Raw genomic sequence first — 57,671 nt, 5'->3', positions numbered from 1 at the left:
GCGCCTTGACCGCTATGAAGAGGCTTCCAAGTTCTTTGCTCTGGCCTTAAAGCAGTAAGATGCCAGGTGCTGCGCCTGCGGCGCAGCATCACGAGCAGCAAAAAAGGTCTGCCCCCTTAACAGGGGCAGACCTTTTTTCATGTGCGCTGCACAACAGGAGCGCAAAGCCGGCCCCGACCGTCCACCATGGCCGCCACGCCCTTGCAGCCGTGCTCGGCCACCTGCGAGGCGGCCATGCCTGCCTGCAGCTGCAATTGCGGCAGCTGCTGCAGGCGCATGCTGACATCAGTAATAGGCTGACGGGGTGGAGCTGCGATACAGAGTCTCGTCTACATTGAGCTCCTTCTTGCCTACCAGGAAAGCTTTGGTCATTTCCTCACGGGAGATGAAGCCACAGGCACCGAACATCAGATAGGAAGTACCGTCGAAGTAGCTGATAAGGCCGGTGCATGGAGCATTGTCCACATATTTGAAGCTGAAACCTCTGCGGGCAATCTGGGCCTTGAGGCCCCAGCCGGCATAGGAGTCCATGACATTCTGGGCATAGGCCTTGGTGGTGCTCAGATGAGGAGAGGCTGGCATGATCTGAATAAAGGCCTTGCCGGTACCGTCATTTTTGACAAAGGACACGGTGCGGTCCTTACGGTTATGAGTCATGGAAAAGTCCGGCAGCAGCTTGCCTGCGGTAAATTCCTTGTCATTGCTCATGGTGACATAGGAGGCGGCGGCATGAGCCTGAGAAAACATGCCGGCTCCCAGAGCAGCAGCCAGCACAGTGCAGCCTACGGCCCTTAAGGAACGCACAGCGGCAGCTGAAATGATGTTGTGCTTCATAAGATTAAAAATTCTGAATAAATAGGATTTGAGCATTATACAAAGATGAAATGCATCTGTGTGGGAAAAGTCCTCAGTAGCGGGCATTGCTCATAAGACGGGCATCCGGTCCCTCACAGTCAGCCGCTGTATGATAAAATCGCCCCTTATTCAGACATGTACGCCCCATAAGGCCCATGTCATCGCGCCACATTCACGCACGCATGCCCACCTGCTGACGCACGCAGCCCCATGAATGCCTGAGGGCAGTCATACACATCCTGCATGTACTAATGCAAGGCCCACTGCAGTCAGACACGGCATGTATGTACTAATGCAAGGCCCACTGCAGTCAGACACGCCTGCATGTACTAATGCAAGGCCCACTGCAGTCAGACACGCCTGCATGTGCCCAGGCAAGGCCCATGGCAGTCATACACGCCTGCATGTACCCAGGCAAGGCCCTTGGCATTCATGCATGACCGGCAAGTTCCCGGGCCGGGCATGGCTGAGTGGCTGACAAGCTGCGCTGGCGTACCTGATGATACCTGCACAACAGGTCTGTTCCTGCCGACAGGACTGTTCCTTACAGCAAAGTCCTTTCCCTGCCGGCATTAGCGAGATTTCCTTTATGCTGTCCTTTTTACCTGCTCCGCTGCTCTTTATCATCAATATGGTAATGATCAGCATTGCCTCAATTTTACTGTCAGTGCCGCTCATCATTCTGGCGCTGGTCAAGCTTATCCTGCCATTTAAGCCTGTACTGTCCTTTGTCGACGCCTACGGTCAGATGGCTTTCCACTGCTTCTGTGCTCACAATGCCGGACTGATGCGCATTACCACCAATGTGGACTGGGATATTAAGGGTCTTGAGAACCTTAAGGTAAAAGGATCCTGCATTATTATTTCCAATCATCTGTCCTGGACTGATATTGTGATGCTCTGCCACGTTTACCGCTATCGCATCCCTATCACCAAGTTCTTCCTCAAGCAGTCTCTGATCTTTATCCCTGTCATTGGTCAGGCCTGCTATGCCGTAGGCATGCCTTTTCTGCGCCGCTACACCCGTGCTCAGATTCTCAAGAATCCAAAGCTCAAGACCCGCGATCTGGACGCTACCCGCAAAGCCTGCAAGAGCCTGCTGGTCTATCCATCAAGCCTGGTCAACTTCGTTGAGGGTACCCGCTTTACTCCGGAAAAGGCCCGCGCCCAGAAATCTCCATATCAGAACCTGATGCCTCCAAAGGCCGCCTCTCTTGCTGTTGCTCTTGGCATTATTGGTAACAATATCGACTGCATGCTCAACACTACCCTGCTCTATCCAGGCGCCAAAGAGGGCTCCAGCGTCTTCTATCAGCTGCTGTGCGGCCGTCTCAAAAAGGTCATTGCCCGCGTTGAGATCATCGACAGGGAAACCATTCAGAGCCGTCTGGTAGGCGACTATATGACCGACAAGCAGTTCAAGCGCAGCTTTACCAATGAACTGCGCCAGATCTGGCAGCGCAAGGACGAGCAGATTGCCCAGCTTCTGGGCAAGGAATATGTCCGCCCTGACTGGTCCGAGCCATCAAGTTCGGCCCAGAAACCAGCCCAGGCTCAGGCAGCCCGTGCTGCTGACGCCGCAACTGCACCTGCTCCTGAGGCTGCCCCGGCCAGCGATGCCATCCAGGCTGCAGAGGCAGCCCCGGCCAGCGATGCCGTCCAGGCTGCAGAGGCAGCCCCGGCCTGCGATGCCGCTCAGGCTGACAGCGCAGCTCATGCCACGCCTGAGCCTGAGCCAGCCGTGGTGGAGATCGCCGCTGACAGCAAACAAAAGGAGACTGCAGCTCCTTAAAGCTCACGTCTGCAGCGGCGACAGCCACCTGCCGTCACTGCTGACTACAAAAGAAAAAGGCCATCATTGCGATGGCCTTTTTCTTTGGTTCCTGCGCTACGGCCGCCTTGATGGCGGCTCGTAGCTGAGCTGTGCAGCGCTGACATTACCAGGCATGGCTGCGCTGACGTATCACTTACTTTGCGTCAGGAACGTTATCCTTGTCCAGCAGGTAGGCGATGATCTGCTTGAGGCCCTCGACATCGTCGACAGACTCCATGGTCACGAGATACTTGCCGTTGACCAGAATCTCAGGAACAGCCTCAATACCTGCCTGCTCAGCCCACTTGTCCATGCGGGAAACCTTGCCGGCTACGATAAAAGACTTGTATTCCTGCTCAAACTTGTTGGATGGAATACCAATCTTGTTGGCAAAGGCGACCATATCAGCGTGGGTTCTTGGGATATTACCGTCCTCGTGCATGGCCTTGAACAGCTCCTTTACATAGATCTCCTCAAGACCAAGATTCTGGGCAATGACCAGACCAAACTGGGACTCAGGGCCCATGTTGCCACCCATCATGGAAACAGGGTTGAGCTCAAAGGCAGCATTTGGGAAAGCAGCCTTGATGCTGGCAAAATCCTTCTGCAGTTGGAAGCAGTGGCCGCACCAGAAAGAGAAAAACTCACGGATTTCCTTTTTTGGAGTCAGCTTGTCAGTTTTAACCTGATAGTGCACACCTTCCTTGAACTCGGCGGCAGCAGCAGCCTGCTGAGTAAAAACGAAAGCAGCCATTACCACGAATAATGGAGCAAGAATTTTCTTCCACATAGCAGTACATCTCTTAGCAAAAAAATGTGTTAAACAATGTCCAGTCAGTGATGATTATAAGTTTCGTGCCTTAGTAAAAAGACAGGTCAACAGGCCACTTTCAAAGGCACTGTCGCCCCCAGGATCCACTCATTTACGGCCTGTGCGGCCATGAACGTACGAGCACCACCCAGTCACCAAGGCGCCTGGCAACATGCCCGTCAAGCCATGAGCAAGGCATAATGCGCGGGGCAGCGGGACGACGGGCGCGTTGCGCCGGTACTGGTGCCGGTACTGGCGTCGTTCCAGCGACGGGCGCGGCGCCATACCCAAGTCGGGCTAATTGGTATTTGGAGAGTGGTCCCAGATAGAGACCTTGTCACGCAGCTGACGTACGCTGCGCTTTTGCGATCTCATACCCAGAGTAAGAGCCATGCTCAGCAGACGTACTCCCAGGTTGGAGCGCACAGCAAGGCGGCTTAACAGCAGCAGGCGGCGCAGCATGGAATGGGAAATACGGTAATCGCACTCTGGGTCCATTGGGCGGCTTGCAATCTGGCGGAGCAGATACAGAGCCATGACCACGTTGGTAAAGCAGAACAGGCGAACACCGGCGCTTTCCTTTTTGCTAAGCGAGCAGATAAAGGCAATAGCATCGCTCAAATGCCCCTCGGTAATGGCCACGTACTCCAGAACCTCCTCTTCACTGGAGGCAGGAATAAATGATACGCCACGGGTGGCATCACGGGCACGGTCTCTGAGGATATTGGTCAGCTGCAGCCCCTCGCCAAAGCTTACGGCCAGCTCAAGCAGATCCTTCTTGTCCACTTCCCTGTCGTACAGAACAAAAAGCTCAGCGAGCATTTCACCCACCACACCGGCTACAAAATAGCAGTAGCTGTCGACCTCATCAAGATCGCTGACAGTATGGTTGGCCTCATGCAGACGGCGGCGCAGATTACTGGACATGCCATGAGACATGATGGACAGGGCGCGGCACAGTACGGCCTGAATTTCCTCGTCGTAGCTCAGCAGCAGATTGACTGCCTTATCCATAACCTTGAGCAGCTCAATGTCATCGGCAGCAGAACCACCGGTTGAGGTCAGCTCCAGAGCACGCTTCTTTAAGGCCAGCAGCACATCAAGGTCAGCAAAGTCACTTCCGGACAGGAAAGAGAAATCTGAAAGCCAGGTAATTCTGTCCACCAGAGGGGCACGGGCATCATCCTCTACTGTATCGACTACACGGCACAGCAGATAGGCAAGACTGATACAGTCACGCAGCGGATTAGGGATCAGAGGAATGGTCAGAGCAAAGGAGCGGGACACCTTGTTAAGGTGCTCATACATAAGCTCAACGCTCAGCACCTCAGATGAAATCACTGTCTCGCCCTCAGCCGATGCTCTGCCTGCTGCACTGCCGGCTGCTCCAGCACTGGCGCTGCCAGCTGATGCACTCTGAGCTGCGGCTGCATCTGCCGATACGGCTGCAGATGCAGATGCGGCCGCAGGTTCTGCACCCCCTGCTTCAGTCTGAGGGGGCAGCTGATCCTTGACCTTGTCCTGTGGTTTTGCCAAGACTTCAGACGGACGTCCACCAGGGGCAAAGGAAGTGCTCCTGTCCTTTTTGAGGAAGGCATCGCGGGTACGGGAAGGACGGAAAAACATGCGGCCAGGACGTGAGCGTGATGAGGACTTGCTCTCATCGTGCTGCTCTGAGGCAGCGCCACCCTTAGGATGGTATTCACTGTGCTGGAGGTGGAACCAGGCGTTTTTCTGGGCACATGCCCTGCGGGTACGCTGCTGCGCAGCCCCTCTTAAGCCTGAGTGATTTGGGATAGGGGTGTTGTGACAACTAGGAGGGGGTTTACTGTCCATAACCTTAAATTGAAGCAATTATCACCAAGCGCCATGTCAGCCTCATCCTTGAAAGGCTCAGGTCTTACGGACACACGGGCGCGCTGTATCGGTCTCACCTGCGGAGCGTTAAACAGTATTGTCCGTCAGAGAGGGAAATCTGCAGGATGCCCGAGACTCCGTAGACACAGCACCTGCCATTATAAGGCAAATCATAGCAAGTAACAGCTGCACCATGCGGCCTAAACACGGTCCCGCCCCTCAGCCCACTCCTGCACCTCGCTCCGTGCTGACTTTGCTCCTCCTTTATATATACATATAAATGCAGCCAAATAAGCACCAGCACCGAACTGGCAGACCTTCCTGAATTGGTCATGCTGCTGCCCGCCCAGTTGTCAGTCTCTGCGTATGTCAGGCTGAGGCCTGGCAATATACGCAAAGCATGGATGTCGGTAAGAAATGCAGATGCTTTCCAAAGTTTCAGGTTGATTGAGCTGAGCACAGGCGATATGCGCTTAGCAGTGGTGTGCGGGGTTATTGGTGCGGGAGCAGCCTTTGCCGGGGATTTGCTGGATATTAGGGCTGGTGCCCGGGGATTAGAGCTGGTGTCGGGAGGTTGGGCTGGTGTCGGGGGATTTGGGCGTTAGAGCCCTGATGATTGTGAGACCTTGGCGGGAGTTAGACCTGAAATGGGCTTTGTTATGCAAACAGGGCTTTTTGGGCCTTTGATCAACTGGCGTGCACTGCACGAACGGCTTGTTTATAAGATTTGCTCCGATTTTTGCCTGGATACCAGACAAAAATAAACACCAGTTTTGCCCATGCCGTGAAATGCTGTAGCGGCGGCAGTCAGCATACGTACTGCCATGGGCATGCAGGCCAGATAATTCAGATACTTGCAGGATTTTGCTGCCGTGCCTTGTGCGGGCACTTTTTGCGCATATCGATTATAGCATATACAGGTTAGCATATGCTTACTACACTGGCCTGGCTGTGCTGGACTTTCAGGACAGGGTGGGCCAGATCACACTGAGGCTGTGATGTAAAAATTTTTATACACGTATTTGATGTTTGACTGTAAAAAGGACTGGCGCTCTGCAGCGAAATTATTGCTGTATTTAAGGACTTTTACTGCCTAGCACCCATATATTTGGCGGCTGTAAAAGTATACATAATTGACTTTACGCACGGTACCTGCCAATGTTTTCTTTATCCTGACCTTACTGACCAAAAGTACCATTTTTGACGATAAAGGCGATATTTATCTAGTTTGTTAGTGCGTGCACCTTGGATACAAGCTTCCTGGCGCATAAATATGACTTTTAACAGGGGTTCCATGGGATGCAGATCACAATTTCCCTGCCCCCGAAAAGTACCCGTCCGGAGCAATTGGCAAAAACATGAGCTGGATCTCACTGAGAGCCAAAATCAGATAAAAGCCTTTAAAAACGGGATTTTCCATTTGAGGTGCATCACGTTTTGCCTAAATATCCCTGAAAAAAGCCTGATGTGAGCAATCAATTCCCTATCAGATGCAAAAACGTATCAAAAATTCGCATTTTCCTTTCTATATATTTGTGACGTCAGTTTTTACCCAATTCCCTGGAGATTGTCTTTTATGTGGATTCAAAACTACGATCCAGCGGGCAACATCTGGCTGTCCGCCCTGGTCGCAGCACTTCCAATTCTCTGCTTCCTGCTCTGTCTTGTAGTATTCAAGCTCAAGGGCTATCAGGCAGGTTTCATCACCGTAGTTCTGGCCGGTCTCGTTGCCGTCTTCTTCTACGACATGCCTGCCCAGCTCGTGGGCGCTTCCTTTGTACAGGGTTACACCAACGGTATGTGGCCTATCGCCTGGATTATCGTTGCCGCGATCTTCCTGTACAAGCTTTCCGTCAAGTCCGGCTCCTTTGAGATAATCAAGCAGTCCGTTATCAGCATTACCCCTGATCACCGTATTCAGGTGCTGTTAATCGGCTTCTGCTTTGGTTCCTTCCTCGAGGGTGCAATCGGCTTCGGTGGCCCGGTAGCCATTACCGCAGCTCTGCTGGTAGGTCTTGGTTTACAGCCTATTTACGCTGCCGGTCTGTGTCTGATTGCCAACACCGCTCCAGTAGCTTTCGGCGCTGTAGGTATTCCTATTACCGCCATGACTGACCTTGTTGGTGTAGATCAGCACGCAGTTTCTGCAATGGTCGGTCGTCTGCTGTTCCCATTATCCTTAACCGTTCCATTCTTCATCGTATTCTTAATGGATGGCATGAAGGGTGTACGTGAGACCTTCCCTGCTGTTCTGGTAACCTCCTTATCATTTGCTGTTACCCAGTACTATACTTCCAACCACATTGGTGCTCAGTTACCTGATATCACCTCTGCCGTTGTTGCTCTGGTATGTACCACTGTCTTCTTAAAGTACTGGCAGCCAAAGAACATCTTCCGTCTGGATGGCGAGACCAACTTCAAGACCGATGGCAACCTTGATTTCAAGACTGTCTTCCGTGCCTGGGTCCCATTCTTACTGCTGATCATCTTAATCATCATCTGGACCAACCCATTATTCTTAAGCCTGTTTGCCAAGGGCTCTATCCTTGAGTTCACTCAGGTAACTGTCCAGTTCAACTCCACCATCGGTTCCATCAAGAGCCCAGACGTTCTTGACCCAAGCGTACTGTCTGATGTCAAGGTAGCTCAGGTTGTTAACCTCATCGCCTTCCAGGCCGGTACCGCCATCTTCATTGCAGCCTTATTAACTATCGCTATCCTGCGCATTAAGACTGAAGACGCAATGGAGTGCTTCTGGGATACCTTAAAGGAGATGGCCATCCCTATCATCACCATCGGTCTGGTAGTAGCCTTCGCCTTTATCGCCAAGAACTCCGGCATGTCCACCACCCTTGGTCTGGCATTTGCCAGCACCGGCAGCGGCTTTGCATTCTTCTCCCCTGTCATTGGCTGGATTGGCGTGTTCTTAACCGGTTCTGACACCTCCTCCAACTTACTGTTCGGTATCCTCCAGCAGGCTTCTGCCAAGACCCTTGGTATCGGTGAGGCCCTGTTCCTGGCTGCCAACTCCGTAGGTGGTGTAGTAGGCAAGATGATTTCTCCACAGTCCATCGCCATCGCCTGTGCCGCTGTAGGTCTGGTAGGCCGCGAGTCCGAACTGTTCAAGTTCACCTTAAAGTACTCCATAGCCTTCATCCTCATCATCGGCGCCTGGATTTTCACTGTGGCATTCTTCCTGCCTTGGATGATTCCAGAAATCCAGTACCTTGCCCACTAATGGCATAAAGCTCTGATTCAGAGCAGTTAGACAGAGCATCAAGGCTCTCTAAGGGACAGCCCCACATTCATCTGAATGTGGGGTTCCCGTATCCAGATAACAGAATTCCTTTCCGTCCGTGAGCGCGTTTAGGCTCACACCATGGCTTATGCTGCCATATGGCAGTAAAGTTCAGAATTTTTCTTCAATTTGCTGCATGCATAACCGCACATGAGCTGTTAAGATGTATAGTTACAGCTGATCAAACATTCCCTTTCCTTATCTGTCACCACAAACTGAAGTCACCTGAACATTCAGATACGACTGTCAGCAGCGGTAAAAGGCCCTTAAACCTGATTTTGCCCCCGGAACACTACCGTAAGGCACTTTCCCCCAGGTTGCAGGCCCTGTAAGCTTTGCCCCGGCAGGAACACAGATTTGCCCGTTCCCGGCTCAGGCAGGCCCGGTCAAACAAAACAATAAGGTACGGGCTATGTTGCCCTGCTTACCGGTTTTTCAACACCTCACACGTTAGGATGGTTTTTCCGCATGGATCACAACGTTAATTTCTTTGCGACCTGCATGGGCTCAACTGCTCTTCAGGACAGCGTAATCAGCTCCATCAAGCTGATGCAGATGTACGGCGCAAAGATCACCTTCAAGAAAAAGCAGACCTGCTGCGGTCAGCCTGCATTCAACTCCGGATATTTCAAGGAAGCCAAGGAAGTTGCTTTCTATAACATGTCCCTGTTTGCAGACAATGATTACCCAATCGTAATTCCAGCCGGCTCCTGTGCCGGTATGATGAGCCACGACTACAAGATCCTGTTCAGGGACGACAGTCAGCAGGTGCGTGACTCCATCGATCGTTTTGCCGCCCGTATTTATGACGAGTCCGAGTATCTGACTGACGTGCTGAAGGTGCAGCTTGAGGACAAGGGTCCGCAGATGAACGTTACCTTCCACGTATCCTGCCACTCCCTGCGTGTTCAGGAATGTATCCCTGTTCAGAAGGCTCTGATCCGCCAGCTCAAGAATGTAAATCTCGTTGATATTCCTTACGAGGAAGAGTGCTGCGGTTTTGGTGGCACCTTCTCCATCAAGGAGCCTGAGATCTCCAACGCCATCGTCTCCGAGAAGATCAAGCACATCAAGGAAACCGGCTGCAAGGTAGTACTGGCTGGCGACAATGGCTGTATTCTCAACATTTCCGGCGCTCTGGCCCGCCAGGGTATTACCGACATCAAGGTCATGAACATCTATGACTTCATTCTCAAGCGTGTAACAGGTGAGGATTTATAAATATGGATTTAGCTGCAATTCCTCACAAAACCATCGTTCACGAGAAGCTCCACGATGCCCAGATGCGTGAGAACCTTACCAGTGCCATGCATACCCTCCAGGGCAACCGTCTGAAACTCATTGAGAACAAGTTCGAAAACTGGCAGGGCCTGCGTGACCGTGCCCGTCAGGTTAAGAACAACGCCCTGATGTCTCTGCAGGAGCGTATCGAAGAGTTCGAGAGGAATGCCACCAAAAACGGCATTCAGGTGCACTTTGCCAGCACCGATCAGGACGCCTGCGAAATCATCTATCAGATCATGAAAGAGAACAACGTGGACAAGGTGCTCAAGGGCAAGTCCATGGCCTCTGAAGAAATCGGTCTGAACCACTACCTCAAGAAAAAGGGCCTCAACGCTGTTGAGTCCGACCTGGGTGAGCTCATTCTCCAGCTCAATGATGAGCCTCCAGTACACATCGTAGTACCTGCCATTCACCGCAACCGCTACGAAGTAGGTCAGATTTTCCACGACAAGCTGGGCGCTCCTCTTGAGTCTGACATCGAAAAGCTCAACTCCATTGCCCGTGGCCACTTAAGAAATCAGTTCCAGCATCTTAAGATGGGTATCTCCGGCGTCAATTTCGCCATCTCCAAGGAAGGCGCAATCTGGCTCATCGAGAACGAAGGCAATGGCCGTATGTGTACCACTGCTCCGGACATCCACGTAGCTATCTGCGGCATCGAAAAGATAGTTGAGACCTTTGAGGATGCCGCCACTCTGGTGCACCTGCTGACCCCTTCTGCTACCGGTCAGTTCATCCCAACCTATAACAACATTATTTCCGGTCCACGTAAAGAAACCGACAAGGACGGTCCTCGTCAGATGCACATTGTGATCTTCGATCACAACCGCACCTCCATGCTCCGTCACAAGGACTTCCACGAAGCTCTGCGCTGCATACGCTGCGGTGCCTGCATGAACTTCTGTCCTGTTTACGACAAGATCGGCGGTCACTCCTACCGTACTACTTACCCTGGCCCAATTGGTGAGGTTATTTCTCCTAACCTCTTTGGTCTTGATAAGACAGGTGATGTGCTTACTTTCTGCTCTCAGTGCGGTCGCTGCTCTGAGGTATGCCCTGAGAAGATCCCTCTTGCCGATCTGATCCGTGAACTGCGTGCCTATAAGGTAGGTCAGGGCGAAGGTCAGATTACCGGTTCTGAGAACGTCAAGGCCAGCGCTTCCGAGCAGTTTGCCTTCAAACTCTTTGCCAGGGCAGCTACCAACGGTGATCTGTGGCGTACTGCTTTCTCACAGGCCCACATCTTCAACCCTCTGGTCAAGGCTTTCGGACCTGTGCTTCCTGTTGCCAGAAGCTGGGATGCCTACAAGCAGTTACCAGACGTAAGCGGCAACTTCTACAAGAAAGTACAGAAGATCGAGGGAGTTAAGTATGAATGATGTAATTGCGCAGATCTCCAAGCGCAGCCGTGAGGAAATCTTAAAGCGCGTCAGTGAGGGCTACAAGAAGCCTGACTTCTGCCGTGTTGAGACTCAGGACCCTGTTGTTCACATTCAGATGGAAGAAAATCTGATTGAGAACATGAAGACCAATATGACCAACAACAAGTTTGTGGTTCATGACATCAAGCCTGAGCAGCTGTACGACACCATCAATTCCATTACCAGAGAGCGCAATGCCAGGACCCTGGTCTATCCAAAGGACATCGGCATTGACCTCAAGCGTGTAGAGTCTGCAAGCCAGCTGTGCTTTGACACCGCCATTGAAGACATCAGAGATCAGGTATTCAATACCGACTTCTCTATCATCAATGCTTTTGCCGGTGTGGCCTCCCATGGTGTTGCCTGCGTGGTTTCAACTGAAAACCAGCCTCGCATGCTGTCTCTGGTTACCCCTACCTGCATCATGCTCCTCAAGAAGGAGCGTGTGGTAAAGAGCCTGGTTGACGCTCTGCACAAGGTCAAGAGCGAACTTGATGTACTGCCAACCAACGTACTGTTCATCGCCGGTCCGTCCCGTACTTCCGACGTTGAGCTGGTTACCGTATTCGGCGTACACGGCTCTACTCAGGTACACCTGATCCTGTACTAATAAGAAGATTACTTCTGTCTTATTTAAAAGCTCAGCATGTCTCATGCTGGGCTTTTTTAATGGATCCAGGCCCTGCGGGTCCGCCGTCAACGTGCTGCACCTGCTGCCGCCTGGCGGCACAGCAGATCCCTGTGCCTTAGGCTCCGGGCCGAACGGTCTGATTTGTACAGGTCGATGCAGCATTGCAGCTGTGAAAAAAGGTCCGGTCAGGACCACTTTTTGTCCTATAATGGCCTCGCAGGACGGGGAGCCGTTACTGCAGGAAATGGGCGGTCTGAGCCTGCAGCCGAGGCTGCAGCTGCCGGTCTGGAGCCACAGGGGCCTTAGGCGCCTGAGGCGCATGCCCGGTCGGCAGAGCCCATGAACACAGGCTGATCATCTTTGACGGGAAGCTCAAGGAACGAAAATGCAAGATACTCAACCAACAAACGGACAGAAAAAAGCCGATAACCACCCTCATCCACCTATTGGCAATCTGCTGTTACGCACCATGACCCTGCCACGTGACACCAACCCTGCCGGCGATATCTTTGGCGGCTGGATCATGTCACAGCTGGACATTGCAGGTGCTATCCTGGCCCGAGAAATTGCCCATGGCCGCGTCGTCACCGTAGCTGTTGATGCCATGAACTTCCTCAAGCCTGTTGAGGTGGGTGATGTGGTCTGCTGTTATGGTCACTGCTCCAAAGTAGGCCGTACCTCACTTAAGGTTAACCTTGAGCTGTGGGTCAAAAAGATCTACGACGATGAAACAGCCGAGCGCTACCTGGTTACCGAAGCCAGCTTCACCTACGTAGCTGTAGATGAAAACGGCCGTCCACGCCCTCTGCCAGCTGAGGCTCATGAAATTGCCCAGCGCGGCATCGATGCTGCCACAGCCGGCCTCAAGGCCGATGGCACCATACGCAATAACAGCTGCTCATAACAGCGCACAGCGTCGCTGCGCAGAGCAGCGCATTGCCGTTACCCGGCTCCCGGGAGCAGAGCCATAGCTCTGGCCCAAAACAAAAAGCCTGATCGAAGTACATCCGATCAGGCTTTTTGTTTTATCAGGCTGCCCTGCAGGCAAGCCCGGCCATAATGGCCACGCCTTGCTGCTGGCAGCGGCGCTGCCGGCGCAGGCACCGCTGGCGCAACTGCGGCCGCAGCTGACGCTGGTGCAGGCGGAGACGCTGCCGGCCAACTGAGGCCGCAGCTGTAGCAGGTCAGGATCTGACGTCAGTGCTGGTCGCGGCCACAGCCGATTTTGATTTCACCAATGTGATTGAACATGCATTCAATAATGCACTGGTAGTAGGAAGCTGAGTGGGTCAGATTGTTCTGACGCATCTGAATGATAAGACCGAGCATTGTGGACTGAATGTATACGGCAGCCAGCTCAATGTCGGTATCAGCAGGCAGCTTCTTTAAGGTCACAGCATTGCGCAGGGCATCTTCGATGCTGATAAGACGCAGATGAATGAGCTCTTCAAGCTGCTCACGGGCCTCGTGACTGATATCAGAATGGATAATGCTCTCGAAAATGGCCATTACTGATGAGTTAAAGAATGACTTGGAGTCCTCATTAAAGTGCATCATGGCCCACTTCTTAAGCTGACCTAAAGGATCAGCCTGAGTCTCATGGGCAGCTGAGGCCAGGGTAGACACCAGGTTGAGCTTGCGGGCCTCCTCCTCAAGCAGGGATGCCAGCAGAGCTGTTTTGTTCTCATAATGCCAGTAAATAGCACCACGGGTCACACCAGCCTCTCTTGCAATATCAGTAAGCGAGGCCTTGTTGAAACCCTTATTGGCAAACACACGCTGAGCGGCCATCAGAATGTTGTTTCTGGTCTCCATGGACTCAGCAAAAGTTTTACGTGGCATATTCCGCACCTCAAAAAGAGCAAAGAAAACCTGAGTTGGCGGAAAAAAATTATAACATACATTCATGTATGTATGAAAAGGTGCTATAATTTTCCCGCCCAATAATTTATTATTAGCAAGCAGGGAACACCAGGGCCGCAGTCCTGAATTCCGTCCCTTAAATAACGCATTTATGCTGCACTAAAGTGCAGATGCGTCTGGCAGCGCCACCAGGTTATGCCGCTGCCCTGTCATGTGATACATTCACAATAGAGAAAGCATCATGCTTACCGTAAATATAGATACGGCTGGCTGATGCTTTTGTTGTCTTGGACAAGCGATAACTTTCATGATGATTTAAACTGTAAGTAAAACATCAGCAAGTGTGTATCCATGCCATTTCTGAGTCAGCTCTCTGCTGATCTCATCACTGCGAAGGAAATTTCTTTGAGACAGGACTGCCAGGGGCAGTAAGCGTCTCATATCAGAGGCTCATGACCATCAAAGCAGCATCTCTGCCCGGTCACAAGGCGCACGGTAGCGCCCTCTACCATGCCTGAAAATAAGCGATAACAGCATTTTTTGGTTCACAAGGGGACACATTCAGCCTCTGTTACATACATCCGTGCATGTATGTTGTATACAGGCCAGTGCTGCTGCCATGGCAGCACGTGGCCTGCGGGCGTTTCCCGTGCAAGACGGGGAACTGGTTCAACTGCGTTCAGGACTAAGAACATAATCAAAGTGCCTATGTTCAGATCCTGAATATCACAGCTGTTTATCATCAAAGCATAAGGCTGCGCTGCCGGGTACAGCCCTCAATGACAGGCAAAGGCCCTCTACGTGCCTGAGTCCTGCCTGAGGCAAGGCCCCGGTAAGATGCTCAGGCCCTGCAGGCTCAGGGCTCATGAGGGGCAACAGGCCCGGTGGAGTATTAAAACAGTTATCTGAACTGTCGCATGCGTGAGGCCATGAGCTCACAACTGAGGCAGAGTGCCCCACCTGTCAGACCCTGCTTTTTTGATAAATCACCCATGTACTGTCATGACCATCAGACCGGCTCTCTCAAATGGCTCCTGCCCCTCAATGGGCTATGCCCTGTTGTGAGTGCGGGTCTAATAGATCACGGCCGTAACATTCCACCTCATTTTTTAAGGATTATCAGGTATGTTCCTGTCAAAGGTTAATAAAAAGCATCTTTTGCCAAGTGCACTGGCACTGGCCATTATGCTCACAGGATGTGGTGAAGCCCAGAAAGCAGGAGGTCCTCAGAGTCTTCCTGTAGACGTTTTTGTCGTCAAGACCATGGAAGTTCCTGTCGTCTCCAATCTGACCGGCCGTGTCAGCGCCACCCGTCGCGCCGAAGTCCGCCCTCAGGTTTCAGGCATTATCCAGAAGCGTCTTTTCGTTGAAGGCTCTACTGTAAACCAGGGTGATCAGCTATATCAGATTGATCCGGCTATTTATGAGGCCCAGGCTAACAGCGCTCAGGCCAACCTCAGGAGCGCTCAGGCCAGCCTGTATACAGTCAAGTTAAAGGCTGACCGTTACCGTCAGCTCCTGCAGCAGAAGGCCGTGAGCAAGCAGGACTATGATGATGCTCAGGCTGCCTATCTGCAGGCCGATGCTGCAGTTAAGGCTGCTGAGGCTGCCGTTGAAACTGCCAACATCAATCTTGCCTATACCAAGGTATATGCTCCTATCTCCGGTCGTATTTCCAAGTCCAACTTCACTGAAGGTGCTCTGGTAAACGCCCAGCAGACCAACCCTCTGACCATCATTCAGCAGCTTGATCCCATGTACGTTGACCTCGGTCAGACTGTAGAGGATCACATGGCTCTGCGTCAGGCCATGGCATCAGGCGTATTCAAGAACGCCGACGGCAAGGCTCCTGTTGATATCTACTTTTCCAATGGCACCAAGTACGCTCACCAGGGCCAGCTTGAGTTCTCAGACGTAACCGTTGATGAGACCACCGGCATGGTTAACCTGCGCGCTATTGTTCCTAACCCTGACCGTCAGCTGCTGCCAGGCATGTTCCTGCGTGGCGACCTGCACGAGGGTACCCTGCCAAATGCTATTGTAGTCCGTCAGGATGCCGTGATCCGTGAGGCCGGTGGTCTGAGCTACGTTTACATCATCGATGACAAGGGTCTGGCTCAGCGTTCCATCGTCAAGATCGGTACCGAGTATGAGGGTTACTTCGTTATCACCTCCGGTCTTAAGGTAGGTGACAGAGTAATCAGCTCCAATCTGCAGAAGATTCGCTCCGGCGCCCCTGTAAGCGAGGTTAAGGCCGAGCAGAAGCCTGCTGAAGGTGAGGCTGCTGCCCCAGCCAAGGCCGGCTAAGCACGTACTGGACAATACATTCAGATCTGAAGGGGGCGACATCAGCTGATGCAGCCGTGGCCATAAGCCACATGACCTGCAGATCTGGGAGAACATAATCTTTATGGCACGTTTCTTTATCAATCGCCCAATCTTTGCGTGGGTTATTGCTATTGTGATCATGCTGGCCGGTCTCGTATCCGTATTTACTCTGCCGGTATCACAATATCCAACTATTGCTCCGCCTGCCGTATCCATCCGCGCTTCCTACCCAGGTGCTGACGCCAGCACTGTAGAGCGTTCGGTTACCCAGGTAATTGAGCAGAACATGACAGGCCTGGATGGCTACATGTACATGTCAGCATCTTCTGACTCTTATGGTAATTCCTCCATTACCATTACCTTTGAGCCAGGTACCGATGCTGATATTGCTCAGGTTCAGGTACAGAACAAACTCCAGCAGACTCAGTCTCAGCTGCCTTCTGTAGTACAGCAAAACGGTGTGAATGTATCCAAGTCCACAGACGCCTTCCTTATGGTTGTGGGTCTTAGCACCAAAGATGCCGAGCACACCAGTACCGACCTTGCTGACTATATTTACGCCAATATCCGCGAGCCTCTGGCCCGTGTACAGGGTGTAGGTGATCTGCAGGTGTTCGGCTCCGAGTTCTCCATGCGTATCTGGCTGGACCCTGAAAAGCTCAACAATCTGGCTGTTACAGTAGCTGAAGTAAGCAATGCCATCAAACAGCAGAACGCCCAGGTAACCTATGGTTCCCTCGGTGGTACCCCAGCTGTTCCTGGCCAGCAGTACTCCTACACCATCACCGGTCAGAAGCGTCTTGAGAGCGTCAAGCAGTTTGAAAACATCCTGCTGCGCGTTAACACCGACGGCACCATGGTTCGCCTCAAGGACGTAGCCCGCATTGAGCTGGGTTCTGAAAGCTACCAGATTAAGGCTACCTACAATGGTCAGGTATCCACAGGTATTGCTATCCGTCTGGCTGCCGGTGCCAACGCTCTGGATACTGCCACCCGCGTTAAGGCTCTGATGGTTGAACTCTCCGAGTACTTCCCTGACTGGATTCAGCTTCATTACCCTTACGACACTACCGAGTTCATTAAGGTATCCATTACTGAAGTATTTCATACTCTGATTGAAGCAGTGGTTCTGGTGGTACTCATCATGTACCTCTTCCTGCAGAACTTCCGCGCTACCTTAATTCCGTCCATTACCGTTCCTGTAGTACTGCTGGGCACCTTTGCCATCATGGCCGTACTGGGCTTCTCCATAAATACACTGACCATGTTCGGTATCGTACTGGCCATCGGTCTGCTCGTTGACGACGCCATTGTGGTGGTAGAAAACGTAGAACGTATCATGGAGGAGGAAAATCTTCCTGCCCGTCATGCCACCATCAAGTCCATGGATCAGATTACCGGTGCTCTTATCGGTATCGCCCTGGTGCTGTCAGCCGTATTTATTCCTATGGCTTTCTTCGGTGGCTCTACCGGTGTTATTTACCGCCAGTTCTCCATCACTATCGTATCTTCCATGGTGCTGTCCGTACTGGTAGCTCTGATTCTGACCCCTGCTCTTTGTGCCACCATGCTGCAGTCCAAGGAAGAGCGTGAAGCTGTTCCTGACAACAAGCTGCTGGCAAAGACCCATGCGCTCACTCAGCCCCTTTTAAAGCCTGTAGAAAAGTTCTTTGAGTGGTTCAACCGCGCTTTTGATACCTTTACCCACTCCTATCAGAAGCACGTAAGCAAGGTAGTTCACCAGCTCAAGCGTCAGGTTGTAGCCTACCTGATCATCTGTGGCGCTCTGGTTTTCTGTTTCCTGCGCATTCCTTCATCTTTCCTGCCAAACGAAGATCAGGGTGTGCTGATGGCCATGGTTAACCTGCCTGCCGGCTCTACTGTAGAGAAGACAACCGGCACTCTGAACAAGATGATTGCCTACTTCAACGCAGCCGAGTCCGAGAATATCGAATCCATCATGGCTATTACCGGCTTCTCTTTCTCCGGTTCCGGCCAGAACGCCGGCATGGCATTCATCAAGCTGCACGACTGGTCCTTAAGACAGCGTTCAGATCAGCATGCTGACGCCATTGTTCAGCGCTCCTACATGCCTTTAATGGGCATTCGTGAGGGTCTTGCCTTTGCCTTCAACCTGCCAGCCATTCCTGAGCTGGGCGTAGCTTCCGGCTTCGACCTCTACCTGCAGGATAACGGCGGTGCCGGTCACGAAGCTCTGACAAAGATGCGTCAGGAATATATCTACGCTGCCCAGCAGTCCAAGCTGCTGATGCAGGTACGTGCCAACGGTCAGGACGATACTCCTCAGTTCAAGCTGAGCATCGACTATGAAAAGGCCCTGGCTCTGGGTCTGTCCGTAAACGACATCAACACTACTCTGTCTACTGCATGGGGTTCTGCCTATGTCGACAACTTCATGGAGAGATCCCGAGTAAAGAAGGTGTTCCTGCAGGCCGAGGCCGATGCCCGTATGAACGAGCTTGACCTCAACAAGTGGTATGTACGTAACAACCAGGGTCAGATGGTACCTTGCTCTGCATTTATCACCACCTCATGGGATTACGGTTCACCACGTCTTGAGCGTTTCAACGGTGTAGGCGCCATGAACATCCAGGGTGCTCCAGCTCCTGGCGTATCCTCAGGTGAGGCCATGGCTGAAATGGAGCGCATTGCCAGGGAAATCCTGCCAGCCGGCTACGGTATTTCCTGGGCCGGTACCTCCTTCCAGGAGCGTCTGTCCGGTTCTCAGGCTCCACTGCTCTATGCTGTATCCCTGCTGATCGTATTCCTGTCACTGGCTGCTCTGTATGAGTCCTGGTCCATTCCTTTTGCGGTAATGCTGGTTGTGCCTCTGGGCATTATCGGTGCCGTGCTGGCCGCTCTCATTACTCAGTACCTGCCGGTACAGACAGTACTGTCCAATGACGTGTACTTCCAGGTAGGTCTGCTCACGACAGTAGGTCTGTCAGCCAAGAACGCCATTCTGATCGTAGAGTTCGCCAAGGAGCTTTACGACAAGGGTTCCCGTCTGTCAGATGCCGTTATTGAGGCTGCACGTATCCGTCTGCGCCCAATTCTCATGACCTCCGCCGCTTTCGTGCTGGGTGTTCTGCCACTGGCAGCTTCCTCCGGTGCCGGTGCTGCAGGTCGAAATGAAATTGGTATCTGCGTAATCGGCGGCATGCTGTCAGCTACCATTCTGGCTATTTTCTTCGTGCCTGTATTCTTCGTGCTGGTAATGCGTTACTTCACCAAGTACATCCCGGCCGATCAGAAGAAGAAGATGGCCGAGGCAGAGGAAATCCGCATCAGGGAGCGCCAGCAGCGCGCACTTGAGGCAAAGAAGGGTCTCCCACCTCAGTAATCACAAGATACCTGATAATCAGGGACAGGCACTTGGTCCCTGACTCATGTAACTCAAGCGCAGCTCCGGCTGCGCTTTTTTTATCCCCAAAATCCCCAGCCGCCTGCCAGTCTGACAGCCAGCGGGCCGCCTGACAGCCAGCGGGCCGCCCGCCAGCCCGCATGCCAGGCTGGCCACCTGCGCAGGGCCTGCGCGGAGCTGCTGGCTGCCGTCGTGCTGTCGCTTGGCCCGTGGCACTGCCCTGGCGTGCTGTGGGTTCAAACGTAGTAAGCGCACCACAGGGGAGCCCCAAAAATATGGCGCGTGCACCTGACTGGCCCTTTAACTTACATAAGCGCTGTATACCGGCTGTTGCTGCTAACGTAGCAGGCAGGCATTACTTGTAAGCATGGTGCCTGACGTTCCCGAAGTGACGGCCCGCGAGGGCAGTGCCTGATACAGACAGACACCAATACAGGGTCTGTTTATACGATTGCGACATGTTGTTGTATGACAAAGATTGTCACTGCAAGGCTGCTTCAGTGGGTTATGCTTAACAGCAACAATGTTTCTTACATCACCTGGACAGCGCACCTGCGAACACATATGCGGGAACTGCAGCGTCTGTTACGGGTACAGGAGTTATCAATGGCCGGCTTAAGTGTTAACGAAAGTTTATTTGTCATCGACATGGACGATACCTCTCCAAGCATCCTGCCTGTAGGCGAGATTCTGCCAGACGGTATCAAGATCGGTGTTGATCGCGATCGCGGTGAGCAATTTGCTTTCTACGTAAGCGAGGATGGCCGCTGGGATATTCTGGCTGCCCGTCCAGTACTGGCCGAGCGCTGGGTAGCTGAGGGCTATCTGCCAAAGAGAGCTTTGCAGATTCACATAGATGAGACCGGCGAGATCGACTGCTACCTGCTCATCAGTCCAAGCTCCCACATTCTGCTGCGCATGACTGATGCCCGTGTCTACAGCAGCCGTTACTATGCCCACCTGGTAGCTACCACTATCTGGAGCTCCCGCAACAAGGATCACGACATCAACCTGCGTGACGGTATCCTGTGCGAACTGTATGGCGTAGTACTCCCTACCTACACCAGGACTCCAAAGTTTGCCGATATCACTCTGCTCAACAACGCTCTGCGGGGTCAGTATGCTGAAGAAGATCTGCGCCGTCCTTCTGACTTCAGCGATGGCAATGGCGGTCTGAGCCGCATGACCTTCAACGAGAGCCTCAGGAAGGTTGAGATGGAGCCTGATACCATTGAGCCTTACTTCCACACTGGTGAGCTGGTTGATGACTTTGTTCAGATGGCCCCGGGCTCATTTATTACCGGCCCTCTGGAGCTGCGTAAGGAATACCAGATTTTTGCCACCGACTCTGACGTAGTTCTGCTGGCCATGTCTGCAAAGTGGGCCGAAGAGCTCATCGAGCGCAAGCTGCTGCTCAACATGGACCTCAAGAATGTTCAGCTGGGTCGTGAAATGATCAAGGTTATGGCCCTCTCACGCCGTCAGGCTCTTGAAGCCTTTGACAACCGTCACTTCGGTGTTACCCAGCAGGATGTCTACGACATCGCTCTTGCTCTGTACCGCGCCCGCAGAAAGATGCCAGAGGCCTCTTTCAAGGATGCCCTGTATGTTCACTCCCTTGGCCTTGTACTGCCAGTGCGCTTTGAGGGTGGCGACCGTGGCGAGGACGTACAGCTGCTGCGTGAAGTTATCACCACCGGTCCATTCGCTCAGGGCCCATTCCTCACTGACGTACTGACCACAGCCATCGCCATAGTCAACTCCAACTAAGTGAAGGCAACAGCAAAATCATCAGGTCTCCCGATCCATCGGACCCCGGATCGGGCACCGGCCAATCTGAGCGCCGCAAGGCGCTCATTTTGTATGTAGCCACCCCGGCCTGTGCGCCGGCCTGTGCTCCTGCCGGGCCCCGTCGGATGCCCGGTCTCCGACGGGGCCCACCGGCCTGCCAGTCTGGGCACCATGACCCCGGTCTGGTCCAGGCCTTTGCACCAGCGTCTGGGCAACAGCCCGATGGGCGCGCCAGTCAGGGAATGGCTGTGTCTGCATACACTTACATGTATCTATGCAAAAGACTGCAAAAAAAAGCCAGGTCCACGAATTTCATTACAGGCAATTTTCAGATCAGAAAGTACTGTGAGCTGATATAATCCCAAAGCTCAACAGCCGCTGCACACAGCTGAAAACATGCTGTTTAAGGCTGTGCCAGCCAGAGAAAAAGCGCTGAAAAACGGCCTGTCCATGCCCTGCAGATACAGGTAATCCGCCCACGGAAACCTGATAATCATTTGCAGCTCTCTGACCAGTGATTGATTTTTCGTACAATTGTATCTTGTCAAACGTACTGTTGAAGTACGCCTGGTAACAGAGATTTCTGCGCTGTTCCGGCTTTTTTGTCGGTCATCTGCAGATGGAAAACATAAAACCTGAATATTTCCGGTCAATGATTTCCCCCCACCTGCCCTAAGTCTCATGGTAATGAGGCAACGACCTTTGACTCAAGAAGGGTTGGGCATAACATCCGGCATCAGCATGCACTTTGAGGGCTCAAAAGAGCTGACAACAGCATTTAGCTGTCGGGCTTAAACAGAAAAGAACAACTCTGCCATTAAGTCTGATGGTTCTGATGACTATGCCCGGATGTATTGAGCACCATAGATTGACTTGTCCTGCTTTCATGGACCGCGCCACCCGTAAAGGGTATGAGCTGCACCCTCTCATTGCCGGACTGTTAAGCGCCTGAGTGATTCAGCGCGCCCTGCTCTAATTAATTTGACCTCCTTTCATATACCTGAAAGAAGGCAGTCCAGAGGGCTGCCCCTGCCAGACAGGCAGGCAGCAGCCATGGCTGAGTCTGCAGTGTGCAGACTTATTAATTGTTTAGCCGTCTTAAGCTAATCTGGATCTTTTCCTGACGGGAACCTCTGCGTAAGGAGCGCAGAGCTGAAGTTATGCTGTGTTACAAGACCACTGACCTCAGATCCCACGGAGGCATGATAAAAACGGCCCCGGAAAATCCAGTTCACCGGCACTGCAGTGCTGATGAATGACCAGTCTGATCGATGGCTCTGTTATTGAAGGCAATTTTGGTATGAAGAAAATAGGTTTATTCTACGGAACCTACACTGGCACCACCGGCAACGTTGCCAAGCGCATTGCACAGGAGCTTGGTGAAGAGTATGTTGATCTGCACAATATCAACAGCGATGGTGCAATGATGGATCAGTATGACTACCTCATCATCGGTACCTCCACATGGAGCATTGGTGAGCTTCAGGAAGACTGGGACGCATTCATGCCACAGCTGGAAAACATGAAGTTTGCAGGCAAGATTGTTGCTCTCTTCGGTACAGGCGATCAGATTGCCTACCCTGACACCTTCCTTGACGGTATGGGTATGCTCTACGAGACCTTCCAGTTCCGTGATGCCAAGTTTGTAGGCTTCTGGCCAACCAGCGGCTACGATTTCACCAGCCCGCTGCCATTATTCAACCACGACAACTTCGTAGGTCTGGCCATTGACGAGGACAATCAGCCTGAGCTCACCGACGAGCGCATCAGAGAGTGGTGCAAGCTGATTCGTCCGGCTTTCGGCCTGTAGTAATTATCTCAGGATAATTCCAGAGCCCCGTCAAAATGCCAAAGCCCCCTTAAGACGCGATCTTAAGGGGGCATTTTTTTTACCTGCAGCAAAGCAACCGTCCGCAGACCATATACAGATCAGCAAGACCCTGCCCTGATCTGCAGATAGCTGACCAGGCTGCACACCATGCACCTTTGTGCAGACCACGGTCCCCGTCGCCCAGGCGCCCAGGCGCTGACCGTGCCCGGCACGGCCCTGCCTGTGTCCAGGCGGACGACGACTCGAGCTGGGCCCAGGACGCAGTCCAGGGGGCGGAGATGTCCGGTGATGCCAGGTTCAGATTATGAGGGCTTGCATTTGTAGATGAGGTTAGAGATGGGGATGGGATAGGGATGGGATGGGATGGGATTAGGTATGTTGGGGGAAATTTTGGTGATCTGGGGATGCAGGGGCTATGACAAAGCTGATATCTATCGAATTTAGCGGTATGTTTTCAATTCTGACTAGATACATCATGCAGAAATAAAAAAACCATCTTACGATGGCTGTTTTATCTTAAATGGTGCGAAAGGAGGGACTCGAACCCTCACACCTCGCGGTACTAACACCTGAAGCTAGCGCGTCTACCAATTCCGCCACTTTCGCATTTAAGTTTTTCTGCTTGATGGTGACCCCGATGAGATTCGAACTCATGACCGTCAGCTTCGGAAACTGATACTCTATCCAACTGAGCTACGGGGTCATGCGTCTATCGAGCTGTTATCAAGCTTTGTGACTGTTCAGATTAAGCTTTGCAGCTTTTTCAGGGAGGTCACCGTCCCTTGGTGTGCGCATATAATACTGTTAATTAATGACCTTGGCAAGCGCTGATCAAAAAAAATTTAAAATTTTCTGAGCATACCCTTAACACTCCCACTCAACAGGCAGTGTTTTTTCAGGAAAACCACCGGGAAAAAGCTGATTTATATGCCTCTTTTCTTCACAACAGCCCGCATAGGGGCGTCATTTTAATAAAAATTAACGTTTGCTGACGATCGCGGTCAGAAAGTTTGTTTTTAGTGCCATAATTGTCGGGCTAAATTATGATGTTTTCCTTTATTTATCGGAAAAATCATCCGGACTGCCTCTGATGGTCACCGCCGCCTGAAAGCAAAAGAAGATTTTTTGCACTATTTTGGTGAAACTTTCCATCAAAAGTCCGATTTCCTGATGGAAATAAGATGGAGCCGTATGCGACAGCTCATTTTTGTCCAACGAAAACTCCCGAACAGATTTTTCCCGAAGTAATTTGAGTACAAATAATGACCAACCTTTCCTCTGACTTTCTTAAGCTCTCCCCTGATGTTCAACAGGAACAGCTCGAGCGATTCAAGGGCGTATGTGCCCTTTACGGCTATGAAGGTTTCTTCCGTCTGCAGAACTCACATGTAGTCGTGATAGGCAATGGAGGTGTAGGTTCCTGGATAGCCGAGTCCCTTACCCGTACCGGTGTAGGCTCCATTACCCTTATCGACTTTGACAATATTGAGCTGTCCAACTCCAACCGCCAGCTGCATACCCTGAGCTCCACCATTGGCCAGGGCAAGTCTGAAACTCTGGGCCGTCGTCTGACCGATATCAATCCTTATCTCAAGCTCAAGGTCATGCAGGTCCTCATTAACCGCCATAATGTAGGAGATGTGATTGCCGAGGCTGTCAGAGTTGCCCCTGAGGTATTAAAGAACCTGCCACGCCCTGAGCTAAGAGATCTGCCTGATCCTCACGTACTGGCTGCCAACAAATACCGCCAGTGCACCGGTGCTGTTGATGCAGCTGATGCCATTACCCCTGAGCTGCCTCCTAATATCTTTGTAGCCGAGGCCATTGATGACCTCTTTGCCAAGGCCAGCACCGTAGACTATCTGCACCGCGCCCGTATTCCTGTAGTCTCATCAGGCGGTGCCGGAGGCCGTATTGATCCGTCACGCGTACGCATTGCCGATATCACCGAGGCCCGTGGTGACCAGCTTATCAAGCGTCTGCGTACCGAGCTGCGCCGCAATTATGGCTATCCTAAGGGCCTTGATGAAAACGCCCAGCCGCGCACTCCGCAAAAGAACCGCCGTATACATAAGAAAGCTGATGAGCGATTCAATATTCTGTGCTCATTTTCAGATGAAAAGCCGATGCGCGCGGCTGATCGCATGAATACTGATGTCTCCCCGGAGGCATGGGGCATTGTCAATCCGCCTAAACTTCCGGGATTTGGTGCATCCAACACTGTTACTGCTACAGCTGGATTACTGCTGGCATCCGTTATAATAAGATGGATTGTGGGTACCAGAATCTCACAGTAGCTTTGTGCAGGCATCAGGAAAAATCATGTACCGTGGCCCTGCGCGGGCCTGTCATTATTAATGGGCACGGCCCTGAAAGTATGTCCTGAGGCGGGCAGCACCAGCTGCCGGCCTCAGGACATACGGCTGTTATCTGCGCCTGTTTTTCCAGGCATTAACAGCCGGCACATGGCGGTATCAGCAATATCTGTGACCCGACTGATACATATTTTTCCCGTCCTCAAAGACACGGCCCTGCTGCTGTATGCACATATATAAGCAGAGCTCCGGAGCACAATACCGGTTTATCACACGAAGGAAATGGTTATGGCCAAGCCACATAAGAATCCCTCTGACAAAGAGCTTTCCGCAGAATCCATGGAGGATATCAACTCCATTTCCGAGGCTGACTTTGCCGGCATTACCTCTTTGAGCGCCACTCCCGATCAGATTGCCCAGCTGCGCGCCACCCGCAACAATGGCCAGCCAGGTGCTGCTCCATGGAACAGCTCACTGCCACCTCTGAGCAACCCTCTGAGCTCCATGAGTATTGATCCTCTCAATATTGCTCCCCTTGATAATCTTGAGGGAGCTCAGGGCTTTGCCCAGCAGAAATCAAGAAATCCCGGCCCTCCACGCCAGGTGGCAATTGAGCTGCCTCCTGAGGTTCTTATGGCCGAGCAGCAGTTTGCTTCATCACGCAATGCCGAGCGTAACGGCTTTAATGGCCATGGCAGCATGAATGGCGGCATGGGCGGCACCATGGGCAGCGCCATGGGCAGCATGAACAGCGGCATGGGCAGTGGCATGGGCGGCATGCCTCAGGACGCCTTTGGCGCTGCTGGCATGCCAGGCCATATGCCGGGCAATATGCAGGGCATGCCGGGGGCCGACATGGGTGCCCGTCAGGGCATGCAGGGTCAGTCCATGGGCATGCCTGGTCAGCCTGTGGGCGCAGCACCGGGCAGTTTACCGGGCATGGAAGGCCAGCCTGACTTTTTCAGCTCCTCTGCCGGTATCGACAGCAGTGGCCTGCCTCCTTTTGCCCGTCAGTCCATGCAAAATGACATGGCTTCCCAGGGCGCCTTTAATCCTTTTGGCCAGCCAGACAATCAGGGCATGATGCAACAGCCGGGCATGGGTATGCCTCAGGGCATGTCATCCCAGCCAGTGTCACAGGGCATGCCTGGCTTTGGCTCCATGGGCTCACAGGCTCAGGGCATGGTTCCTGACATGGGCATGCACCAGGGCATGATGTCTCAGAACAGCAATCAGAACATGCAGGGCCTTATCTCTGATCAGAATATGTATCAGGGCATTGGGCAGCAAGGAATGAATCCTCCAGGCATGGCCCCTGGCGCTATGGGCCAGCCTGGCATGGGCCCTGGCGTCATGGCACCTGGCGGCTCCATGGGGCAGCCGGCCTTTGGCCAGGCAGGCATGGCACCTGCCGGTATGGGTCAGGGTGGCATGGCTCCGGGCGGAATGCGCCAGGATATGATTTCGGCCGTGCAAAATGCCCTGACCGGCGTTCAGAATATGGCTTCCATCAAGCCACCACCTGCAGTTCACCCTCTGCACGCCCCTGACAGTCATCAGGGCGCCAGCCACAGCGCTCCTGGATTTAACACTGACAGCATGAATTCCGCCGGTCAGAATAATGGCTTTGGCAATGGCAATGGCAGTGCTCCTGGCAGTGCCTTTGGCAGTGGCCCTGGCAGCGCATTTGGCAGTGGCCCTGGCTTTAATCAGCCACCGGGCACAGGCGTGCAGCCATCACCTTTTGGCGATCCTTTCTCTGATCCTGCCTTTATTGCAGCTCAGAGCATTCGTCCTGCTTTCTATGGCGATGAGCCCGAGCGCAACAGCTCTCCTGGCCGCAGCCAGTCCCGTGACAGCCGTTCAGACGATGCACCTGCCTACATCACCCCAGGCGTAAAGGCAGCTGCCCGTCGTAATGGCCGCATGGAAAATGACAGTGACGAGGAAGGCCGTCTCATACCTTCACCTTATATTGCTGACCGCGATGAGATTGAGCGTCGCACCCGTGAGATTTACGGCAATGACAATGAAGGTGACTCACCAGCTGCTCCGGTAAGCAGCGATGATGGTGAAGTTCACACCAATATCTTTGTCTCTGAGCCTGGCAAAAAGGCTCCTATTGTGCCTTCTTTCCTTGCCCGTCAGATGCGTCAGCGTGAGCAGATGCAGGCAGGCCCGGGCGGTCCGGCCGCTGGTGGCGCAGCTGGTGGTGCAGCTGCAGGTCATGCCGGTGGCAGCGCACTGTCTGGCAATATTCCTCCAAGCACCGAGCACACCAACATCATTGAGCACACCGGCCCTGCCGTAAGTGCCGAAAGCGACTATCCTCTGCTCAACCCTAAGGCTCCGTCTACCCTGATCAACGGCTTTGCCTATGACTTCAAGGGCAAGAGCCAGGATGAGGTACGCTCAGGCCTTGATGAAATTATTTCTGCTACCCCGCCACTTCCTGCTGACCATGTGCAGCAAAATGGCGGCTCAATTCTGGCAGCGGACATGGCTCAGGGCAGCCAGTATGACCGTGCTCTGCGCGCCTACAGAGACAAGAGCCAGGTAAGTACCCTTATTATGGGCAACCAGCCGTCTCGTAATGCTCCATGCCCTGGCGGCAGCGGTAATATCACCACCGTGATTTCCCATGGCACTGTAACTCCGCCACCGGGCACCCTGACCGCTCAGCCGCTGCAGCACAAGTCCACTACTCCGCTTACTGCCCTGATGTCATCAGGCGCCAAGCAGAGCAAGACCATCTTAAGTGACGCAGCCGGCCGCGTAATGACCGACAACTACGGTCGCATTACCCGCAAGATTAATCACGATAATACTGAGACCAATCACTCAGTACGTATTTCTGCCATCGACTTTTCTTTCAAGAGCCGCCCGGGCAGTGACCGCTCAGCCGAGAACCAGAATACAGCTGCAGGTTCAGGTGCCGCCGCTACTCCGGCCACAGGCTCCATCAACTTCAGCGATCTGCCAAGCGCCCAGCCTAAGATGACCTCCCATGAGGATCAGGACGATATCCTAATTGGATCCCTGGGTGGCCCGACTTCAGTTGACCTGTCATCATTCAACTCATCTGACCTGGGCAACCAGGCTGCCGGCAGCGGCAGCGCCTCTGATGGCCAGTCTGCTCTTAGCATTCTGAGCACCCTGGCCTCAGGCAAGGACAAGGCCGATGCCGGCCCGGCAACTGATGCTGCTGGCAGTGCCGGTGCTGCCGGTGCAGGTGCATCTGCAGGCACACGTACTTCAAAGGATACAGGCTTCAAACTGGTAGATGAGAACAGTCCTGCCTCAGCAGGCCACATGCCTTACTCCAGTCTCTTTGACAGTCCTGATGCCTTTGGCGGCAGTGGCAGCCCTCGCCGTGTCCGTCCGGATTTCTTTACTCAGGAAGAGCCTGAGATTGTCAAAATCAATCCTCTTGAGGAGAACTCCAAAGCTACCTCCAGGGTTGATACCTTAAGTGGCGATATCGAGCTGCCTGAGCTTACTGACAAGCGCGATCTCAAGGGCTTTGACGGCATGACCGAGCTTGCTGATCTGGGCAAGGCTCTGCGCAATATTGCAGATTCTCTTAACAGCCACACCAGCAGCCGTCTGAATTTCAATCCTCTGAGCAGCCCTTCAGCTGCTGACTCGGCAGCTGCCGGCAAGGCTGCAGGCAAGGACATTCTCTCTGCTCCGGCTGGCAGTGAAATACTGGGCAGCAACATTCTGGGCGGCTTAAGCCCTAAGACAGTGGAGATTGATCCTCCAGGCGTTACCGCTCCAGCAGCCACACCTGCTGCTGATCCGGCCGCTGCATCTGCTGCAGCCCCGGCTGCAGCTGCTCAGGCCGCTCCGGCCCAGGAGGCTGGCGCAAAGGACAGCCAGGCTGCCAGCCCAGCAGCCCCGGCTGCTCAGGCCGTGCCTGCTGCCCCGGCTGCGCCTGCCGCACCGGCTGGCGCCGCTGCAGCTGAGACTGTCAGTGCCGTGATGGGTGGAGCCCCTGTTGATCCTAAGGATGCATTCTCCAATCTCATGGCCACAGCTGATGCTGTCTTTGGCGCCTCCATGGGAGCTCCGGCTCCGGTAAGCGCCATTCAGCCTGCCCCTGTGCCAGCTGCAGTGCCAGCTGCCGTACCGGCGGCTCCAGCTGTGACTGGTGCAGCTGCGCCGGCAGCGGCTACACCTGTGGCCGCAGCCCCGGTTCTGACCGGTCCATGGGCTGCCTATCTGATGCGCTGCCGCAGCATGCTAAATCAGTGTCAGTACCTGGCTCAGTCGGGGATGAGCTACGCAGTATTTGAGCAGCACAATATCGGCTTTGATCCTTTCTGTACCATTCAGGATCCGGCTGTGCCTGGTGCTCCTTGTTCAACCTGGCAGGCTCTGACCATTCCTCTTGGCAATGACGGCTATGTTGTCTACAACAGCACAGCCATTTTTGGCTGCACCAATGGCGAGCCTGAGCGCCGCTACATGGGCACTCCGAGCTGCCTGAACCTGGAGCTTCTGAGCACCGGTACAGCTGCTGATACTCCTCTGTTTATCTGCAGCAATGAGCTTGATGCTCTGGCTCTTGAGAGCCTTGGCTGTAAGGCCATGTCAGCAGGTCTGCCTTATCAGGTAATGAGCGTGCTGACCACTCTGCAGCAGCTAAGCGCCAGCCGTGACATGCGCACTGTGCTTTGTGGCCCTGTTTATATCTGTATTCCTGCAGATAATCCAAACTGGGCACCGGCTCACAGTGCTCTTCTTTCTGCCTTTGGCGCTCTGGGCATTGAGGCTCAGGCCCTTGATCTGCGCTCTGGCTGCCCAACAGTCAATCAGTGCCTGATATTCAACCGCATGCAGTTTGCCGCCTCTGTAGGTCAGGTGCTATCTCTTGCAAAGCAGAACGCCCTGATGAAACAGGCTCAGGCAGCCGCTCCACAGGGCCTTGCACAGGGCGCTGCAGCCACTGCAGCCCCTGTTCAGGCTGCGCCTGCTGCTGTTGCTGCCCCGGCAGCTGCGGCTGTAGCTGCTGTTGCAGAAACGGCTGTGGCCGCCGGTGGTGCTGGTGGTGCCGCAGGCGCTATTGGCGACGCTCCTGTACACAGTGCAGCTCAGGCAGCCACCCAGGGGCTTATCATGTCCCTTGAAAATCTGGCCCGTATGGAACTGATTCCGGCTCTGTACAGTCTTAGCTGTGACTCTGAGGATCTGAGCAATCTGGTGATGGCCTCGCTGTTTGAAAACAGATTCAGCCCGCTTATCTACACTGGCAATATGCAGCAGTGGCAGCAGCTGAGCTCCATCTTAAGCTCCAGTCATGATCTGGTACGTGCTGCCCCGTCAGATCCATACTTCCAGGTAAATGGCTATCGAGCCCGTTTTGTAGAGCTTCCTGAAGAGACTGACGCTGCCTCGGTAACAGCTTTACTTACCTCGGCATTAAGCCACTGTCAGGCCTCAGGCTGCTCTTCGGCTCTGCTCATTGACACAGGCGATATGGACAATGAAACAGCTGCAGCCCTGGCTCCGGTACTGGCCCGTCTGGCCCGTGAGTTTAATGTTCCGGTCATGGCCTGGTGCTCCCCTGAGCAGGACAGCTGCTTTAAGGGTCTTACCCACCAGAGCATTACCATGGAGCAGCCAGGCCCGGCCCAGATTACCTTTACTGCCCATGACAGCACCGGCGCAGTTCATACCTTCTCAGCCGGAGGCTAAAGCACTGCCCATGGCAGTGCTCTCATAGCGCAGGAAAAAGGCATTGCTCAGCAATGCCTTTTTCTTTGGCTGCAGCAAGAGCGGTACTGAGGGCCGTCCGTGCAGCACTGTGCCACGGTTATGGGCCTGAGGCTTATGACGTGGCACTGTGCTCGTAAAGCTGATATTATCCGTGTTCCCTTACACCCTGACTTTGCCCCGGAGGCTTGATGAAACTTAATGCTGCACAACAGGAAGCCGTTGAGTACACAGATGGTCCCTGTCTGGTTCTGGCCGGCGCCGGCTCGGGCAAAACCCGTGTAATCATTACCAAGATTAACTATCTCATCAAAAACAGCCTTGCCAGGCCTTCTGAAATTCTGGCCGTGACCTTTACCAACAAGGCGGCCAAGGAAATGCGTGACCGTATTGCCCGTGAGGTTTCTGATGATGTGGCCAAACAGCTGACCATCAGCACCTTCCACTCTCTGGGCCGCATGATTCTCAAGGAGCAGGCAAAGCAGCTGCGCCTGAGCCGCAATTTCTCCATCTTTGACAATGACGATACCTTCAAGATCATCAAGCAGATCATTACCAATGACTATCCCATGCTCAAAGATGCTAACAATCACACCTATATTGAGGATATCTGCCATCGCATTTCCATGTGGAAAGGCGAGCTCACCACTCCCAAGGGCCTGAGCAAAAGAGCCGATGTCGACAGCATTACTCAGGGTATTTATCAGAAATACACTGACTATCTGCGCGCCTGTAATGCCGTAGATTTTGATGATCTGATCTTCATTCCTACCCGTCTGTTGCTGCTGCGTGAGGAGATACGTAATGCCTATCAGGACCGCTTCCGCTACATTCTGGTAGATGAGTATCAGGACACTAACCATACCCAGTATGTGCTGCTGATGTGTCTGGTGGCCGAAAACCAGCGCTTTACCGTAGTAGGTGATGATGATCAGTCCATTTACTCATGGCGCGGTGCCCGTCCGGAAAACATTCAGAAGCTCACTCAGGACTTCCCTGAGCTCAAGGTAATCAAGCTCGAGCAGAACTACCGCTCCACCTCCCGCATTCTGCGCTGTGCCAACAGCATCATTGCCAACAATCCTCATATCTTTGAAAAGACACTGTACTCAGGCCTCAAAGAGGGTGACATGATCAATGTGGTCACCTGTGCTGATGGCGATGCTGCCTGTGAGTACATTGCCTCTGAGATCATGGGCCAGCACTTTGATCAGAAAAACTCCTGGTCGCACTATGCCGTGCTCTACCGCTCCAATGCCCAGGCCCGCGATATGGAAAAGGCCCTGCTCAGCTCCCATATTCCCTGCCGCATTACCGGTGATACCTCATTTTTCTCCCGTGCCGAGGTCAAGGACGTCATGTCATGGTGCCGCCTGCTGACCAACCCGCGTGATGATGCCGCCCTGCTGCGTATCATCAATATCCCTCACCGTGGCATTGGAGCTCAGACCATCAAGGTCATGACTGAGCTCAGTCACAAGTTCAACCGCTGCCTGTGGGACTGTGCCTGCTCTACGGAGATTAAAAATCTGCTCAATCCGTCCCAGTATGAGGCTCTGATTGGCTTTTTAGGCCTGCTGGTAGGTATCAGAAACAAATTGCTCAGCCGCCAGGATCTGGAAGTCAGTCAGAAACTGCTTGAGATGATTAATTACGAGCAGTATCTGCGTACTGACAGCTCTGAGGCTGCCTTTGAGTGGCGTCTTAAGAATGTGCAGACCCTGATGAGCTGGATTGAGGATCTGGTCAAAGGTGAGCGTGATGATCCGGTGAGCTTTGCCGACGCCATTGAGCGCCTTGGCATGCGTGAGCTGATGGAAAAGAAGCCTGATGAAGAAGAGCAGAATGCAGTGAATATGATGACGCTGCATGCTGCCAAGGGCCTTGAGTTCCCTAATGTCTTCATCCTGGGCTGGGAGGAGGGCATTTTGCCTCACCGCACTTCTATCGATGAGAACAATATTGAAGAAGAGCGCCGTCTTGCCTACGTGGGCGTAACCCGTGCGCAGACCAGGCTTACCCTGGTCATGGCCCGTCAGCGCAAGTCAGGCCCGAGCCTTGTCGATCAGGAGCCAAGCCGCTTCCTCTCTGAGATGCCTGAATCCGACCTGCACTTTATTAACAATGAAGTGCAGGTGGAAAAAGCCACCAATGAGCACGGCCTCAACCGCGCCATTGAGGAACTGCTGGGCTCGGCCGGCCTGTCAGGATGAGCCCGGGGCAGAGCCCACAGCCCTGCCATGCCTTGCTGGCCATGGCTGGGCTGTGGGACATGGCCTTGTGGCCTGACCTTATGGCCAGACCTGTAAGGCCCGCTGGCTCAAGCAGCGGGCCTTATCTGTTTTTAATGCAGATGTGATGTTGCCAGGTATGATGTTGTGCAGCTGTCATGAACGGTCTTTTACTCATGACAGCGAACAGACCATGATATTTATGCGCTTTGATATACCCTGTATCCTGCAATGGTGCATGTTGTGAGCGGTTTAACTATTTCTGAGAGCACAGCTTAAGATGGTAGAAAAAAGCGTTATTATTAGGTCTGAAATGATGATCCGGTCATCATCACCACACAATACAAGGAGATGTCATGCTGAAGAACGTCAATCCAACCTCAACCCAGGCATGGAAAGCCCTCACCGAGCACTTCAACCAGACCAGTGGCCGCACCTTAAAGTCTTTATTTGATGCTGATCCAAAGCGCTTTGAGGCTTTTTCCTTAACTGTAGGTAACGGCGACATTGTAGCTGACTATTCCAAGAACCTTATCGATGAGAAGACCCTGTCCTTACTTATCGACCTTGCCAACGAGTGTGGCTTAAAGGAAGACATCGCTGCCATGTTCCGTGGCGACAAGATCAACCGCACTGAAGATCGCAGCGTACTGCACACTGCTCTGCGTAATTTCTCCGGCAAGCCTGTTATGTCAGACGGTGCTGACGTAATGCCTGAGGTTCAGAAAGTTCTGGCCAAGATGAAGGGCTTTTGTGAGCGCGTTATTGGCGGTGAGTGGAAAGGCTATACCGGCAAGACCATTACCGATATCGTCAATATCGGTATCGGCGGCTCCGACCTCGGCCCTTGCATGATTACCGAGGCTCTGACCCCATATCACAATCACCTCAAGACCCACTTTGTATCCAATATTGACGGTACTCACATTGCTGAGACCCTCAAGAAGGTAAATCCTGAGACCACCCTGTTCCTCATTGCCTCCAAGACCTTTACCACTCTGGAGACCATGACCAATGCCCACACCGCCCGTGACTGGTTCTTAAAGCACGCCGGTGACATCAGCCACGTTGCCAAACACTTCGTAGCTCTGTCCACCAATGCCAAGGGTGTTGCCGACTTCGGTATCGATACCGACAACATGTTCGAGTTCTGGGACTGGGTAGGCGGCCGTTACTCCTCATGGTCAGCCATTGGTATGCCAATCGCTCTGGCCTGCGGCTATGACAATTTCGAGCAGCTCTTAAAGGGCGCCTACGAGATGGACTGCCACTTCCAGGAAGCAGACTTCCGCTCCAACCTGCCAGTATTAATCGCCCTGATTGGCATCTGGTACAACAACTTCTACAAGTACGCCACCGAGGCCATTCTGCCATACGACCAGTACATGTACCGCTTCCCTGCCTACTTCCAGCAGGGCAACATGGAGTCCAACGGCAAGTATGTTGACCGCGACGGCAAGCCTGTTGACTATGAGACCGGTCCAGTTATCTGGGGTGAGCCAGGCACCAACGGCCAGCACGCTTTCTACCAGTTAATCCATCAGGGCACCAAGGTCATTCCATGTGACTTCATTGCCCCTGCCCGTACTCACAATCCACTGGGCGATCACCACGTAAAGCTCCTGTCCAACTTCTTTGCTCAGACCGAGGCTCTGGCCTTTGGCAAGACCAGAGAGCAGGTTGAGCAGGAATTTGCTGCCAAGGGCAAGAGCGCCGAAGAGGTCAAGGACATCGTTCCATTCAAGGTCTTTGAAGGCAACCGTCCTACCAACTCCTTCCTCGTCAAGGAAATTACCCCACGTACCCTGGGTATGCTCATTGCCATGTACGAGCACAAGATCTTCGTTCAGGGCGCTATCTGGAACATCTTCAGCTTCGACCAGTGGGGTGTAGAGCTGGGCAAGCAGCTGGCCATGAAGATCATTCCTGAGCTGGAGAACAATGAGGTTATCACCTCTCACGACAGCTCCACCAATGGCCTTATCAACGCCTACAAGAAGCTCAAGTAAGAACTGATCGTTCCGGTATAACCGGAGATCAAAAAAAGCCCGGGGGGAAACCTCCGGGCTTTTTTTTGTGCCTTACGGCCGGACAGCCGCATGGCCGCAGCCGCGCCGCCCTGGCGGCGCCAGGGCCGTCCGGGCCGGGCAGGCCAGAGGCCCGACGCCTGGGCTGGGTCGGGGCCGGGGCTCAGACAAACTTTTTGATGAAGCTTACTGCATGGGCAAGCCACAGGGCGGCGTGCTCGTCGGCATAGGCAAAGCTGTTGTCCGGCTCGACATCGGATGTAGCGGTAGCAAGGCCGTGGATACCATGAGGCAGTACCATCAGCTCGGCTGTGTTGCCGCAACGCCACATGGCCTGAGCATAGTTAAGGGCATTGCGCACCGGTACCACATCATCATCGGCAGTATGCCAGATAAAGGCAGGCGGGGTGCCTGGTCTGACCTTGTCGTCTGTAGTAAATTCGCGCCACTTTTGCGGGTCGGTCGAACCGGTCAGGCAATGGAAAACCATACGTGCCCTGTCCTCAGGTACGGCACTCTGTACGGCATAGGACAGGATAGCACCATCAGGCCTGAGGCTTGAGCGCCATGGGCCGGCCGCCTGCAGCTGCGGACAGTCATAACGGGTGCACAGTGAGGCAGCCAGATGACCACCGGCGGAAAAGCCGCACAGCACAATGCCACTGTTGCCGTAGCCCAGCTGTTCATTGGAGCGCAGTTCATCAACAGCATGGGCAAGCTCAGTCATAGGACCATAGCCAAGGCCCTTGCCTGAACTCAGGGCATCTTCCTCATCCATTACCTGATAGTTGAGCACGGCGCTGTCGATACCGTGATTGGCAAAGTGCAGAGCAATATTGCGTGCTTCGCGGAAGGAGCAGAACTCATAGCCGCCACCGGGCAGCACTATGACCAGCCAGCAAGAGCGCGGGGCACCGCTGTGAGAAACGGGTCCCGTGGTACCAGGTCTGACGGCCGGGCCCTCAGGGCAGCGGCTGGCAGCTGTAATCAGCTCCAGCTGGCGGCCATTGGGCAGAGCAATCATTTCATCTACGGCAATCAGAGTCTGCTGAATCTGATGGCCACGCTGCTGGTGTAATACTGTTTTGGCATCCATGGTATTGTCCCCGAAAAAATCTCGTTACAGGGCATTATAACCCGCAGTCTGAGCCCGGGTACGCGCCCGGCCCAGGTGGCGCAGGGCGCGCCGCAGCGCGCCTGCAGCCTGCGCGGTGCCGGCCCGCCAGCGAAGGCGGAGGGTTGCACAAACAGCTGGCCGTAAGGCGGCGCTGCAGGCCTGCAGGCATTAATTGCTATAATCTGCAGGCAATGCCGTCATCATAGGAGATCCTGACATGGCTGTTACTCATCCTCTCTCATTATTGCTCTCGGGCGCCCACCATGCCCCGGCCGAGACCTCTGCCTCAGCTGCGCTGGCCGGTGGCGCTGCGGCTGCTGCAGGCTCAGGCGGTGCCGGTGATGAGAGTGCGCTCAGTCCTACCGGCGCGCTGACGGGCGCGGGCATTGGATCAGGCGCTGAGGCCGCCAGCTGCGGATGGGTCAACAATTCTGCAGACACAGCCCTTGATGCCAATGGCCAGGTCATTGGCGGTCTTGATTATGCCTATGATGAAAATCAGCTCAATTACATTCCGCTGCACGTCCACTCTGACTATTCCATCATGGATGGTCTTGAGAGCGTGGGGGCCATTGTAAAGCAGGCAGCCAAACTCAAGATTCCGGCCATTGCCCTTACCGACCTTACCAATGTGTGCGGCTATATCCGCTTTTACTCAGCCTGCCGTGCCGCCGGTATCAAGCCTATTATGGGAGCTGATCTCATTGTTCGTGAGGAGCCACGCCCAGGCGAGAGTGAATACACCTTCAAGATCACTGTTCTGGCCATGGACCGCAATGGCCGCCAGAATCTTTATGATCTGCTCTCTGAGGCCTGGCTGCGCTCTAAGGCCGGTACTTTCAGCGCTACTACTGTGCTTGCTGATCTGGCCAAATACAACGAAGGCATTATCATTCTCGACGGCTTTAAGGGCGATCTGGCCCACTTTATTGCCAACCGTCAGAACGATCGCCTGCAAAAGCGCCTTGAGTTTTACAAGCAGTACTATGGCGACCGTTTCTGCATTGAGATCATCCGTACCGGCCGTGAGGGCGAGAGCTCTTTTGAAAATGCCGCTCTGGCTATCTGCGCCCAGTACGGTATCGCGCCTGTAGCCACCAATGATACCTGCTTCCTGTTCAGCGAAAGAGATACGGGCAAGGACGGTCTGTCTGACTATCAGGTCCATGATGTCCGTGTGTCCATTCAGAACAAGACCACCCGTGGTGACAAGGAAATGGCCCGCCTGTACTCAAAGGAGCAGTATCTCAAGTCTCCTGATGAGATGCGCCAGCTGTTCCATGATCTGCCTGAGGCCCTTATCAACACCCGCATGATTGCCGAGCGCTGCAATGTCGAGCTGGAGCTGGACGTGCCGCGTCTGCCGCGCTATCCAACAGGCGATCTGTCCACAGCTGACTGTCTGCGCCAGAAGTCCTATGAGGGTCTGCAGGAGCGCCTTGAGTTCCTCTTCCCTGATCCTGTAGAGCGGGAAAAGGTCCGCCCTGCCTATGAAGAGCGTCTTGAGACCGAGCTCAACGTTATCATCACCATGGACTTCCCGGGCTACTTCCTCATCGTGATGGAGTTTATCCAGTGGTCCAAGGATCATAATGTGCCTGTAGGACCAGGACGAGGATCAGGCGGTGGATCACTGGTAGCCTATGCCCTGAAGATCACCGACTTTGATCCTATGGCCTTTGATCTGCTCTTTGAGCGTTTCCTCAATCCTGAGCGTGTGTCCATGCCTGACTTTGACGTGGACTTCTGCCAGAGAAACCGTGAAAAGACCATTGATCACGTAAAGGAAAACTACGGCAAAAACGCCGTATCTCAGATTGCTGCCTTCGGTACCATGGCACCTAAGGCTGCCATCAAGGACGTGGGCCGTGCTCTGGGCATGACCTACGGCTCGGTAGATTATGTGGCCAAGATGCTTCCTAATACCCCAGGTCTTTCCTTCCAGGCAGCACTTGGTTTTGACAAGAAAGGCAATCCGGCTGAATCAGTAGCCCCTGATTTTCTCAAGCTGTACAACGATGCGGTCAATAATGATGACAAGACCCGTATCGAGCTTATTCACTTCTCCATGCGTCTTGAAGGCGTGATCAAATCTATCGGCAAGCACGCTGCAGGTGTGGTTATTTCCCCTACCCGTACAGCTGAATTTACCCCGCTGATGCTCGATGCCTTTGGCAACCCTATTACCCAGTTTGACAAAAAGGACGTAGAGCACGCCGGCCTTGTGAAGTTCGACTTCCTTGGTCTGACCACTCTGACCATTCTTCAGGATGCTGTGGACATGGTAAATGCCCGCATGAAGCGTCTGGGCAAGCCACCTGTTGATATTCACGCCATTCCTTTCCATGACGATGATTCCTTTGAGGTGCTCCAGCAGGGTGAGACCACAGCCGTGTTCCAGCTCGAATCTGACGGTATGCGCAAGCTTATCGGCCAGATGCGTCCTGACCGCTTTGATGACCTTATCGCTCTGGTGGCTCTGTACCGACCAGGTCCTATCAAATCAGGCATGGTGGACCACTTTGTAAAGCGCAAGCATGGTGAAGAAGAGGTAAGTTACCCGTCCCCTGACTTCCAGGATCTGGATCTCAAGCCAATTCTGGACTCCACATATGGCGTTATCGTCTATCAGGAGCAGGTAATGCAGATTGCCCAGGTGCTGGCCGGCTATTCGCTGGGCGGAGCTGACATTCTGCGTCGCGCCATGGGTAAGAAAAACCCTGCTGAAATGGCCAGCCAGCGCTCGGTATTTGCTGAGGGCTCAGCCAAAAAGGGCAAGGATACCGGCATTGCCATGAAGATCTTCGATCAGGTGGAAATGTTCGCCGAGTACGGATTTAACAAGTCCCATTCTGCAGCCTATGCCCTGGTCTCCTGGTGGACCCTGTACATGAAGGTCCACTATCCGGCTGAGTTCCTGGCTGCCATGATGACAGCTGACAGCCTGAAAACTGAAAAGCTGGTGTCCTATATTGCCGAATGTCACCGAGTCAACGTCAAGGTCAATCCGCCTTCAGTTAATGCCGGCCGCTTTGAATTTACCGTTGATATCGACGGCGCCATTATCTACGGTCTGGGCGCTATCAAGGGCGTAGGTGAGGAACTGGTAAATCAGATAGTAAAGGTAAGAGAAGAGGGCAAGTTTACCGACTTCTTTGACTTTGTATCCCGTGTCGGTACCGCCCGTCTGAACAAGAAGAGTCTTGAGGCCCTGATTTACAGCGGTGCTCTGGACTGCCTCAAGGGCAGCCGCTCACTTAAATTTGCCAATATCAACAAGGCCATTCAGTTTGCTGTCCAGACCCGTGAGGACAGTGACTCAGGTCAGACCGATCTCTTCTCCATGATGGCCATGGATGAGGTTCAGGAAACTCCGGAATTTGATCCGGCACCTGAGTGGCCTGAGAAATACACTCTTAATCAGGAAAAGCTCATCCTGGGCCTTTATCTGTCGGGACACCCTATCAATCCTTACAAAAAGGAGCTTTTCAGCTACTGCACCACCTCGCTGGGACGTCTGCGTCCGGGCAGCTATGACCGCCCAGCCGTTGAGACTGTATGCGGCGTAGTCATCAACTGCGACTGCCGCATGTCCAAAAAGGACAGCAGCAAGTTCTATATTGTGACCATTGATGATGGCAGCTCTCAGGTCAATGTGCCTTTCTACGGCCATCAGGCCGAGACCCTGACCGCCATTCTTGATGAACGTGCTCAGGCTCAGGAGATGCGCATTAAGAGCGCCGGTAATGATGTCGATGCCAGTCTGCTCTGCGAGGCTCCGCTTATCCTCATCATCAAGGTAGCCGTATCCAATGATGCCGAGGGCGTAAGAATACGTGCCCGTAAGATTGAAACCATTGAACTCATCAGACGCCGCAGGGCCCGTGCCATTACCATCATGCTCCCTCAGGCTTTCTATGAGCACAATTATGAATTCATCAACAGGGTTATTCTGCGCAATGCCCGTCCGGTAAGTGAGATTATTGCGTCCCTGCAGCGTGCCGGTGTGGCCCCGAAAACAGCTCTGCCGGGCTATACTCCAGGTGCGTTCCAGGCACCGCCTCCTGCCCCGCCTCAGCAGCAAAATCAGCGCGGCCGCCGCTTTGAGCGCAATGAAGATGAGGTGCTGGTAGATGAGGGCTGCACCCTGAGCCTGCTTATCGACAACACCCGCATCAGCCTGCTCAACAACAACTATCGCATCCTGCCTACCGATGACCTCATCGAAAGCATACGCGACCTTGCAGGCGTCGACGCCATCCAGATAGCCTGACCCCGTGCCCGGCCATATGGACAGGGCCTGCGGGGCCAGGGCCTTTGGGCCTGCCAACGGCCCATGGCTATGGACCTGCCTACGGCCCGGGGCTGTGGACCAGCCCAGGTACCTGCCAGCGGCCCGGGCCCTGTGCCAGGCAAAAAAAATCCTCCCTGACTGTGGTCATGGGAGGATTTTTTATGGCCTGACCTGCTAATGCCTGGTCAGCACTGAACTCAGTGCAGGGCACCAAGAGAGCAGTGCACTCTGCCTGAGTAGAACCAGTTGATTACTGTCTCTTATGAATGAGAGTGTCTTCTTGCTCTTCCTGAGCTCTCAGGAGCTTTTCATTCTGGCGGTAAATTTCCAGCTCAGCTTCGCGCTTGATCTTGTTGATGGCATTGGTCTTTTCAATCTTGTAGCAGAGCATGCCGCACAGAGCCAGGTAAGTGCCTGACAGGAAGGAAATCAGCATCCATACGCCACGGGAATACTCAATGTCATAAAACGGCTGAACCAGCACAGCGAAAATAATGCATACGGAACCGTACACGACTTCATTTTCCCTGAGCATGAAGTAGGTTGCGCCCCATGCAAGGCCTATGGATCCAAAGATGCGGGCGTAGAAGTCAATAAGTGGTGTCCATGGAGCAATGGAAAACAGTAAACAGGCTGCACCAATAAACGAAACAAACTTGAAAAGAGCCACTGCATTACCTCTCTTTATACTGCTGATGGCAGTCGGATCTGCTGTTGTTACATGCTCTGCAGATCCCTACTAATAATTCAATTTCAGTCATATCCGGAAATAATCCGGGGCCAGGCACTGGGCAATTAGCAGCATTGCCATTATTTCCTGTTTGACAGCTTCGGATCTGCCTCTGCCAGCTGCATGAGGCCAGCTGCATGAGGCCATTTCCGGAAAAGTGCTGTCTTAAGCCCTCAGATAAACCAGGAGACAAAGCATATGCCCTGATTTTTCAGGGAGCCTCCTGAGGCTTTTGTGACAGGCGCCTGGTGTGTGATGTCCTGTACTACTTCATGATTAACGGCTTTGATTAACCGCTATTACAGCGTCAGGAACCAGTTTTAATCCTGTAAAAGCGTGCATCGGATTTTCGTCTGCACACGTTTGATGACAGTTACTGCAGACTGCGTGCCCATCTGGTACTGAAAAACTGTCATTATGCACCATAACGGTCAAATTTTTCGGACAGATATCAGCTTTGTGAAAAATACACAGCGCATAGCTTGCTGTAAGCTGTCCTTTATCATCATTAACCCGGCCCACAGGACTGTCAGTTTTGATGTCATTGCCAAAATGATACCCCATGAATCGCCCCTGGGATTCATAGCTGCAACAAAGTTGCGTTTTGATACCTTCATTTCGCACTGTATCAGAGCAAAGTGCACAGTCTGAGCCCTCTGATGGGGAGGTCATAATGTCTGTGCTGCACCGGCGCACCAAAAGATGCAGATTCTTAAATAAAAGCCATCCTGATGGGGTATCCGGAGCATTTACAGTCATGGCATCAGGATCAATATCCAGACAGTCCATGGCAAAAATACTCCTGCCTGTTACCTTGAGCAGAGCTTCGCGCAGGGTCCATTGACGGGCAAAGAAAGCGGCGCGCTGCCAGGATGATTCCATGGCCTCAAGCAGCTCATGCTCCCTGGCATTAAGCACTCTTTTAAGCAGCGCCGGACGCAGGCGGCGCTCACTTATCTGCTCAATATCCACACCCTGACTTTCAGGCCCCAAAGCAAGGGCCAGCACTCCATCAGTGTGCGAGATATTAAAGCATGCCCGGCTAAGATTATCAGGCCAGCACAACTCAGGTTTGCCTCCGGCGCCGGTAGCAATGGGCGGCATGGCCTCACTTGCGTTCACCAGCCCCTCACGGCACAGTGCAGCTTTGAGCAGTGCTCGTCCGGCGGTAAAAGACCGGGCCCGCTGCTCTTTCATCCCCGCTGCTGCCGAGGTGATGGCACTGTCAGGGGCAAGCAGGGAGCTGAGCTTCTGGCAAATACAGGACATAACTCCAAGATAGACCGGATTTTCTTCTGTGAGTTTCAATTGGAAGTCGACCCAGCTTAAAAAAAATCATAAGGCCGCACCAGGTGCGGCCCTCATTGCTAACGTTTAAGCAAAGCTGACTGCGCAAACTCATCAGTACGCATGTACCAAGTTACGCAGCAAAATGTTTTATGCCGCACTATGGGGCATTATAAAGCATCTTCATAATACCCCATCCAGCAGCCCCGGCTCAGGCAAGCCAGCTCCAACTGTCTCCAGCAGTCTCCAGGCACGGTCCATGTCCCGGTACGGCCCACGCCCCTGTCCCGGCCAGAGTGCCTGACCGGCCCACGCCACTGTACCTTCCGGACTACTTGCCCGAACGGCGGCGTGAGGCCAGTGAGCGGCGCAGAGTGCCCGGCTGACGGGTGCCCTCGCTACCGGCTGCTGCAGCTTTAGCTGCCTCAGCAGCCGAAGCTGGGGCAGCCTCAGTCTTTGTGGTGGCAGCTGCAGCAGCGGCCGGCTCGACCTCGCTGCGGGAGCGGCGACGGTGCTTTAAGGAGGCACGGGCAGTGCCCTGCTCCTTTTCAGCAGCCGGAGCTGCAGCAGGTGCAGCTGGAGCTGTCGGTGCAGCCTCTTTGGCAGCTTCCCCGGCTGGAGCTGCAGCCTGAGCAGCTGCAGGGGCGGCCTTGTCGGCTGCGGCGGCGCCGCGCGCGACAGTGGCCGCTACGGAAACTGCAGCAGCTGTGGATGACTTCTCCTCAGGTGAGAGCACACTTACCTTGGAGGTAAGGGATCTTACAGCCTGAGCTACGGCCTTTTCCGGCTCCTGAGATACACGGCTCAGGCGGTTCTTAAGAGCATCGAAGCGGGCACTGGCGCTGAGCTTCTCATCTTCAGCTGCAGCACGGGCAGCAGCATCTGATGCAGCTGCAGCTGCCTGAGCTGCAGACTTGCCGGCATCACTGACAGCAGCTGTTCCTGACTTGCCAGGCTCTGATGTTTCCTGAGGTCCGGAGGCTGCACGGGCAGCCATTTTACTCTTAAGAGCAGCAATTCCCTGACGGGCACGGGCGATAGAGTTATCACCTGCTGCAGCACCTGCTGCAGCACCTGCAGCTGCACCGGATGGGGCTTGAGCTTTTACAGCGCCTGCGCCAGCAGCGCCGACTGCAGCTGCCTGAGCTGCCTCATCAGCAACCTTCTGAGCGCGCTTTGCCTGGTTGTGAGCCATGTAGGATGCAACCTTGCGATCCTGCATTTTTTCAGCACTTTCGACTCGGGCGTTTAACGCACGATTCTTAAGCATATTCACGCGTGCGGCAGAACGGGTTGGCAGCTCCCTGTCACTGTTCTTTTCCACACGTTCAGCAACGCTTTGAACAGCCTCTTCCTTGCCTGACGCCTTGCGGGCAGCAGCGGCGGCCTTAACGGCTGCCATGCGCTCAGCCATGCTTCCGGCAGATGACTGGGCCGCTGCACCAGCAGGGGCAGCACCAGCAGCGGCGGCCGTTCCTGAGGCGAGTGCGCCCTGGGCGCCGGCCGGTGCAGCGGCACCTGCCGGGGCTGCCGTGCCGGAGGATCGTGCCGGGGCTGCTGTGCCGGAGGCGCGGGCTGATGCAGTTGCGACTGAGGCTGAGGCAGGGCGTCCTGCGGTGGCTGCAGATGCAGCGGCAGAGGCGCTGGTCAGACCCTTGATCTCGCCTGCAGGGGCGTTACCACTGACCTTAAGGGAGCGTGAAGCACTCTTTTCCAGATCATTATCGGCATCAGCGGTTCTTACTACCTTGCCCACATTGGCCTCAGGTACACCCTCTTTCTTCTTTTTGAGGGACAGAGCGTCAAGCTCATGGGCCTTGTGGATGATAAGCTCCTGATCGCCGGCACGTTTGATTTCAGGAGACTGAGCACCATCACCAGACTTGATCTCAATGCGCTCGGACTCAGAAAGAACCTTCGAACCTGAACGGCCAGCTGTGCCAGCGGTCCCAGAGGCTCCTGATGCACCCTTGTCTGACCCGAAGATTCCAGCCAGAGCGCGGGCCTCGTCCTGAGCTGCATCGGTGATGTGATCCTTAAGGGCGTAATCTGAGGCACTGGCACTGCCATTGGCTGCAGCCGGACGGGCACGGTTACGTGCTGCTGTGCCAGCTTGTGCGCCAGATGGCGCGCCTGTACCTGCGGCGGCACGGCCGCCCGAGGCCGGGGCTGAACGACCGCCTGAAGCTGCGGCTGCAGCGCTGTCAGAGGCACGGCCGCGAGCTGCGGCACCAGCCTGGGCATTAGCTTGCCTGCGACCGGCTGCTGCAGTCTGGACAGGGGCGCCGGCAGCAGGACGTGATGCGCGACCGGCACCAGCTGCTGCACCTGCGGCAGCAGGGCGCGTCTGTGCCGCTGATGAGGCCGCACCGGAGCGGTAATGGGTACCTGCGTTATAGTCAGGACCTGATGAATAGCTCTGCTGATCGATGGCGGCACTGTACTCGCTGTCGCTCAGACCACCAAGCACAGCAGCATCAGGGGAAGGATCGTTGCGGATAATGCCGCGCAGGGATTCGCGGGCCAGGGCCTCAAGAAAGGCCTGAGCCTCATCAGTAGCTTTCTGAGCACGACGGCCAAGCTTGCGGTTTTCCTGCTTGTTAACTTCCTCATCAAGCTCAGCGGTAATCTGCTGGGCAACCTGACGGGCCATTTCCAGCACCTGCTCACGGTTGAGCGGAGTGCCAGGAGCACTTTGCAGCAGATCATCACGGCTGGCGGCTGATCCTGACTGCCATGAAGCCTCGCGGGCAAAGGCAAGACCAGGCTGAGCGCCATAACGGCCTGATGGGGATGGAGTGTTTGGAGCTGGACGGCCCTCTTGGCGGGCAATCATGTCGGTAAGCTCGTTTTCGTGGAAATCAGCCTCGTATTCAGACTGACCCAGATAAGAGCTGCGATCAACAAAGCCGGCTACGGAAAGCTGAGATTTTTCCTTGAAGGTACCGCTCATCGAGAAGCTGTAATCAGTGACATTGTTGTCATAAACGCCAGGTGCCCCCTCAGGCTCATTCTTCCAGCCAAAGCCGCTGGTAGCTTTCATGCCTGATCCGTTCTGACCACGGGCATTACCATCAGGAGACAGGCCCTTGAGGCTGTCAAAGCCTGAGGTAATGTCATCATGACCATAGACCGTGCCCGGATGACCATGACCTGCTGCAGCACTGCCGTACAGATAGGAAATATTGCTGTTAACAGGCAGAGGCAGACCATGCTCCTGAGCAATGGTGCCGGCATTCCACTCATCCATGGTGGCAGCCGGTGGATAGTCATCAGCAGGCGTGCGTACGCCGCCTGCAGCGGCGCCAGAGACGACGCCTGGCACGCCAGGGGCGTCCTGGGAGGCGTCCAGGGAGTCTTCCTGAGCCTCAAGATCGGCAAGAGCCTCAGCTACAGTCTTGTGGGAGCGCCCCAGAGCTGCAAAAGCCTGCTGCTCCTCTTCATCACCGACCTCATCTTCACCGTTTTCAATGTCATTCTGACGCTGCTGAGCAGAGTTGAGCACATCAGCAAAGCTGAACTTGCTGTCGCTGTTTTTACTGCCTGAATTGCGGGCATCACGCTCTTTGAGCTTTGAAAGCAGACTGGCCTCAGCCTCATCACCGCTCTTGCCATCACTGTCGATAGCTCCGAGCAGATCGCCTACCTTGTTACCGGCCAGCGATACATCATCAATACTGATACGTCCTGAGGTGGTCAGATCAGATACGCTGTTGGAGCCTGCAGCACCGGCAGCGCCGCCGGCAGCAGCGCTGCTGCGAGGCTTTTTGCCTGAATAGGAATTAAAGTCTTCATCACCGTCAAGACTGGCATAACGATCATCAAGGGCACGGCTGACATCATCGCTGTGCTCCTCTTCATCGTCCATGGCGGCATAAGGAACTGAAGACCTGAGACGGGAACCTGAAGCCTGAGCTTTGTCACTGCCAGCCTGAGGCGTCTCTTTCTGGGCCTGATTGATCTTGGATAAAAGAGATGACCATGATGATGACTTGCCCTTGCCAGCGCCACCTGATTCAGCAGCGTCAGCCCATGCAGCATCGGCAGGACCTCCCTTTGAGGAGCCTGCTTTGTCCTTTGATGATTTGTCAGCACCTGAGGGGGCAGCGGCAGCGGCCTTGTCATCCGGCGCGCGGCCATTGCGTGCAGGCGCACGGCCTGCGCTCCTGTCAGACGCGCCGGCTGATCCAGCTGGCGCAGCTGAACCTGAGGCGGCAGCTCCGGCACCGCCCGATGCGGCTGCCGGGCCTGCCGGAGCCTGAGCGGTACTGCTGTGCGCAGCAATGCTGGTGCTGTAAGGATGATTGGAGGTGCCCAGAGCGGCATTGTCGATAAAGGCATTGCTGAAGCTTGGCTCATCATGCCCCATGTGATTTTTAAATGCGTCCGGTCCTAGCGTGGGCTCTTTCTGAGCATCATCAACGCCGGCCTGGGCCTTTTTGATGTCGCTCAGCGAAAAGCGGCCATGGGGATCCTCCTCGATGCCTGATCCAGAGCCCAGATCAGGGCTCAGTCCGTCTCCTGAATTATTTTTTTTTAAGTTGTCCAGGTCGACAACGGCATCTTCGAGGTTCAGAGGATTGTCATCAGAGTTGAGGTGGCGGGCACTGGCACTCTGCCATGACTTTTTTCCTTTCTTGCCTGCAGCCACCGGCTCACGGGCAGAAAGGTCATTGGTTAAGGCATTGCCAAGATCAGGATCATCGTCGCCCAGCTCTACGGGAGCGTCGTCCATATCGAGCTGTTCAGGCTCAGGCTGCTCCTTGACCTCAGGCTTTTTGAACATTGATACCAGAACGGTACGAATGACAAAAAGGACAATAAATGTGGCTACACCACCGGCAATACCCCAGGTATGACCGGTCTGTACATCAGGGAAATCTTCAGGGCTCAGACCAAGTTTCTGCAGCTCTTCAATCACGCGGCGTGGAAAGGCAACTGCCAGAGCCAGAGGCACGTCAGCAATCAGCATGGTGATAACACCAAATCTGAATGTACGTGGCACCAGGCAACACAGCAGGCCCAGAACAAATAACACGCCTCCAAAGTAGGAGAACAGCGCGTCTACAGAGGAAATAAGGTCAGCCATAACAGAGAGAGGTCTTCAGGACGATGAATAAATTCAGGCTCAGTAAGGTGGAGCTAAACCGGAGACCGGATATTGTGATGCCCTGCATCCAGGTGCAGGACAGACAGCCTGGCCATATACAGACAGGGTTCCGGTACAAAAAACGAACAGATGGGGCTGCAAGGTAACATTATGATGTCAGCTCTGACAACGCATTATAAAACGCATCATAAACTGACGGCCTGGACAGAATGCTTACAAAAGCCGGCAGGCCTGTACTGTCAGATACCTGCGGTGCAAAGCAACCCAGGTCATTATGCTTACAAAAGCCAGCTGGCCTGTACTGTCAGATACCTGCGGTGCAAAGCATCCCAGGTCATCGCAGCGGCACAGATGGTAATTACTGCTCCCTTGTGGCGCCGAGGGTAAATTCTCTTACCCCAGGCATAGCCTGCACGAAAATGTGTCACAATACCCGCACCAGCGTTCGATTATAACAAAGTACGGAACACAGATGGCTTTGTAACGCCCGGCGTGCCCGGCGTGCCCGTGCTCATTCCGCCGGAACCGGGCCTGTGCAGTACCTGCCTGAGCCCATGAGAGCGGCTGCATACAGTCAGTCCACCCGACAGCTATATTAGTTTACTGCAAAGGCCATACCCAGACCAAATAAGCTGGGCTAAACTTGCCCCAATGCTCTGGGCAGGGCCGTGTTTGCGTACTCAGGCTCAGACGCTGAAACCATTTTCACTTTCCATTTATGTATTCAGGTATTTAGCAAATGTTTGTCTGGGATATAGATCCTGTTGCCTTTTCTGTTGGTCCGGTGACCCTGCGCTGGTATGGACTGCTGTTTTCCGGCGGTTTTGTGCTCGGTTACTTCATCATGCAGGCCATGTTCAAAAGAGCCCGCTACAACACTGAAGACCTGGATCGCATGCTCTTTTATGTCTTCCTGGGCACGATCATAGGTGCACGTCTTGGCCACTGCCTTATTTACGATCCATCCTACTATCTGGCTCACCCGCTTGATATTCTCAAGATCTGGCAGGGCGGCCTTGCCAGCCATGGAGGCACTGTAGGTGTGATTCTGGCCTTTACCCTTTTTATCAGACGATCAAAAGGACGCTATCGTTTCTTTGAGATTGCTGACATGATTGTGGTGCCTATTGCTCTTGTATGCACCTTTATCCGCATTGGCAATTTCATGAACTCTGAGATTCTGGGCATACCAACCGACAGTCCTTTTGGCGTAGTCTTTGCCCGCCTGGGTGAGGATTTTGCCCGCTATCCGGCCCAGCTTATGGAGGCCTTTGCCTATTACATGACCTTTATCCTGCTGCTGTCTCTCTACATCATGTGGAAAAAGCGTTCTGAGGGCATGCTGCTGGCCATTTTGCTCTTCTGCATCTTCACCGCACGTCTGCTCATTGAACCGCTTAAGATAGAGCAGGCCGAATACAGCACTCACATGGCCCTCAATGTAGGCCAGCTGCTCAGCCTGCCATTCATAGCAGGCTCAATAGTGCTTATGGTCTATCTGTTCAGACGCGACCGTAAAATGCGCGCTCAGGGCATCAGCCCTGACCAGCTTCGCTCAGAGGCAGCTGACAGCTCCGCCTCTGACAGCGACAGCAGCAAGAGCTGATATCCCGTCGGCGCCCCGTGCCGCAGTGCGCCGGCACGCCTGGTGTCTCTGCACTGTATGCGCAACAGGCGCTGCCCTCCATACGCTGCAGGCGCTGCCATCCATGCGCAGCAGGCGCTGCCATCCATGCGCAGCAGGCGTCGCCCTCCAGTCTGTCCTCCGGTGCAGCTGGTCAGCATCAAAAGGTTAAACTTATTGTGTGGCAGGCCCTCCGGGCCTGAAAATTAAACTTATTGAGGAGAGTTTATGGCTCTTGAGGTAATTATCCTTGCCGCAGGTATGGGCAAGAGAATGCATTCTGATCTGCCAAAGGTACTTCATCCAGTGGCTTCAGTTCCTATGCTTTTCCACGTAATCAAGACAGCTCAAGAGCTCCAGCCGTCCCGTATTCATCTGGTACTTGGTCATAAAAGCGATCAGGTTGAAACAGCCCTGCAAAAGCTGGATGAGAGCACCCGCAGCCTGCTGACCATCTCCCTGCAGGAACAGCAGCTGGGCACTGCCCATGCTGTTATGCAGGCTCAGGACAAGTTAAGCCCGGACAGCCATGTAATCGTGCTTTATGGCGACACTCCTTTAACACCAAAGAGCGAGCTTGAGCGTCTGCTTGCTGAGCTTGAAAGCAGTGAACTTGCCCTGCTGACCTCCGAACCGGCCTCTCCTTTTGGCTATGGCCGCATTATCCGTGCTGCTGACGGCTCTCTTGAGAATATTGTCGAGGAGAAGGACGCCAGTGCCGAGCAGAAAGCCATACGTGAAATCAACACCGGCATGATTGCTGTCAGAGGCGCTGCCTTAAACGAATTTTTAAGCAGGATTGGCAACAGCAATGCCCAGCATGAGTACTACCTTACTGACCTGCCAGTGCTGATGGCTCGAGCCGGCCGCAAGGTAAGCATTGTCAGGGCCGAACCTTGCAATACCGATCGTCTTGAGGGTATTAATAACAAGGCTCAGCTGGCCTTTATCGAGCGTATCTACCAGAAAGAGCGTGCCCGTGAGTACATGATGAACGGTCTTACTCTTGCTGACCCTGCCCGCTTTGACGTACGCGGTGAGCTGATCTTTGGTCAGGACTGCTTTGTTGATACCAATGTCATCATTGAAGGTCGCGTAGTACTGGGCAACAACGTAGTCATAGGTACCGGCTGTGTACTCAACAATGTAACCATTGGCGATAACAGCATCATCTCCCCATACACCATCATGGAGAAGTCCGAGCTTAAGAAGGGCACCACCATTGGCCCATTTGCCCGTCTGCGTCCGGGCAATATCCTTGAGGACGATGTCCATGTGGGCAACTTCGTAGAGGTTAAGAACAGCCATATCGGTGCAGGCACCAAGTCAGGTCACCTGACCTATATCGGCGATACCGATATCGGCACCAATACCAATATTGGCGCCGGTACTATTACCTGTAATTACGACGGCGCCTACAAGCACCGCACTACCATTGGCAATGATGTCTTTATCGGCTCTGATACCCAGCTGGTCGCTCCGGTGACCGTTGAGGATGGAGCCACCGTAGGTGCGGGCACTACCGTTACCCGCACTGTCGCTGCCGGCACCCTGCACATCACCCGTGCCCAGGCCCGCACCATCACCACCTACAAGCGTCCGGTCAAGCAGCCTAAAAAGTAAGGCCTGCAACACCAGCAAACGACATCGCTCAGGACTCCGCCCTGCCCTGCAGGCGCGTAGCCTGCGCAAGGTCCCGCAGATCGCCCCAGTGCAGATCTGCGGGACTTTTGCTTTATGCACCAGGCATGACGTTGCCTCATCAGAGCCGTAGCCACTGCCATGCTGTGCACGTTCACGGCCACCACGCTGGCTCTGCAGCTGCAATGACAGTCCCTCTGCCATACCTCGCTCACTGCCATACCTCGCTCACTGCCATGCCTCGCTCACTGCCGTGGCGCCCCAACACCATGACAGTCCCTCTGGCGTGCCTCGCTCACTGCCGTGACGCCCACCACCACCATGACAGCCCCTGTGCCATCCCTGGCCGGTACACTGCCCCGGCACGGCACAGCGGCTTAAGTCGTCACTTAATTTGTTAAAATGTGAGGTTCAGCTGGATGCCTGAAGTGGACGCATCCGTATTCATGGTAAGCTCAGAACCTCAAAATCTGTCAGCTTGTGGCACAGGTACTGAGTACCTTATTTTCAGCTCAGCAGCTCTGCCCGTTAGGCAGATTTACATGACATACAGGCACAGAACCGTTTTACGGTTAGAGACAGGGCTGCCTCAAGTCATTACCTGAGCATTCACTACGCAGGGCGCAATGATAGAAGTTCAAAACTCCATAGCCTTTAAGGATCGCCTTATTTACGGCTTCAGCTGTTTTGGCAAAGATCTGGTCTATGGTCTTATTAACTGCTCGGTTTTTCTGTACTGCATTCAGGTACTGGATATTTCCGTGACCTTCCTTGGTCTGCTCTATCTTGGCCATCACCTGATGGGCGTCGTCTTTACTCCTCTTCTTGGTGCCTTTATCGATCACACCCGCAGCCGCCTTGGCAAGTACAAACCCTATGTAGTACTGGGCATAGCACTTAATGCGGCCGGACTGTGTGCTTTTTATTTTGTCCTGCAGATTGACCCTGACCTGCGCTATCTGTACATAGCCGCAGTCTATATGTTCTGGTCTCTGTCCTTTATCATCATTGACCTGCCTACCTGGTCGGTACTGTCAGTCTTCAATACCAATGTCGCAACGCGCGACTCCATGTCAGCCATACCCACAATCAGCCACTTTATCGGCACTCAGCTGCTGGTAATCTGCGTGCTGCCGGTACTCAACAAGGTCCCTTTTATTTCAATTGCTGACGGATCTGATTATCGCGTCATTGTCTTTATCTGCCTGCTCCTGCTGCTAATCAGTCAGGGCGCTTTCATCATGCTGCTGAGCACTTCTCCTAATGACTATCTGCCCCCGTCAGACGGCACTCAGCACTTCATCCCTCCATCTCCAGCAGTACAGTCAGCCCTGCATGCCTCTGATCAGAACAATGCTCTGACCGCTGCATCTGCAGCAATGACACAGGCCGTAACAGCTGGCGCCACTGCATACTCAGATCCTGCATCTGCAAGCGCAACTGCATCACATTCTGTCGTTGCAGCAGGCAGCGCTGATGAGGACTATATCAATGCCATGATCAGCCGCTCAGGTGCTGCTGCAGCAGCTGCTACCCTGTATGCAGCTGCAGGCGTAGCTCCACCACCTCAGAGCAACAGGGACAATGGCATAAGCACTGCTCAGGCCGTCCCTGAGAGCGTTCAGGCTGATCCTGACCGTGCCATGGCAGAAACCAGTGAGCTTTACAGCACCTATGTGCTTGAACGCACCGGCCGTCAGCGCCAGCACAATGCCCGCGACTTTTACGATCAGATCTCAAGCACTGCCCGTGGTGCGGAGTTTGACCCGGCTCAGTCATTCATGTCACCTCAGAACCCTGCACAGGGCATGCTGCATTCATTTTGCAGCCGCGCCAATCCTCTGCGCCTGCTCAATCGCATGTTCAAGGTGATCTTCAACAATGATCAGCTGGTAGTTCTGTTTTTATGCAGCATTCTGCTCAATACCATGATTGGTATTGTGCTTGGTGCTCTCATAACCTTTTTCATGGAAAGATCGCTCTTTGATCAGCCTACTATTTACTTTATTTTGCTGGCCGGAGCTCTGATCCAGTGCTTTAGCATGATTTCCTTTTCCTCCATGGCAAGGCAGATACCACGCTCATGGATTTTCAATCTGTCTATCTGCATGGCCATCACATCTTTTGGCCTTATAACCATTGCTCCGCAAAATGAAGATATCTTCTATGCCTGTCTGGCCGGCTGCATGTTCCTTGGCAATATTGCCGTAGGTCTGTGTCGTGTAGCTGTAACAGCCATGACTATTGATACTGTGGACTATGGCGAGTTCAAATTCTCCCTGCGCACAGACGGAATGGTCTTTGCCATGCGTTCCATGGCACGTCATACCGGAGCCATGGTGTCCTTTTTCTTCTATGGCGGAGCCTTTTCACTTACCAATCATATCAATACCAAGGGCGTCAGTGTCCCTGAGATCAGCATGAATCTGGCTGTGGCCATAGCCTCCATTCTGGGTATTACTGCTGCTCTGATTTTCAGCTCCTACTACAAACTCAATGGAGCCTTTTACCGTAATATTCTCAATAATCTGCAGTATCTCAGACAAAATCAGCATGCCGAATCAGGTGCTGGTGCTGACGGCACCAGACATTTCATGCTGCGCTACAGCCTGGATGAGAGCACCATGATTATCAAGCTCAAGGCCCGAACCATTGATGATCTGCTCAAGGCCATGGTCCAGAAACTGGCCCGAGTTAATGCCATTACCTCAGAAATTGACTACATGCATGATCTGCGTGCCCGTCTGGACCTTGGACCATGTGGTATTGCCGAGGGCATAGCCCTGCCACATGCCAAATCATCCTCAGTACGCCGCGCCACCGTAGTGGTCGCAACTCTTGATGAGCCAATGGATCTTGGCGCCCTTGATGATCGCAAATGCGATCTGGTCTTCCTGCTGGCCAGCCCTGACGACGGCGAAACCCACCTCAATCTCCTGGGCCGCCTGTCCCTGCTGTTAAATGAATCAGGCTTTGCCGAAAAGCTGCGCACCTCAGGCTCCCCTACCGAGCTTTTCGAGCGCCTCATCCAGTGCGAAAAGCACATCGTTAACTGACAGCAGCCCCTGTCACCCCTGCAGGGCCAGGACAAGTCATGCCTGTCCTGCCCATGCCCCACCCTGCAAGGCCTGCCATGCTCTGCAGCCATGCTCCGCAGCTATGCCATGCAGGCAAGCACGGCCATACCAGGCACGCATGGCCGCTGCGTCACCTCCTGTCATACTGTGATGCACAGCCTCAGCCTGATCGGCATAAATATGGCTCATTGATCCACCACATGCACCATCTGACGTCACACAGAGCATATCCATGCCGTCTGTCTTTTCCCCTGTCCACATGCATCTTATAATGGCTTTAATATCTGTTCAGATCACATGCCCGGAAAAAGCCATGTCTCTTTCTCTCAATTCTCTTATCCGCCTGGCATTATCCCGTCTTAAGTTCGGATACCGCCCCCTTGCAGCTGCTGTATCTGCCCTTGCGGGCCTTATGCTGCTCATCGCCCCGTCCTTTGCTCAGGCAGCTGAGCTTAAGGTATGTGCCGTCCCCCAGCTCTACCAGGCAGTCAACTATCTCAAGGACCATGCTCCTGTTAAGTTCAAGCCTGTCTTTGGCACAGCAAATGAGCTCTATGCCCGCATTGCGAACGCTCCGGGCAACAATACCCGCCGTGTCTGTGATGTACTGCTTTCGTCAGACGAGCGTCTGCCAATCAGCCTGATTCGCTCCCAGAAAGCACTGGGCAGCTCCATGAAGGCCTTTGCCCGCGCACCTCTGGTGCTGTGGTCAGCCGATCCGACACTGTTTAAAGGACACGATCCGCGTGCACTCTTTGCTCAGCAGAAGATAAAGTCTCTGGCCATTGCTGACTCCTCCCTTACCCCTGTAGGCTACGCCTCCCGACAGGCTGTAAGAACATCAGGCTTCAACACCTCCTACCTTAAGGACAAAACCTACAGAAGCGAACATGAGTACCAGGTATACTCCATGGTTTCATCAGGCAATGTACAGGCCGGATTTGTTACTCTGCCACTGATAACCTCCATTAAGCACCGTATCCCAGGTTCGTTTTATATTGTGCCTCGCTCCCGCCACTCTGACATCCAGTACTATGGCGTGCTGCTCATGCAAAGCAGCAAGCTCAGAGCCGCGCAGCTGCTTCTGACCTACATCATTGACGATCCCCGCGCTCACAGAGTCTTCACCACCTTTGGCTTCGCCCCAATAGCCCCAGAGGAATAGCAGGCATCCCAGTGACCAGGATGCGATTGCGTCAGCTGCGCCTCATAACCATGAAAAAAGCCCCCATAATGGGGGCTTTTTTCATGCACTCACATCACTCCGTGCAAACGTATATGTTTTATAAAGCGTTAAACACTGCAAAGGCATAGCATTCAAAATGCGAAAAGGCGGGATAAACCCGCCTTAAATGATAAAGAGAGAAAGATAATTCTGTATTACTGACCTGACAGGCTCAGAGCGATAGTTGGGCGCTGGCTGGCCTGAGCCAGAACGGCCAGATAAGCCTGCTGGATAATGTTGTTCTTAGTCAGGGCTGAGGTCTCAGAACTCAGATTGCGCTGAGCATTGATGTACCAAACATTCGTGTTAACGTAAAGAGCCATAATTCAATCTCCCTTTATGGCCTTAATACGTTCCATAAACTCTTCTGTGCCTGCCTGAACATGTCATGGGCATGAACACACTTACCTGACCTCACGCAAGGTGTTTGCCATATGATTAATGCGCGAGTTACGGGGCATTTAGTCACAAGCAAACAAGGTCCGCATGATTAAGAATATTCACATCTAGTCAAGCACAGTTTTAAACTTCCTCCAGTTGATAAATAAGCTCATCATGCATATATGATATGACCTGCTATTCAATTTCAATAACAAACAGCACGTTAACCTTATTGCATGTGAGGTCAACTTCTGTGGCCCACCACGACTTTACTGAAACTAAATACAAACATCCCGGAGCATCAAAATGGGCGTATATGTTAATACCAATGTAAGCAGCTTGAACGGCCGCAGATATCTCAATAACGTACAGAATCAGCTGACTACTACCTACCAGAGACTCTCTTCAGGTCTGAGAATTAACAGCGCCAAGGACGATGCTGCTGGCTTACAAATCAGCTCCCGCCTGACCACCCAGGTAAACGGTCTTAACCAGGGTAACCGTAATGCCGCTGATGGTATCGCCCTTGCCCAGACCATTGAAGGCGCCATGGACGAAACCACCAACATGCTCCAGAAGATTCGTACTCTGGCTGTCCAGGCTGCTAACGGCACCAACACCGCAGATGACAAGGCCGCCCTCTCCAAAGAGGCTACTGCTCTTGTTTCCGAAATCGATCGTATTGCCGGTCAGACCCGCTTCGGTGGCGCACTGATCCTTGATGGAAGTAAGGATACTGGTCTGTTACAGGGTGGCAAGGAGTCTGCAGGTCAGCTTACACTTCAAGTAGGCGCCAACAAGGGCGATACTATCACCTTTGATGTTGCTAATGCCCACTTCACAAGAATTGCTCAAGCCTCCGGCAAATTTGGCGCCGCTGGTGGTGGTGGCGGCGGTGCTAAGATTGATATGACCAAGTTCTTTAACACCGGCAAAATCTTATTCTCAAAAGCAGACGCTGCAAATGAAGCAATTGCTGCTATGGATGCCATGATTGCTCAGATCGACTCTGAGCGTGCAGGCCTGGGCGCTATCCAAAACCGTTTGGAGAGCTCTATTCGTAACCAGGCTAACGTTTCTGCCAACCAGGCTGATGCCCGCAGCAGAATTCGCGATGCAGACTTCGCCGAAGAGTCCGCAAATCTGTCCCAGCAGTCCATCATTCAGCAGGCTGCTACCTCCATGCTGATGCAGGCTAACACCCGTCCACAGCTGGGTCTGTCACTGTTAGGCTAATTTAAACAGCACATGCTACCTGCAGAGCCTGCAGCGCTCTGCAGAGTCTCCGGAACCCCTGACCATGCGGTCAGGGGTTTCGTCGTTTCAGGCAACCTAATCAACCAGAAGTTATGACACTTTTAATAATATAATTCCTTATTTGTTTTATAAATCATTATGTTGCCTTGTACGCAGAAACGGCTAACGTATGCGGTGTCCGCGATTTGACTGCTTGCCTGAAATGCTCTGCACAAAGTCACAATCCATTGAAGCCTTATATCTAGTTTAATGACGTTTTTACTATACTTTTCGCATAAATACGCCATTTTTGCATATACGTTATGCTATTCAATTTCATATGACGCAAGGCGTTAAATCTACTGCATGTGAGCCAACTTCTGTGGCCCAATATCAACTGAAACTAATAGTGAAAATACCGGAGCTTAATCATGGGCGTATATGTTAATACCAATGTAAGCAGCTTGAACGGCCGCAGATATCTCAATAA

31 protein-coding genes and 2 tRNA genes (1 of these 33 running past the window's edge) are annotated in these 57,671 nt (G+C 53.5%); 21 read left to right on the top strand and 12 right to left on the bottom strand.

The genetic code is table 11. From position 1 onward, the window contains the following. A protein-coding gene (locus tag MXE41_RS04580) for a heme biosynthesis HemY N-terminal domain-containing protein (RefSeq protein ID WP_247099527.1) crosses the window boundary here: on the top strand, nucleotides 1-58 show its final stretch. Its footprint begins 1,115 nt before the window's first position; only the last 58 of its 1,173 coding nucleotides appear in the window; the start codon falls outside the window, past its left edge; its stop codon occupies nucleotides 56-58. A 227-nt stretch (nucleotides 59-285) separates the two neighbouring features. Here MXE41_RS04580 and MXE41_RS04575 read toward each other — a convergent pair whose 3' ends face one another. Continuing rightward, nucleotides 286-834, bottom strand: coding sequence for a hypothetical protein (locus MXE41_RS04575; RefSeq protein WP_247099526.1), 549 nt, complete (start codon nucleotides 832-834; stop codon nucleotides 286-288). A gap of 610 nt (nucleotides 835-1,444) precedes the next feature. Between MXE41_RS04575 and MXE41_RS04570 the strand changes: the two genes are divergently transcribed. Then, entirely contained in the window at nucleotides 1,445-2,647 is a 1,203-nt protein-coding gene (locus MXE41_RS04570) for an acyltransferase (RefSeq protein ID WP_247099525.1), read from the top strand. Nucleotides 2,648-2,822: 175 nt separating this feature from the next. On the opposite strand, the gene MXE41_RS04565 is transcribed toward MXE41_RS04570, so the two are convergent. Both MXE41_RS04565 and MXE41_RS04560 read right to left on the bottom strand, forming a co-directional pair. Beyond that, nucleotides 2,823-3,458 carry a thiol:disulfide interchange protein DsbA/DsbL gene (locus MXE41_RS04565; protein ID WP_246976028.1) on the bottom strand — a complete coding sequence of 212 codons (636 nt, stop codon included), beginning with the start codon at nucleotides 3,456-3,458 and terminating at the stop codon, nucleotides 2,823-2,825. A 318-nt stretch (nucleotides 3,459-3,776) separates the two neighbouring features. Continuing rightward, nucleotides 3,777-5,315 (bottom strand): squalene/phytoene synthase family protein, encoded by a 1,539-nt coding sequence (locus MXE41_RS04560; protein ID WP_247099524.1) that lies wholly within the window; start codon nucleotides 5,313-5,315, stop codon nucleotides 3,777-3,779. A 1,597-nt stretch (nucleotides 5,316-6,912) separates the two neighbouring features. Between MXE41_RS04560 and MXE41_RS04555 the strand changes: the two genes are divergently transcribed. From MXE41_RS04555 to yciA, 5 genes are all read left to right on the top strand, one after another. Next, nucleotides 6,913-8,574: a lactate permease LctP family transporter gene (locus tag MXE41_RS04555; RefSeq protein WP_247099523.1), complete on the top strand. Its 1,662-nt coding sequence runs from the start codon at nucleotides 6,913-6,915 to the stop codon at nucleotides 8,572-8,574. 528 nt (nucleotides 8,575-9,102) lie between these two features. Then, nucleotides 9,103-9,855, top strand: a complete 753-nt coding sequence (locus MXE41_RS04550; RefSeq protein WP_247099522.1) for a (Fe-S)-binding protein — start codon at nucleotides 9,103-9,105, stop codon at nucleotides 9,853-9,855. A 2-nt stretch (nucleotides 9,856-9,857) separates the two neighbouring features. Beyond that, on the top strand, nucleotides 9,858-11,297 hold the full coding sequence (locus MXE41_RS04545; RefSeq protein WP_246976040.1) for a LutB/LldF family L-lactate oxidation iron-sulfur protein: 1,440 nt from the start codon (nucleotides 9,858-9,860) through the stop codon (nucleotides 11,295-11,297). Next, complete coding sequence (locus tag MXE41_RS04540) at nucleotides 11,290-11,949, top strand: lactate utilization protein C (RefSeq protein WP_246976043.1); 660 nt, start codon at nucleotides 11,290-11,292, stop codon at nucleotides 11,947-11,949. The genes MXE41_RS04545 and MXE41_RS04540 overlap by 8 nt, the downstream gene beginning before the upstream one ends. Before the next feature lie 406 nt (nucleotides 11,950-12,355). After that, the gene (yciA, locus tag MXE41_RS04535) at nucleotides 12,356-12,874 is read left to right on the top strand and encodes an acyl-CoA thioester hydrolase YciA (protein WP_246976046.1); all 519 of its coding nucleotides are present in this window, start codon (nucleotides 12,356-12,358) and stop codon (nucleotides 12,872-12,874) included. Between the two features lie 293 nt (nucleotides 12,875-13,167). Here the strand turns inward: yciA and MXE41_RS04530 are convergent, their stop codons facing one another. Continuing rightward, nucleotides 13,168-13,812, bottom strand: coding sequence for a TetR family transcriptional regulator (locus MXE41_RS04530; protein ID WP_246976049.1), 645 nt, complete (start codon nucleotides 13,810-13,812; stop codon nucleotides 13,168-13,170). A 1,146-nt stretch (nucleotides 13,813-14,958) separates the two neighbouring features. Here MXE41_RS04530 and MXE41_RS04525 point away from each other — a divergent pair. The 4 genes from MXE41_RS04525 (at nucleotide 14,959) to MXE41_RS04510 (ending at nucleotide 23,147) form a co-directional block, all read left to right on the top strand. Continuing rightward, nucleotides 14,959-16,140, top strand: coding sequence for an efflux RND transporter periplasmic adaptor subunit (locus tag MXE41_RS04525; protein ID WP_247099521.1), 1,182 nt, complete (start codon nucleotides 14,959-14,961; stop codon nucleotides 16,138-16,140). A 103-nt stretch (nucleotides 16,141-16,243) separates the two neighbouring features. Further along, the gene (locus tag MXE41_RS04520; protein WP_247099520.1) at nucleotides 16,244-19,525 is read left to right on the top strand and encodes an efflux RND transporter permease subunit; all 3,282 of its coding nucleotides are present in this window, start codon (nucleotides 16,244-16,246) and stop codon (nucleotides 19,523-19,525) included. A gap of 627 nt (nucleotides 19,526-20,152) precedes the next feature. Next, on the top strand, nucleotides 20,153-21,316 hold the full coding sequence (locus MXE41_RS04515) for a hypothetical protein (protein WP_246976058.1): 1,164 nt from the start codon (nucleotides 20,153-20,155) through the stop codon (nucleotides 21,314-21,316). A 1,276-nt stretch (nucleotides 21,317-22,592) separates the two neighbouring features. Further along, nucleotides 22,593-23,147: a flavodoxin gene (locus MXE41_RS04510; RefSeq protein WP_246976061.1), complete on the top strand. Its 555-nt coding sequence runs from the start codon at nucleotides 22,593-22,595 to the stop codon at nucleotides 23,145-23,147. A gap of 542 nt (nucleotides 23,148-23,689) precedes the next feature. Here MXE41_RS04510 and MXE41_RS04505 read toward each other — a convergent pair. From MXE41_RS04505 to MXE41_RS04495, 3 genes are all read right to left on the bottom strand, one after another. After that, nucleotides 23,690-23,774: transfer RNA gene (locus MXE41_RS04505), tRNA-Leu, on the bottom strand. Between the two features lie 20 nt (nucleotides 23,775-23,794). Next, nucleotides 23,795-23,871 (bottom strand) — tRNA-Arg (locus MXE41_RS04500). Nucleotides 23,872-24,224: 353 nt separating this feature from the next. Then, entirely contained in the window at nucleotides 24,225-24,383 is a 159-nt protein-coding gene (locus MXE41_RS04495) for a hypothetical protein (RefSeq protein ID WP_246976064.1), read from the bottom strand. 47 nt (nucleotides 24,384-24,430) lie between these two features. Between MXE41_RS04495 and MXE41_RS04490 the strand changes: the two genes are divergently transcribed. The 4 genes from MXE41_RS04490 to pgi all read left to right on the top strand — a co-directional run bounded on the left by MXE41_RS04490 (nucleotide 24,431) and on the right by pgi (nucleotide 35,441). Next, nucleotides 24,431-25,465, top strand: a complete 1,035-nt coding sequence (locus tag MXE41_RS04490; protein WP_247099519.1) for a ThiF family adenylyltransferase — start codon at nucleotides 24,431-24,433, stop codon at nucleotides 25,463-25,465. A gap of 306 nt (nucleotides 25,466-25,771) precedes the next feature. Continuing rightward, on the top strand, nucleotides 25,772-31,183 hold the full coding sequence (locus tag MXE41_RS04485; protein ID WP_247099518.1) for a hypothetical protein: 5,412 nt from the start codon (nucleotides 25,772-25,774) through the stop codon (nucleotides 31,181-31,183). Between the two features lie 209 nt (nucleotides 31,184-31,392). Beyond that, nucleotides 31,393-33,414: a UvrD-helicase domain-containing protein gene (locus MXE41_RS04480; RefSeq protein ID WP_246976073.1), complete on the top strand. Its 2,022-nt coding sequence runs from the start codon at nucleotides 31,393-31,395 to the stop codon at nucleotides 33,412-33,414. A 377-nt stretch (nucleotides 33,415-33,791) separates the two neighbouring features. Then, nucleotides 33,792-35,441, top strand: a complete 1,650-nt coding sequence (pgi, locus tag MXE41_RS04475) for a glucose-6-phosphate isomerase (RefSeq protein WP_246976326.1) — start codon at nucleotides 33,792-33,794, stop codon at nucleotides 35,439-35,441. Nucleotides 35,442-35,622: 181 nt separating this feature from the next. Here the strand turns inward: pgi and MXE41_RS04470 are convergent, their stop codons facing one another. Continuing rightward, entirely contained in the window at nucleotides 35,623-36,555 is a 933-nt protein-coding gene (locus MXE41_RS04470) for an alpha/beta hydrolase (protein WP_247099517.1), read from the bottom strand. 238 nt (nucleotides 36,556-36,793) lie between these two features. Between MXE41_RS04470 and dnaE the strand changes: the two genes are divergently transcribed. Beyond that, nucleotides 36,794-40,849 carry a DNA polymerase III subunit alpha gene (gene dnaE / locus MXE41_RS04465; protein WP_247099516.1) on the top strand — a complete coding sequence of 1,352 codons (4,056 nt, stop codon included), beginning with the start codon at nucleotides 36,794-36,796 and terminating at the stop codon, nucleotides 40,847-40,849. Nucleotides 40,850-41,120: 271 nt separating this feature from the next. Here the strand turns inward: dnaE and MXE41_RS04460 are convergent, their stop codons facing one another. The 3 genes from MXE41_RS04460 to MXE41_RS04450 form a co-directional block, all read right to left on the bottom strand. Then, the gene (locus tag MXE41_RS04460) at nucleotides 41,121-41,540 is read right to left on the bottom strand and encodes a hypothetical protein (RefSeq protein ID WP_246976082.1); all 420 of its coding nucleotides are present in this window, start codon (nucleotides 41,538-41,540) and stop codon (nucleotides 41,121-41,123) included. A 336-nt stretch (nucleotides 41,541-41,876) separates the two neighbouring features. After that, complete coding sequence (locus MXE41_RS04455) at nucleotides 41,877-42,572, bottom strand: 4'-phosphopantetheinyl transferase superfamily protein (RefSeq protein WP_247099515.1); 696 nt, start codon at nucleotides 42,570-42,572, stop codon at nucleotides 41,877-41,879. A gap of 646 nt (nucleotides 42,573-43,218) precedes the next feature. Then, complete coding sequence (locus MXE41_RS04450) at nucleotides 43,219-47,976, bottom strand: hypothetical protein (protein WP_247099514.1); 4,758 nt, start codon at nucleotides 47,974-47,976, stop codon at nucleotides 43,219-43,221. 760 nt (nucleotides 47,977-48,736) lie between these two features. Between MXE41_RS04450 and lgt the strand changes: the two genes are divergently transcribed. The 4 genes from lgt (at nucleotide 48,737) to modA (ending at nucleotide 55,504) form a co-directional block, all read left to right on the top strand. Further along, nucleotides 48,737-49,603: a prolipoprotein diacylglyceryl transferase gene (gene lgt, locus MXE41_RS04445; protein WP_247099513.1), complete on the top strand. Its 867-nt coding sequence runs from the start codon at nucleotides 48,737-48,739 to the stop codon at nucleotides 49,601-49,603. A 246-nt stretch (nucleotides 49,604-49,849) separates the two neighbouring features. Beyond that, a complete protein-coding gene (gene glmU, locus MXE41_RS04440; protein WP_247099512.1) occupies nucleotides 49,850-51,244 on the top strand; it encodes a bifunctional UDP-N-acetylglucosamine diphosphorylase/glucosamine-1-phosphate N-acetyltransferase GlmU in 1,395 nt (464 codons plus the stop codon). Between the two features lie 644 nt (nucleotides 51,245-51,888). Next, nucleotides 51,889-54,318 carry an MFS transporter gene (locus tag MXE41_RS04435; RefSeq protein WP_247099511.1) on the top strand — a complete coding sequence of 810 codons (2,430 nt, stop codon included), beginning with the start codon at nucleotides 51,889-51,891 and terminating at the stop codon, nucleotides 54,316-54,318. Nucleotides 54,319-54,652: 334 nt separating this feature from the next. Next, on the top strand, nucleotides 54,653-55,504 hold the full coding sequence (modA, locus tag MXE41_RS04430; protein ID WP_246976102.1) for a molybdate ABC transporter substrate-binding protein: 852 nt from the start codon (nucleotides 54,653-54,655) through the stop codon (nucleotides 55,502-55,504). Nucleotides 55,505-55,719: 215 nt separating this feature from the next. Here modA and MXE41_RS04425 read toward each other — a convergent pair whose 3' ends face one another. Further along, on the bottom strand, nucleotides 55,720-55,887 hold the full coding sequence (locus MXE41_RS04425; RefSeq protein ID WP_247099510.1) for a hypothetical protein: 168 nt from the start codon (nucleotides 55,885-55,887) through the stop codon (nucleotides 55,720-55,722). 364 nt (nucleotides 55,888-56,251) lie between these two features. On the opposite strand from MXE41_RS04425, the gene MXE41_RS04420 reads away from it, so the two are divergent. Beyond that, the gene (locus MXE41_RS04420) at nucleotides 56,252-57,181 is read left to right on the top strand and encodes a flagellin (RefSeq protein WP_247099509.1); all 930 of its coding nucleotides are present in this window, start codon (nucleotides 56,252-56,254) and stop codon (nucleotides 57,179-57,181) included. Nucleotides 57,182-57,671: the final 490 nt, after the last annotated feature.

Source organism: Anaerobiospirillum sp. NML120449 (genome assembly GCF_023051105.1).
Lineage (GTDB): Bacteria > Pseudomonadota > Gammaproteobacteria > Enterobacterales > Succinivibrionaceae > Anaerobiospirillum.
This window is presented reverse-complemented; position numbering and strand designations above follow the sequence as displayed.

Coding starts and splice junctions, on each gene's coding strand:
- MXE41_RS04470 (WP_247099517.1), bottom strand. CDS start 36,555: ATGGATGCCAAAACAGTATTACACCAGCAGCGTGGCCATCAGATTCAG.
- MXE41_RS04560 (WP_247099524.1), bottom strand. CDS start 5,315: ATGGACAGTAAACCCCCTCCTAGTTGTCACAACACCCCTATCCCAAAT.
- MXE41_RS04515 (WP_246976058.1), top strand. CDS start 20,153: ATGGCCGGCTTAAGTGTTAACGAAAGTTTATTTGTCATCGACATGGAC.
- MXE41_RS04555 (WP_247099523.1), top strand. CDS start 6,913: ATGTGGATTCAAAACTACGATCCAGCGGGCAACATCTGGCTGTCCGCC.
- MXE41_RS04545 (WP_246976040.1), top strand. CDS start 9,858: ATGGATTTAGCTGCAATTCCTCACAAAACCATCGTTCACGAGAAGCTC.
- MXE41_RS04490 (WP_247099519.1), top strand. CDS start 24,431: ATGACCAACCTTTCCTCTGACTTTCTTAAGCTCTCCCCTGATGTTCAA.
- glmU (WP_247099512.1), top strand. CDS start 49,850: ATGGCTCTTGAGGTAATTATCCTTGCCGCAGGTATGGGCAAGAGAATG.
- MXE41_RS04565 (WP_246976028.1), bottom strand. CDS start 3,458: ATGTGGAAGAAAATTCTTGCTCCATTATTCGTGGTAATGGCTGCTTTC.
- yciA (WP_246976046.1), top strand. CDS start 12,356: ATGCAAGATACTCAACCAACAAACGGACAGAAAAAAGCCGATAACCAC.
- MXE41_RS04525 (WP_247099521.1), top strand. CDS start 14,959: ATGTTCCTGTCAAAGGTTAATAAAAAGCATCTTTTGCCAAGTGCACTG.
- MXE41_RS04530 (WP_246976049.1), bottom strand. CDS start 13,812: ATGCCACGTAAAACTTTTGCTGAGTCCATGGAGACCAGAAACAACATT.
- dnaE (WP_247099516.1), top strand. CDS start 36,794: ATGGCTGTTACTCATCCTCTCTCATTATTGCTCTCGGGCGCCCACCAT.
- MXE41_RS04450 (WP_247099514.1), bottom strand. CDS start 47,976: ATGGCTGACCTTATTTCCTCTGTAGACGCGCTGTTCTCCTACTTTGGA.
- MXE41_RS04435 (WP_247099511.1), top strand. CDS start 51,889: ATGATAGAAGTTCAAAACTCCATAGCCTTTAAGGATCGCCTTATTTAC.
- MXE41_RS04575 (WP_247099526.1), bottom strand. CDS start 834: ATGAAGCACAACATCATTTCAGCTGCCGCTGTGCGTTCCTTAAGGGCC.
- MXE41_RS04520 (WP_247099520.1), top strand. CDS start 16,244: ATGGCACGTTTCTTTATCAATCGCCCAATCTTTGCGTGGGTTATTGCT.
- MXE41_RS04420 (WP_247099509.1), top strand. CDS start 56,252: ATGGGCGTATATGTTAATACCAATGTAAGCAGCTTGAACGGCCGCAGA.
- MXE41_RS04540 (WP_246976043.1), top strand. CDS start 11,290: ATGAATGATGTAATTGCGCAGATCTCCAAGCGCAGCCGTGAGGAAATC.
- MXE41_RS04570 (WP_247099525.1), top strand. CDS start 1,445: ATGCTGTCCTTTTTACCTGCTCCGCTGCTCTTTATCATCAATATGGTA.
- modA (WP_246976102.1), top strand. CDS start 54,653: ATGTCTCTTTCTCTCAATTCTCTTATCCGCCTGGCATTATCCCGTCTT.
- MXE41_RS04550 (WP_247099522.1), top strand. CDS start 9,103: ATGGATCACAACGTTAATTTCTTTGCGACCTGCATGGGCTCAACTGCT.
- MXE41_RS04510 (WP_246976061.1), top strand. CDS start 22,593: ATGACCAGTCTGATCGATGGCTCTGTTATTGAAGGCAATTTTGGTATG.
- lgt (WP_247099513.1), top strand. CDS start 48,737: ATGTTTGTCTGGGATATAGATCCTGTTGCCTTTTCTGTTGGTCCGGTG.
- MXE41_RS04480 (WP_246976073.1), top strand. CDS start 31,393: ATGAAACTTAATGCTGCACAACAGGAAGCCGTTGAGTACACAGATGGT.
- MXE41_RS04425 (WP_247099510.1), bottom strand. CDS start 55,887: ATGGCTCTTTACGTTAACACGAATGTTTGGTACATCAATGCTCAGCGC.
- MXE41_RS04485 (WP_247099518.1), top strand. CDS start 25,772: ATGGCCAAGCCACATAAGAATCCCTCTGACAAAGAGCTTTCCGCAGAA.